Consider the following 57,671-nt stretch of genomic DNA (forward strand, 5'->3'; position numbering starts at 1 on the left):
AATCCATATTTTTGAAGTAAAAAGCATAAATACTTCAAGCTCCCAAAGCATCGATAAAGAAAGCTATGAGGATAAAATCAAGGCTTTAAAACAAGCCTATAAAGTCATAAGCAAAAAAACAGGCTATTATTTTTATATACCTATCAAAAAAGAGGATGGGTGGGATATACACTGCTTTAAGCCTAATGGAGAAGAAATCAAAAACTTAAGCAAAGATTCTTTAGAAAGCCTTTTAAAAGAGGATTAGGGGTTATTTTGCAAACGTAATAATCTCCATTAGGTTTGTGAATGCCTACTATTGAATTTTGAAGCTTAAAATTCTATCTTATGTTGTGTGTTCAATCACGTTTTGTAAATTTTCTCAATAGATATCAATCCTTGAAGTTTGTTTTCCTTGTTTAGAATGGGCTTAAAAAACTCACATAAATCAAAATTGATAACCGCAATATTATAAAGAATATTTGTAGAATCTTTAAATGATTGTATATCAAAAGAAAAAATATAATCTACATTAAAATATTGAGAAAATAGGCGATTACCTTTATTAACCTTTGAACCAAGCCCTAAGTAAATATTGTTTTGATAAAAGTTATTGTTACAATGCAATTTTGTAAAAAGTGTTCGAATAGAATCAATGTTGCAATCTTTTAGTTTGAGTAATTTTTCCTCATCTTTCTTTAAATCATTAAATTTCTCTTTATTCTCATGCAAGAAAACAAAAAATTTTTGAGAATCTTTGTAGGCGATAATATCTAAATAGATTCTTTTAGTTTTCCTTCCTTGACCTATCAAAATAGCCCTATCACCTTGTGCGCCCGGATAACTGACAGATAAAATATTGCAACCTAATTTTTGAAAAATATTTACACTTGCGTAAGTGATAATGTCTTCTTTTGCATTGTTAAAAAATAAATACGACAGATCTAAGGGCTTATTTATTGTGGTTTTAAGTTTTTTCAAGTATTGTTTAATTGCTTCATAATCCCAAGTAACTTCACACAAAATATTTTGTTTATAATCACATAATTGAAGCTTTGTAGAATTAAGAAAGATAGATTTATAAGTAATACTTGGATAAGTTTCTAGGAATTTTCTTAAACTATTATTTGGAATTTTATAGCTTCTAGAATCTAACTTATCAAATTCTAATGCAGAAGCACCTATAGCAGTTTGAAAAAGTTTTAGCACATTATTTGAATTTGGATTTTTTTCTATTTTATTTATTAATATTTCTAGTTTATCTTTAAGTGATTCTGAAAATCCATCAAAAAGTGCATCATAGCTTTCTTTTCCGCTCTGCTTCTCTCGTTTGATAATAAACTTTGTTGTAATATGTTCTAAACCAAAAAGCATACTTACAAAAAATAAAATTCCTCTATCTGGATCCATTGCGTGTCCAAATCGGTTAATTTTTACAATCAATTCATTGTTGTTTTTTTGGAATCGAGTGGAGTTTGTAAAATTATCTTTCAAGTTTTGCAATTCTTTTAAATTAAGTAGTTTCTGTTGTGCTTGAAAAAGTTGAGCATAGAAATCCTCAATATCAACACATTTTTCCATTGTCAAAATAAGACTTCTTAAAATATTTTGAATATCATTGCTATAAGCGATACAAGAAAGTTTATTTGGATTTGCAAGAAGAATGGAGTTTTTACTCTGCCAATCAACAAAATATGCAACTGCTTTTTGTTGCAATGCTAAATTGATTTCTTGCAAAAGAGTTATTTTATCACCCCCACCGTGTTTTTGAGGCGATGCTTTGGATAAAGGACTAATTTTTAACACAGGAAATTTGAAAAATACTTGCCCAAAAATACACATCGCTTCTTTGCATTTTGTGGTCATCAGTAGGCACAGCAGTAGAATATTCAACCAAAAGAATTGGAAATTCTTTAGAGTCGCAAAGTATGGTAACAATAACATCAAAATCTTTTAGTTTGCTTATTCTTTGCAAGATTGAATCGGTCGCTAAAAGATTGCCTCTTATTTTTGTGAAATAAATATTTTTAATACCAAAATCTTTATTGATTTTTGAAAAATATTCTTTAAAATCTAATCCTTGTTCTAAACATTCTGCATAAATTCTTAATTCATCAATTTTCATTTTTAGCCCTTTTGCAAAACTAAAATATATTCTTTTTTATTTTTTGTGCGATAGCTTTGTGTAAAAGAGCGACTTGTTTTATCTAGTTCGCTAAAAGAGTAATCAACCAATCTCCATTGTAATTTTTTACAAATTGTTAAAATTTCACTCTTTGAATCATATATTTCTCCAGCAATTTTACCATCTCCCATTACAATTACAATAAAACCTTTATTCATTAAAACTTGATTGCATTGCATAAAAATTTCTAATAAATCATTATTAAATTTTTCTTTGGGTAGTTTGAGGCTTGAATATTCCCTCCTTGAACCTATTTCATTTAACATAGAAAACTTTACATCAAAATTTAACCAAAACATTCTGTGTTTGTGATACAAATAATAGTCATAGGTGTTCGGGTATGGTGGAGAGGTAAAAATAAGCGATATAGAGTTATTTGGAATTTTTTGCGTAAGATATTTAGAATTATGCAAGAATACTTGAGAATTATTGTTTTTTAATCCTAAACCACTATATATTTCAAGTGTATTGTTTAATTTTTCATTGAATTTTTTAAAGATATATTGTTTATTTAAGTGAGGTTTTTGGACACTTGCGTATCGTGTGTCAGAATCTTGGTTAGAAGCAATATTGATAATTGATGAAAAAATAAGTTGCAAAAATAATAAATATTTTTGATTATTATTTGCATAACTTTGTATTTGTTTCTTTATGCTTGATAAAGCTAAGATTGATTCTTGCTTAAACCAGTGATTGATGCTTTCATAATGATGTAATTGTTTGGGCTCGTAGAAAAAATCTAAATCAAAGTTTTTTAAAATTTCTATATCTTTTGCTTCTAAATATAAAAGTTTAAAATTTGATATTAATTCTGCAATGAAATTAATATCAAAACCTATTCCTTGCCGATTTAGTGTTCTACAAGCTAAAAGTGTTGTTCCACTTCCGCAAAATGGATCTAAAACCTTGTCGTTTTGTTTGGAATATTTTTCAACATATTCCAATGCTAAGTCAATAGTAAATTTTGCTGGATAGGGGTGAATTCTATCAATTTTTCTTAGAAGTTTTCTATACAAATCAGAATCAACACAACAAGATTCTAAAATTTTTGTCATATACTCTTCCTTAACACTACAATAAAAGAATGATTTTGATTGACATAAAATACGCTAGGATAACCAAGCAGGACAAGTCTTCTTTGCTCGTTTTGGTCCCAAATAATCAAATCGTGATATTTAAATCCTGCTTCTTCACCAGCTTTAGCAATATGCGAATGCAAATCAACATAAGGGATTTTGTTTTTTGTATCTCTATAATCTTTTACTACCCAAATATTATAGCCTCCAATTTTGGTTTTGTTGTAGAGTTTTTGCATAATAGTTTTGACCGCTTGCATGTAAGATTTAAAATTCATATTTCCCAAGTCTTTTTCGTGAGTAGAGTAAATTTTGGTTGTTGCATTATTATCTACTACAAAAGCAGATTTTTTATGTCTTCTTGTTCTATCTTCTGTTATTTTATGAATTAAATCTGCATAAGGAGGAGATGTGAAAGTAAGACTTATAGAATCATCTTCTAAAGAATTTATTAACTCTATGCAATCACCTTGTGCTATGTTATAGCTTACATTTGTTTGTTCTTTAAATAGATTTGTATCAAATTCTTTAAGAGATTCTAAAGCAAAACAGAAAAATTCTTGCGAAAGCTCAAAACCTACAATACTCCTTCCTAAACTTAGAGCACTTTTTGCAGTTGTGCCTGTGCCTAAAAATGGATCCAAAATAATATCGCCCTTTTTTGAATACAAGGAAATCACTCTATCACTGAGTTTTTGAGGAAAGGTTGCCCCATGCTTCAATGCTGTTTTGGAACGAGGAGAAGAAACATCATTCCACACAGACCGAGAATTTTTTGCCCATTCTTGTGTGCTTAGGTCATTAAATGATTTCTTACTCAAATTTTATCCTTAAAATCTCTCATAATTGTCTTATAAGACATTAACCACCACCTTGTATTTAACATGCATGTAATTATATAGCAATAAAATCCATTTCTTTCAAAAACATTGATAAGGATTGGATAGTTAGCTTTACACCAAAAAAAATACACCCCTTTTATCTCAATCCGCCCAATTATAGCTAAACGCCTTTAAAAAGGCTTTTAAAAGAGGCTTAAAGGCTTGAATAACCCCCTCTTTTCTTAAATCAAAGCCATTAGCAAACTTTGCTATAATTACGCTTTTTACAAAACCAAAATTCTAGGCATAGCAATGATACATAAGGATAATCTGCAAGAAGTTTTAATGCACTTAGGCTTTAGTCCAAATAGCGCAAAGACAAGATTTAAAAAAAGCTATCAAAATGAGAATGTTTTTATACAAGTGGATTTTGCTAAGGAAGAGATTATTTACCCTGAAAAAATTATCCAAGAAAGCAAAACAACAAGCAATTTCTCTCAAAATGAAAATTTTGTAGTTTTAGAATGTGTAAATAGACTTTTAGAGCTAGGCTACCAGCCCCAAGATTTAGTTTTAGAAAAGACTTGGACACTAGGGCATTCTGGCAAAAGTGGCAGAGCTGATATTACGATTTTTAAAGAAAATGATAAAAAAGAAAAAGAAGTGTATTGCATTATAGAATGCAAAACCGCAGGCAAAGAGTTTTACCAAGCTAAAAAAGACTTAGAAAATAACGCAGAGGGCAAACAGCTTTTTTCTTACGCTGCTCAAGCTAGGAGCGTGGAGTATTTAGCACTTTATGCGAGTGATTTTGAACAAACCATAAAGCATTATGAAACAATCTTGCGTTTTAAAGACGATAAAAACATCTTAGACTTAAGCAAAAAAGATGATAGTTTGCTTACTTTTGAGAGCGCAAGTGAGGCTAAAGACTTTTTTCGTGTGTGGGAAGAAACTTATAATAAACAAAGTTTTTCTGATATTATCTTTAATTCAAAACCCTATGAAATAGGCGTTAAACCTCTTTTAAAAAAAGATTTAAAACCTTTTAACAAAGAAGATGGAATCAATGTAAGATTCAAAGAAATACTAAGGCACAACAACATTAGCGACAAAGAAAACGCTTTTAACAAACTCTTAAGCCTCTTTCTTTGTAAATGCGTCGATGAGCGGAGTAAAAAAGACAATGAAGAGCTTGATTTTCAATACAAAAGTTTTAGCGATACTTACTTTAGCTTGTATGAGCGGATTTTTAAGCTTTTTATCAAAGGAATGAATGAGTTTTTAAAAGAAGAGGTATATAAGACTGATGATAATTTCATCGCAAACACCATCGACACTTATATAGGCAAACACCGCGAAACTATGCAAAAACTCCTTGAACAAGAACTTTTAAAAGCCACACTTTTTTCTTCAAACGCCTTTTCTTTTAAAGAAACGCATAATGAAAATTTATTTAAACAAAATGGCAAGATTTTAGTTGAAGTTGTAGAACTTTTAAGCCCTTATAAAATTTCACATTCAAGCAAAGAGCAATTTTTAGGTGAGCTTTTTGAGCAGTTTTTAAATGAGGGCTTCAAAGAAGATGAGGGCAGGTATTTTACTCCTGTGCCAATTACACGTTTTATTTGGAATGCCCTGCCATTTGAGGAGTTTATAAGCCTAGAAGACAAGCCCACCTTTCCTAAGGTTATAGATTTTGCTTGTGGAGCTGGGCATTTCTTAACAGAGGGCGTAAGTGCCATAAGCGAATATTGTAAAGCGCAAGAAGATTCCATAAACATAAGCGATGAGCAAATTTCAAAGCATTTCTATGGCATTGATAAAGACAATCGCCTAAGTCGCACCACCCAAGTGGCTATGCTTTTAAATGGGGCAAATCTTGCCAAAATCCGCTCTATTGATGGGCTTGAATACAATGTAGAGTTTTATGGAGAAAATCAACAAATTTTTGACATTTTAGTGAGTAATCCGCCATATTCTGTGAAAGATTTCAAGCAACATTTAAGTAAAAGCATTCTTAAAGCTAAAGATAAATTCATAGAATTTCAAGTGCTACAACACACTTCTTTAAGCTCCAAAGCCATAGAAAATGTATTTGTTGAGAGGCTTACACACATCTTAAAGCCAAACGCTCTAGCTGCGATTATTTTGCCAAGCTCCATACTCTCAAATACCGATTTAGCCACCATAAAAACAAGAGAGATTTTATTAGAAAATTTCTCTATTTATTGTATTTGTGCCTTTGGGAGTCAGACCTTTGGGACAACAGGCACAAATACTATTGTTTTGTTTTTGAAACGCTTTTATGAGCCTCCTAAAAAAACAGAGCTTTATAAAGATAGCATTGAAGCGATTTTAAATAATGAGAATTTAGAAAATTTTGAAGACAAAGTACTTTTTGAATCTTACCTAGCCCTGCAAAAAATAGATGCGAAAGCTTACAAAGACTTTTTAACCCAAAATCCAAAATGCCTAGAGCTAGAATACTTTAAAGCATACTATAAAGATTTTGAATCCCTAGCTGAAATCAAAACCCTTTTAAACTCCAAAAACTTTTTAGCTTTAGAAAAAGAAAGCAAAGAGCAAGAATTACACAAAAGATTTTTTGACTTTGCCTTGAAATTAGAAAGAGAAAAGCTTAAATTCTTTGCCTTAACTTACAAGCAAACAACACTTATAGTCAATGCCCCACAAGATAATAACGCACAAAAGAAATTCTTAGGCTACACCATAAGTCAGGCAAAAAACAAAACAAGCGGTTTAGTAGAAACACAAGGATTATTAAGTGATAAATCTAACCGCAATGCAAAAGATAAAATCGCCTATGCGATAAAACAAGCCTTTAAAAATGAGCAAATCCATAACGAAAACTTAAATCCTTATCTTACTTACACTAAAGCTTGTCATTTACTAAGCTTTGATTTGCCTAGTTTTAACAAAGCGATTTCTTTAAATCCCTCTGTCATTCTAAGCGGCGGCGAAGAATCTAATCGAAACCTCGACGCAAATCCCTTTGCAAATTGTAAATATGAGTTGGTGAAGTTGGGGGAGATAATTTTAGAAAATCCAAAATCTAAAGTGAAAGTTAGTGAAGCCAAAGAAAATACAAATGGCAAATACCCCTTTTATACTAGTGGTTTAAATATTTATCGCTATGATGAAGCCCTAACAAGTGGAGAAAATATTTACCTTTCAACAGGCGGAAATGCTATTGTTCAATTTTATAATGGTGAGAGTGCATATTCTACTGATACTTATGTAGTTAAAAGTCAAGATTCTAGAAAAGCTTTGACAAAATTTATTTTTTATATGCTTGAAACCCAAACTTCTTATATTAACGATTTTCTATTTAAGGGAGCAGGATTAAAACATTTACAAAAACAAGAATTTAAAAATCTCAAAATCCCACTCCCTCCCCTAGAAATCCAAAAACAAATTGTCCAAGAATGCGAAAAGATAGAGGAACAATATAGCATTATAAGAATGAGCATTGCAGAGTATCAAAAGCTGATTAAGGCAGTTTTAGTAAAAACAGGCATTTGTCAAACTGATGCTTCCTCTCGTCAAACTGAACGAAGCGAAGAATCTAAAAACGCAGTTTCTTTAGAAAATGCGAAATCCCTTAGCATAAATAACACAGGGGGGGGGGGCAATAACTCCTCTAGTGGCTTAGATTCTTTAGATTCAATTGATTCCTTTATCGCAGAGCTTTTAGAAAATATCGCGGAGTTAGAATCTAAACTTGATTGGGATTTACTTCTTACCCTTCAAGCCTCTTATTGTCATTCTGAGCGTAGCGAAGAATCCCACTCCCTTAATTCTCATTCTGAAACCCCCTTTTGTCATTCTAAGCATTGCGAAGAATCTCTAAACGCGGAATCTCAAAACGCAGTTTCTTTAGAAAATGCAAACAATAGAGATATTTCGCTAACGCTCAACAAGACAAAAGATGTTAATTGTCAAACCGAACCTTCCCCTCGTCCATTCGACACCCCCTTTTGTCATTCTGAGCGTAGCGAAGAATCTCCAAGCGCAGAACCTTTAGCCGAAGAATCTCAAAACACACAATCCCAACCAAACCCCGCCGATACAAAAGCATTAAATACCCTCCTAGCCTCCCTACCCACTCCACCAAAAGAGGGCTGGGATTCTGTGAGAATATCACAAATTGCAGAGAAATTATTAGCAGGAGGAGACAAACCAAAAGTTTTTTCACAAACTCAAACGCAAGAATGTAAAATTCCTATTTATGCCAATGCAGTAGAGAAAAAAGGGCTTTATGGTTATACCGATAAACCCACAATTACACAAAATGCTTTAACTATTTCGGCAAGAGGAACGATAGGTTATGCGGTTGCGAGATTTGAACCATTTTACCCCATTGTGCGATTAATTGTTTTGACACCAAATCCAAAGAAAGCGAATTTAAAATTTTTAGAAATTTCTATAAATCATACAAATATCCAAAATAGCGGAGTGAATATTCCACAACTTACCGTGCCTGAATTTTCAAACCTCCAAATCCCCCTCCCTCCTCTAGAATCTCAAGAAAAAATTGTTTCTGTGATTGAAAATATAGAATCCAAAATCGCCCATATTGATTCTAGTTTAGAATCTTTAGAGAAAGAAAAAGCAGAAATTCTAAATAGAAGCTTAAACGAGAGAGAGAGAGAGAGAGAGAATTCTAAACTTAAATTAATCTTAACTCAAATCACTCTTTATCTTACACAAAGAGCTTTTTGGCACAATGCGAAAAGCTTAGTTTTAGAAAAAAGTGGCATAAGCCCTACAAACACTTTACACAGCCTTTTAACCTCCCTACCCACTCCACCAAAAGAGGGCTGGGATTCTGTGAAACTTGGGGATAGTGCTGAAGTTATCGCAGGGCAATCCCCAGAATCTAAGTTTTACAACGATAAAAAAGAAGGGCTTTTATTTTTTCAAGGCAAAAAGGATTTTGGAGAGATTTATTTAAATCATTCTAATATCTGGACTTCTCAAATCACAAAAGAAAGCTTTAAGAATGATATTTTAATGAGTGTTCGCGCCCCTGTTGGAGATGTAAATATTAATCCTTTTGAAAAAATCTGTATCGGTAGAGGATTAGCTGCAATTCGTGCTAAAAACTACAAGTTTTTATTCTTGTGCTTGCATTACAATAAACATTTATTTGTTGGAAGACAAGGAATGACTTTTGAATCCATTACAACACAAACCATTATAGATACAAAAATCCCCCTCCCTCCTTTAAAATCTCAAGAAAAAATTGTTTCTGTGATTGAAAATATAGAATCTAAAATCACAAATTTAGATTCCACTTGCAAACTTTTAGAAAGCCAAAAAACTATAATCCTTAAAAGCCATTTATGCGGATAGATGCTAAGGGATTTGAGTAAGGACAAGGCTTAAAGGTTTTTGTGCTTGCATAGTTACCATTTACAAGTCCTTTTATACTATAATCAAAAACTTTTTTTAAAAGGCAGTTGATGTTTTCTATTTATTCGCGTCGCTACACAGGGGCTAAAACAAAGCTTTTAAAGCAAATTGACAAAGTGCTTTTAGAGCATTTTGATTATAGCTTGCAAAGCAATCTTAGCTTTTTTGATGTGTTTGCTGGCACGGGGGTTGTGAGTGCGTATTTTATGCAAAAGGCAGAATTTAGCCACTTTCTAGTCAATGATTTTTTAGAATCTAATTTTATAATTTATCAAGGATTCTTTGCACAAGAGCATTTTAATGAAGAAAAACTTTTATCTTTAAGAGAAAAATTCAATGCCCTTAAAAACATTAAAGAAAATTACTATTCCAAAGCATTTGGTGATAAATTTTTTAGCTTTCAAGATGCTAAACATATAGGCTTTATAAGAGAAGAGCTTGATAGACTTTTAAAACAAAAGCAAATTAATACAAAAGAATTCCATATCCTCCTAGCAAGTTTGCTTTATAGCAGTGATAGGGTGGCAAATACTTGTGGGCATTATGATGCGTATCGTAAAAATATAAATTTAGAAGATAGGTTTCACTTTGAGTTGATTTCACCTTTTAAAACGCAAGCAAAAATAGAACTTTTTAAAGAGGATTCTAACGCCTTAGCAAAAGCATTTATCAAACAAGAAAGAAAGCTTGATATTGCCTTTATTGACCCGCCTTATAATTCTAGGCAATATAGTAGATTCTATCATTTTCTTCAAACCTTAGCACAAAATCATAAACCCAAGCTTTATGGTGTAGCATTAAAACCAAAGCCAGAAAATTTAAGCGAGTATTGTAAAAGTAATGCAAAAAATGTTTTTAAAGATTTGATAGAGAGCCTTGCACACATCACTAAGATTTTGGTGGTTACTTATAATAATACTTATACTTCTAAATCAAACTCAAGTAGGAATAAAATACAATTAGAAGAGATAAAAAATATTTTAGAATCTGTTGCTAAAATACACATATACGAATTTGATTATAAAGCCTTTAGTAGTGGAAAGACAAGTTTGGATGGGCATAAGGAATTTATTTTTATAGGTAGAGTGCAATGACAATACAGGCAAATAACTTACAATGTTTCACAAAAAGAAAAATAATGCGTTCCCCATTTTTTTATGTAGGTGATAAATATAAGCTTATGCCTCAATTACAAAATTTATTCCCGCAAGATATTGATACTTATATTGAGCCTTTTGTGGGCGGTGGAAGCTCATTTTTAAACATAAAAGCTAAAAAATATTTACTCAACGATTTGGATACAAATTTAATTACTTTGCATACATTTTTGCAATCCCAAAACAAAGAGGAATTATTAAAAAATCTACTACGCACCATAAAAAATTACAAACTTTCCTGTTCTTTAGAAAATATGATTCCTCCTCTTGAGCTAAGACTTGCTTATAAAAAAACTTATTTTGCTAAGTTTAATAAAGAATCCTATATGCGTTTAAGAGCAGATTTTAATCAAAATAAAAACGATATGTTAAAACTCTATTTGCTTCTTATCTATGGCTTTAATCGTATGCTTAGATTTAACAGCAAAGGCGAGTTTAATCTACCTGTTGGTAATGTAGATTTTAATTTGAATGTTTTAAATGCTTTGCAAGATTATTTGCACTTTATGCAGTATTCCAAAGTGGAATTTTTTAACCTTGATTATCAAAAATTTTTAGAAAATTCAACACTAAACAAAAAGGATTTTATTTATTTTGACCCTCCTTATCTTATTAGCAATAGCCAATATAATAAATTGTGGAATGAAAACAAAGAAAAAAAATTGTATCAAGTTCTTAAAAAATTAGATTCTCAAGGTTTTAAATGGGGGCTGACTAATCTCTTACAACACAAGGGACAAAATAATAGATTTTTAGAAGAATTTGCTAGAGCATATAAAAGCTACACTATACAAAGCAATTATATTAGCTTTAATGATAATTCAATTAAAAAAGATTCTATGGAGATATACATAAGCAATGCCTAAAACAAGAAAAGCAGAATACAAAATTTTATCTTTTAGCACCACAATGAGAAATCCTCAAAGAATAGTGGATTTTCTTAAAGCTCTTTTGCCTTTTGAAAATAGAATTTTAACGCATGAAATTATTATGCAAATTGTTGCTTCTTTAATCCAAAATAAGCTTTATGTTCCCATATATGCTAACAAAGTCTATAAAGAAATTTTAGAATCTGATGAAATTTTCAACGACAAGCAAACACAAGAAATCATAGAAAATTCTCCACAAAACCATAAAGAAGCAGGGTTTGATAAGGGTTGGGATTCAAGATTTGATACTTTTTATAAACTTCCTATGGAATTTGGATTTTGCTTTTATGCAATGAATAAGCCTTTACTGATTTCAAACACAGGACATTTGCTTATAGATGCAATCAATGAAATTCCAAGCAATGAAGAAAAAATCTCTAATGTCTTTTTAAATTGCTTAATGAAATATCAAAGTAATAATCCTTTTAGAAACACTTTAAATACAAATGTGCCTTTATTGTTGTTGCTTAATACAATGCAAACGCTCAAAGAACAAAGTGGAGATTCTAAAATCCATAAAAGTGAAATCGCATTCTTTTTATGCTGGAGGGATAGTATTTTTACAAACTTGGCGGAGTTTATTTTAAACTTTAGATTGCTCTATCCTCATTTTAATTATTCTAATGAAATCATTTATAAAGAATGCCTTAAACTTTTAGATTCGGATAACACAACGCGTTTTAAAATTTCTCAAGTGTGTAAAGAGGGTATAGATGAATACATTAGAAAAATGCGAATTTGTGGGCTTATTTCACTGCGAGGCAATGGGAGATTTATTGATTTTAACACTTTTGAAATGCCTAAAATAAAATATGTAATCAAGAATTATTCTATTTATCCTAAATTTGATGATAAAAAAGCTTATTTTGATTATATGGGGAAATTGATTCTCATATTTTAGAAATCAAAGAAACATCTGCTTTAATTGATAAAAATGATTTAAAACTTAAAACTCTGCAAGAATTTGCTAATAAATATTCAAAAGAAGAAATTTATAAAGAACTTAATATTTTAAATTCTAAAAAAATAGCCAGCAAAGATGAGATTTTTAAATTTATACCAGAACCTATGAGATTTGAATTTTTAACCGCCATTGCTCTGAAGCAACATTTTTGTAACTTAGAAGTATTGCCAAATTATAGTATTGATGATGAGGGTTTGCCAAAATGCCACGCTATGGGAGGCAAACCTGATATAGCGTGCAAAGATACGCATAATAATGCTATCGTAGAAGTAAGCCTAATTTGTGGTAGAGCCCAAGTGAATAACGAGCTTTTAGCCATTACAAGACATTTAAAAGAGCTTATAGAATCTAGTCAAGTTTTAAGATGTTTTGCCATTTTTATTGCTCCTCAAATTTTTGAAGATACTAAAAGATATGTTAGGTTTATCGCCTTTGATGAAGATTTGGAGATAAGAAATTTAAGCATTAGCGACTTTATCAGTTCTTTACAAAATGTAGATTCTTTTAATGCAATATAAGTTTTAAGTTTTTCTTTATTGAATTTTTAAACTATCAAAGCCTTTTGCCAAAATTTCAAAAAGCTCTTAAAAGCGATGAGCAATGGGGAAGCAAATGGTATAAAGAAGAGCTTAAGGCTATGGTTGATACATTAGTATTGCATTAAATTACCCTTTAGCACAATACTAAAAGCTTAGTTTTAGAAAAAAGTTCAATTTAATATGAGATTGCCTTATTTTATAATATAAAATTTAAATTTTTGAAAACGATAAAGCATATATTAAGGGAGCAAAATTTTGTCCCTTATCTTTTTATTTCTTTTCTTTTTATATTTTTCTCCCGCACAGAGCTATTTTTTAGAATTTCTGCGTGTTCGTTTTTAATATCAAGTGGCCAATCTAAGCCTTGCTCTTGCACATTCCAATCGGGGTGTTTGCCATTCTCCACACTCAAGTAATCCTCCACGCAACATTGCTCTATAAGTTTATAAGAAATATAAGCATTTCTTATGTTTTTAAGCCCAAAAAGTCCTTTGATGTCTTTTTCAAAATTTTCTTGGTAAATCATATAAAATTCAATTTTCGCACCGCTTAAAATTGTATGGTATAAAAAATACCATATCCCAAAACTCCTTATGCTTGGTCGTCCCTTTGTCCCACCATCGCGATAAATAGACAAAGTGTTTTTAATGCCTCCCTCACTTTGACTTCCACCAATCTTTTTAATCTCACCATTGACAACAATCAAATACACCCTAGCGACATTTTCGGTAAGAATCTTTTGAGGCAGAGGGTTACCATTCTCATCTTTTAAGTTTTTAAGATAGTTAAAATTAAGTCTTGTGCTACCCTCTACAAATTCCACATCAGCAATTTTAAAGGCAGTTTTAACTTCATCTATTTTCATTCTCACTCCTTTATAATCAGTAGCTCGTGGCTTTGTTTGATATTATCCCTATCACCTAGCAGTCCATTATTGCGATTAAGGCGATTTTTACCCACTCTTGTTTCCCCTTGCCCCATAGTGTATTGCCATTTAGGCTCTAAGATTTTAAAGTCCTTATATGCCTCTCTCACAAAAGCACAATCATTGTAACTTAAAATAAATTTGCCCTTGTGATTTTTAAGGCATTTACTCAAAAGTGCGTGATTAAAGCCATTATGATGGATAGGAAAATTCCGCATAGGATAGATTCCTTTAAACATTTGAGAATCTCCCTCTAAAAAATAAGGCGGGTCGCAGTAGAAAAAATCATTTGGGTATTTTTCAAACACTTTTTCAAAACTTACACACTCTACACTTAGATTTTGCAACTTAGAATCTTGCCCCAGATTTTTAAGCTTCTCTAAAGCGTTTAAATAGCGACTTTTATCCTCATAAATCTTACTCATCCAGCCCAAAAATCCGGGTCCATAAGAGAGATTAAAATTAAAATAATAATCTCGTGCAAGGGTTAGAGAATCTAAATTCTTTTGCGGAATGTTTTTTGCATTTTTATGCCTTTCATTCCAAAAGGATTTCAACTCTGCTTTTATATTAGCGTAAGTCTCTTTTGTGGGTTCAAGCCTCAATAATGCTTCATAAAGTCCCTTAGAATCCGCAATCAAAACTTGCCAAAAATTCACCAAAATATCAAAAATATCAAAGGCTTTCACTTCTAAGTTAAGCTCCAAAGCACTCGCAATTTCTACGCTACCCCCGCCCATAAATGGCGAAACAAGCCTTGTTATATCATTAGGAAAATGTTCTAGGATTAACCCAACCGCTAAGGATTTACCGCCCCCATAACGCAAGGGGCTTTTGGTGTAACGTTTGTAATGTAAATTTTTAGCTTTAAGATTCTGTAAAAAATGCTCTTTAGAAGTGAAATTTGGTTTTGTAGATTTTTCTTGTTGTAATTCTTTTAAGTCAAATAAACTCTGCTCTTGTATCAATGGATGCCCTTAAAGTTGTTTGTCATATTATAACAAAATAGATGATAATAAAATTGAGAGAATCTTTGAAGCGAATTTGAGTTTAGACTCCTCCCTTTTACCAAAATCTCACGCTGTTGGAGGCAATGCGGACTTTGTTTATATCTATGATTATCATCACCTAATGATAGAAGTAACCCTTAGTGAAAAAACCAACCAAAGAAGGGCTAATGATGGAAAGATGCGAATAGCCAAAGATGTGCTAAAAGAGTTTTTACAAGAGGCTTAAAGGTTTTTGTGCTTGCATAGTTACCATTTACAAGCCTTTTATACTATAATCAAAAACTTTTTTTAAAAGGCAGTTGATGTTTTCTATTTATTCGCGTCGCTACACAGGGGCTAAAACAAAGCTTTTAAAGCAAATTGACAAAGTGCTTTTAGAGCATTTTGATTATAGCTTGCAAAGCAATCTTAGCTTTTTTGATGTGTTTGCTGGCACGGGGGTTGTGAGTGCGTATTTTATGCAAAAGGCAGAATTTAGCCACTTTCTAGTCAATGATTTTTTAGAATCTAATTTTATAATTTATCAAGGATTCTTTGCACAAGAGCATTTTAATGAAGAAAAACTTTTATCTTTAAGAGAAAAATTCAATGCCCTTAAAAACATTAAAGAAAATTACTATTCCAAAGCATTTGGTGATAAATTTTTTAGCTTTCAAGATGCTAAACATATAGGCTTTATAAGAGAAGAGCTTGATAGACTTTTAAAACAAAAGCAAATTAATACAAAAGAATTCCATATCCTCCTAGCAAGTTTGCTTTATAGCAGTGATAGGGTGGCAAATACTTGTGGGCATTATGATGCGTATCGTAAAAATATAAATTTAGAAGATAGGTTTCACTTTGAGTTGATTTCACCTTTTAAAACGCAAGCAAAAATAGAACTTTTTAAAGAGGATTCTAACGCCTTAGCAAAAGCATTTATCAAACAAGAAAGAAAGCTTGATATTGCCTTTATTGACCCGCCTTATAATTCTAGGCAATATAGTAGATTCTATCATTTTCTTCAAACCTTAGCACAAAATCATAAACCCAAGCTTTATGGTGTAGCATTAAAACCAAAGCCAGAAAATTTAAGCGAGTATTGTAAAAGTAATGCAAAAAATGTTTTTAAAGATTTGATAGAGAGCCTTGCACACATCACTAAGATTTTGGTGGTTACTTATAATAATACTTATACTTCTAAATCAAACTCAAGTAGGAATAAAATACAATTAGAAGAGATAAAAAATATTTTAGAATCTGTTGCTAAAATACACATATACGAATTTGATTATAAAGCCTTTAGTAGTGGAAAGACAAGTTTGGATGGGCATAAGGAATTTATTTTTATAGGTAGAGTGCAATGACAATACAGGCAAATAACTTACAATGTTTCACAAAAAGAAAAATAATGCGTTCCCCATTTTTTTATGTAGGTGATAAATATAAGCTTATGCCTCAATTACAAAATTTATTCCCGCAAGATATTGATACTTATATTGAGCCTTTTGTGGGCGGTGGAAGCTCATTTTTAAACATAAAAGCTAAAAAATATTTACTCAACGATTTGGATACAAATTTAATTACTTTGCATACATTTTTGCAATCCCAAAACAAAGAGGAATTATTAAAAAATCTACTACGCACCATAAAAAATTACAAACTTTCCTGTTCTTTAGAAAATATGATTCCTCCTCTTGAGCTAAGACTTGCTTATAAAAAAACTTATTTTGCTAAGTTTAATAAAGAATCCTATATGCGTTTAAGAGCAGATTTTAATCAAAATAAAAACGATATGTTAAAACTCTATTTGCTTCTTATCTATGGCTTTAATCGTATGCTTAGATTTAACAGCAAAGGCGAGTTTAATCTACCTGTTGGTAATGTAGATTTTAATTTGAATGTTTTAAATGCTTTGCAAGATTATTTGCACTTTATGCAGTATTCCAAAGTGGAATTTTTTAACCTTGATTATCAAAAATTTTTAGAAAATTCAACACTAAACAAAAAGGATTTTATTTATTTTGACCCTCCTTATCTTATTAGCAATAGCCAATATAATAAATTGTGGAATGAAAACAAAGAAAAAAAATTGTATCAAGTTCTTAAAAAATTAGATTCTCAAGGTTTTAAATGGGGCTGACTAATCTCTTACAACACAAGGGACAAAATAATAGATTTTTAGAAGAATTTGCTAGAGCATATAAAAGCTACACTATACAAAGCAATTATATTAGCTTTAATGATAATTCAATTAAAAAAGATTCTATGGAGATATACATAAGCAATGCCTAAAACAAGAAAAGCAGAATACAAAATTTTATCTTTTAGCACCACAATGAGAAATCCTCAAAGAATAGTGGATTTTCTTAAAGCTCTTTTGCCTTTTGAAAATAGAATTTTAACGCATGAAATTATTATGCAAATTGTTGCTTCTTTAATCCAAAATAAGCTTTATGTTCCCATATATGCTAACAAAGTCTATAAAGAAATTTTAGAATCTGATGAAATTTTCAACGACAAGCAAACACAAGAAATCATAGAAAATTCTCCACAAAACCATAAAGAAGCAGGGTTTGATAAGGGTTGGGATTCAAGATTTGATACTTTTTATAAACTTCCTATGGAATTTGGATTTTGCTTTTATGCAATGAATAAGCCTTTACTGATTTCAAACACAGGACATTTGCTTATAGATGCAATCAATGAAATTCCAAGCAATGAAGAAAAAATCTCTAATGTCTTTTTAAATTGCTTAATGAAATATCAAAGTAATAATCCTTTTAGAAACACTTTAAATACAAATGTGCCTTTATTGTTGTTGCTTAATACAATGCAAACGCTCAAAGAACAAAGTGGAGATTCTAAAATCCATAAAAGTGAAATCGCATTCTTTTTATGCTGGAGGGATAGTATTTTTACAAACTTGGCGGAGTTTATTTTAAACTTTAGATTGCTCTATCCTCATTTTAATTATTCTAATGAAATCATTTATAAAGAATGCCTTAAACTTTTAGATTCGGATAACACAACGCGTTTTAAAATTTCTCAAGTGTGTAAAGAGGGTATAGATGAATACATTAGAAAAATGCGAATTTGTGGGCTTATTTCACTGCGAGGCAATGGGAGATTTATTGATTTTAACACTTTTGAAATGCCTAAAATAAAATATGTAATCAAGAATTATTCTATTTATCCTAAATTTGATGATAAAAAAGCTTATTTTGATTATATGGGGGAAATTGATTCTCATATTTTAGAAATCAAAGAAACATCTGCTTTAATTGATAAAAATGATTTAAAACTTAAAACTCTGCAAGAATTTGCTAATAAATATTCAAAAGAAGAAATTTATAAAGAACTTAATATTTTAAATTCTAAAAAAATAGCCAGCAAAGATGAGATTTTTAAATTTATACCAGAACCTATGAGATTTGAATTTTTAACCGCCATTGCTCTGAAGCAACATTTTTGTAACTTAGAAGTATTGCCAAATTATAGTATTGATGATGAGGGTTTGCCAAAATGCCACGCTATGGGAGGCAAACCTGATATAGCGTGCAAAGATACGCATAATAATGCTATCGTAGAAGTAAGCCTAATTTGTGGTAGAGCCCAAGTGAATAACGAGCTTTTAGCCATTACAAGACATTTAAAAGAGCTTATAGAATCTAGTCAAGTTTTAAGATGTTTTGCCATTTTTATTGCTCCTCAAATTTTTGAAGATACTAAAAGATATGTTAGGTTTATCGCCTTTGATGAAGATTTGGAGATAAGAAATTTAAGCATTAGCGACTTTATCAGTTCTTTACAAAATGTAGATTCTTTTAATGCAATATAAGTTTTAAGTTTTTCTTTATTGAATTTTTAAACTACCAAAGCCTTTTGCCAAAATTTCAAAAAGCTCTTAAAAGCGATGAGCAATGGGGAAGCAAATGGTATAAAGAAGAGCTTAAGGCTATGGTTGATACATTAGTATTGCATTAAATTACCCTTTAGCACAATACTAAAAGCTTAGTTTTAGAAAAAAGTTCAATTTAATATGAGATTGCCTTATTTTATAATATAAAATTTAAATTTTTGAAAACGATAAAGCATATATTAAGGGAGCAAAATTTTGTCCCTTATCTTTTTATTTCTTTTCTTTTTATATTTTTCTCCCGCACAGAGCTATTTTTTAGAATTTCTGCGTGTTCGTTTTTAATATCAAGTGGCCAATCTAAGCCTTGCTCTTGCACATTCCAATCGGGGTGTTTGCCATTCTCCACACTCAAGTAATCCTCCACGCAACATTGCTCTATAAGTTTATAAGAAATATAAGCATTTCTTATGTTTTTAAGCCCAAAAAGTCCTTTGATGTCTTTTTCAAAATTTTCTTGGTAAATCATATAAAATTCAATTTTCGCACCGCTTAAAATTGTATGGTATAAAAAATACCATATCCCAAAACTCCTTATGCTTGGTCGTCCCTTTGTCCCACCATCGCGATAAATAGACAAAGTGTTTTTAATGCCTCCCTCACTTTGACTTCCACCAATCTTTTTAATCTCACCATTGACAACAATCAAATACACCCTAGCGACATTTTCGGTAAGAATCTTTTGAGGCAGAGGGTTACCATTCTCATCTTTTAAGTTTTTAAGATAGTTAAAATTAAGTCTTGTGCTACCCTCTACAAATTCCACATCAGCAATTTTAAAGGCAGTTTTAACTTCATCTATTTTCATTCTCACTCCTTTATAATCAGTAGCTCGTGGCTTTGTTTGATATTATCCCTATCACCTAGCAGTCCATTATTGCGATTAAGGCGATTTTTACCCACTCTTGTTTCCCCTTGCCCCATAGTGTATTGCCATTTAGGCTCTAAGATTTTAAAGTCCTTATATGCCTCTCTCACAAAAGCACAATCATTGTAACTTAAAATAAATTTGCCCTTGTGATTTTTAAGGCATTTACTCAAAAGTGCGTGATTAAAGCCATTATGATGGATAGGAAAATTCCGCATAGGATAGATTCCTTTAAACATTTGAGAATCTCCCTCTAAAAAATAAGGCGGGTCGCAGTAGAAAAAATCATTTGGGTATTTTTCAAACACTTTTTCAAAACTTACACACTCTACACTTAGATTTTGCAACTTAGAATCTTGCCCCAGATTTTTAAGCTTCTCTAAAGCGTTTAAATAGCGACTTTTATCCTCATAAATCTTACTCATCCAGCCCAAAAATCCGGGTCCATAAGAGAGATTAAAATTAAAATAATAATCTCGTGCAAGGGTTAGAGAATCTAAATTCTTTTGCGGAATGTTTTTTGCATTTTTATGCCTTTCATTCCAAAAGGATTTCAACTCTGCTTTTATATTAGCGTAAGTCTCTTTTGTGGGTTCAAGCCTCAATAATGCTTCATAAAGTCCCTTAGAATCCGCAATCAAAACTTGCCAAAAATTCACCAAAATATCAAAAATATCAAAGGCTTTCACTTCTAAGTTAAGCTCCAAAGCACTCGCAATTTCTACGCTACCCCCGCCCATAAATGGCGAAACAAGCCTTGTTATATCATTAGGAAAATGTTCTAGGATTAACCCAACCGCTAAGGATTTACCGCCCCCATAACGCAAGGGGCTTTTGGTGTAACGTTTGTAATGTAAATTTTTAGCTTTAAGATTCTGTAAAAAATGCTCTTTAGAAGTGAAATTTGGTTTTGTAGATTTTTCTTGTTGTAATTCTTTTAAGTCAAATAAACTCTGCTCTTGTATCAATGGATGCCCTTAAAGTTGTTTGTCATATTATAACAAAATAGATGATAATAAAATTGAGAGAATCTTTGAAGCGAATTTGAGTTTAGACTCCTCCCTTTTACCAAAATCTCACGCTGTTGGAGGCAATGCGGACTTTGTTTATATCTATGATTATCATCACCTAATGATAGAAGTAACCCTTAGTGAAAAAACCAACCAAAGAAGGGCTAATGATGGAAAGATGCGAATAGCCAAAGATGTGCTAAAAGAGTTTTTACAAGAGGCTTAAAGGTTTTTGTGCTTGCATAGTTACCATTTACAAGCCTTTTATACTATAATCAAAAACTTTTTTTAAAAGGCAGTTGATGTTTTCTATTTATTCGCGTCGCTACACAGGGGCTAAAACAAAGCTTTTAAAGCAAATTGACAAAGTGCTTTTAGAGCATTTTGATTATAGCTTGCAAAGCAATCTTAGCTTTTTTGATGTGTTTGCTGGCACGGGGGTTGTGAGTGCGTATTTTATGCAAAAGGCAGAATTTAGCCACTTTCTAGTCAATGATTTTTTAGAATCTAATTTTATAATTTATCAAGGATTCTTTGCACAAGAGCATTTTAATGAAGAAAAACTTTTATCTTTAAGAGAAAAATTCAATGCCCTTAAAAACATTAAAGAAAATTACTATTCCAAAGCATTTGGTGATAAATTTTTTAGCTTTCAAGATGCTAAACATATAGGCTTTATAAGAGAAGAGCTTGATAGACTTTTAAAACAAAAGCAAATTAATACAAAAGAATTCCATATCCTCCTAGCAAGTTTGCTTTATAGCAGTGATAGGGTGGCAAATACTTGTGGGCATTATGATGCGTATCGTAAAAATATAAATTTAGAAGATAGGTTTCACTTTGAGTTGATTTCACCTTTTAAAACGCAAGCAAAAATAGAACTTTTTAAAGAGGATTCTAACGCCTTAGCAAAAGCATTTATCAAACAAGAAAGAAAGCTTGATATTGCCTTTATTGACCCGCCTTATAATTCTAGGCAATATAGTAGATTCTATCATTTTCTTCAAACCTTAGCACAAAATCATAAACCCAAGCTTTATGGTGTAGCATTAAAACCAAAGCCAGAAAATTTAAGCGAGTATTGTAAAAGTAATGCAAAAAATGTTTTTAAAGATTTGATAGAGAGCCTTGCACACATCACTAAGATTTTGGTGGTTACTTATAATAATACTTATAGTGCAAATGCAAGAAGTAATGCAAGGATAAATGATAAAGAAATTATGCAAATCTTAAAAGAATATGGTAAGGCTTATGTTTATGAATTTGATTATAAAGCCTTTAGCAGTGGAAAAAGCGAATTAAGGAATCATAAGGAGAGGATTTTTATATGTCAGATATAAAACAAGCCCTTTTATATACAGAGGACTTTATCCCCAGTCCGCTTAATTATATAGGTAACAAATTTAAACTTTTAAAGCAAATAATGCCACTTTTCCCTAAGGATATTAACACAGCAATTGATTTGTTTTGTGGTGGGGCAAGTGTAGGGATAAATTTAAAAGCTAAGAATATTGTTTTAAATGACAATCTAAGCGAACTTATAAGATTATATGAGCATTTACAGGCATATAGTGTAGAAATAATTTTTAAAAAAATTTTTCATATTATTGAACATTTTAAACTCTCTCATACTGCACAAATGGGCTATGATTTTTATAAATGTGATAGTGCTAAGGGTTTGGCTGCTTATAATAAAAATAAGTTTCTACAACTAAGGAATCGTTATAATCAAAGTAAAAACATATTTGATTTTTTTGTTTTAGTTATTTTTGCATTTAATAATCAAATAAGATTTAATAGTAAGGGTGAATTCAATCTTCCTTGTGGCAAAAGAGATTTCAATGCTAATATGCAAAAAAAATTAAGGCAATTTGTTTTAAATTTACAAATAAAAAACATAAAGATTTCAAATAAGGATTTTAGAGATTTTAATTTAAGCCTTTTAGATTCTAAAGATTTTGTTTATGTAGATCCTCCTTATTTTCTAGCCACTGCCCCCTATAATGAAAACAAAGCTTGGACATTACAAGATGAACTTGATTTGCTGGAGTTTTTAACCTTACTTGATGCAAAAAACATTCGCTTCGCTTTGTCAAATGTGATTTTGCATAAGGGTAAAGAGCATAGCATCTTAGAAGATTGGCTCAAAAAACATTCAAATTTAAAAACTCATTTTTTAAATTTTCATTACAAAAATTGCAATTATCAAACAAAAAAAGCTTTATCGCAAGAAGTGCTTATCACAAATTATTAGGAGGATATATGCGTTATGATTATTTTGGCAACACAAGCTTAAGGGTAAAAAATTTACTTTATAACTTTGAAACCCAGCTCCTTTTATTTGAAGAACTTTTTACTAACGCACATAAAGAAGATATTTGGGCTAATGATTCTAGACTACAAATCAAATATTTAGAACTTTTAGAACAAAACAATCTTTTAGAATCCAAAAGCAAAACTACGCATCTAGGCACAAAAGATGCAAGAGTAAAATCTGCTCCATTAGAAGATTATAAGCTCATAAATAGAAAACAAAAGCGCATCACAAAAGAAGGCTATGAATTGCTAAACTTTATTAAAACTAAAAGTTATCAAATCAATAATGATTTTTTGCAAATTGATTTGATTTCTTTACTTTTTCTCAAAGCCACACTTTGTATTGATAATGAAAGGTTGTTTTTTAAATACCTAGAAGTGTTTAAGGCTTTTAATGGCTCTTTGGATATTGAAATCTTTAAACTTCTGCCCCTTGTGAATAATTTTAAAAATACAGAGCTTTTCACTCAAACTTTTAAAAATAAAAATTTATTCTCAACTTTGTTTGCGCAAGATTCTACTTATATGGAAAATTTAGAATTATTTTTAAAGGATTTAAATAACAATGTTTTTAAAATTGACTATTTTAAAACTGCAAAAGGAGACAAAACTGCTCTAGCAATCATCAAAACACTAAAAGAAGTGTTTTTGCCTTTCAGAAACTCTAAAGATGAAAAAATTTTAGAAAAGCTTATGAACTCTAATGATTATTTAGAATTTAAAAAATTATATTTACCGCATTTAAGCAGAAAAAACAAAAAGCAAGAAAAACTAAAAGATTTAGTAGATTTTTGTGATGGAAATCTCAATGAATTTGGAACAAACTTTTTTGAGTTTATTTTTAAAGCAAGAATACAAGCAAATTTGAATGATTATTTGGACTTAAATCGCAGATATTTAAATCTCACTGGTATTTTTGAATTTCAGCACGATAAGGTGGAACTTAACACTATTTTTAAGATAATTTTGAAGCATTCAAGATATAAAGAAATTCTAGAAAAAATCGCACAAAATTCTGTATCTCAAAGTCTTTTGAAGGAATATTTTGATGATGAGGAATTTAAACAATCATTCAAAGAATTAGGGATTGTAAAACCACAAGATGTAAAAAATTATAAGTCCAAACAAGATAAAGAAAAGCTTAAAAATCTCTTGCAGACCAAATTTACTAAGACAAATATTATAGAAATTCTAAAACTTTTTGAAGAAAGAAAAAATGATACAAAGATTTTAGAAAAAACAAGCATAGAAGCAAATATACCTACGATTTTTGAATACATTATCGCAATTGCTTGGCACTATATAGATGATAATAAAATTGAGAGAATCTTTGAAGCGAATTTGAGTTTAGATTCCTCCCTTTTACCAAAATCTCACGCTGTTGGAGGCAATGCGGACTTTGTTTATATCTATGATTATCATCGCCTAATGATAGAAGTAACCCTTAGCGAAAAAACAAATCAAAGAAGGGCTGAAATGGAAAGTGTTTCAAGGCATTTGGGAAATCTGCTTTTAAGCTTAGATGCGGATACGCAAAACCAAAGCTATGCAATCTTTATCGCACCCTATTTGGATAAAAATGTATTAAATGATTTTAGAAGCAGAATGCATTGTTATTTTGAAAACGATAAAGCACATATTAAGGGAATGAAAATTTTGCCCTTAAGCACGAACGATTTAGTAAAAATTTTACAATCCAATTTAAACTACCAAAGCCTTTTGCCAAAATTTCAAAAAGCTCTTAAAAGCGATGAGCAATGGGGAAGCAAATGGTATGAAGAAGAGCTTAAGGCTATGGTTGATACATTAGCACCAAATCACTTTTAGTAGCTTTAAAAACTTTATGCATTATCTTTAAAACTCCCTGCTTTAAAAAGCCTTTGTTGGCATCAAGTGCTTTAAGCACTCCTTAAATTTCTGACAGCACTTTAACGCATCAAAGCACTTTTTGTCTGCCACTTATCCAACTCAAACTTTACAAAAACTTTACATTATATACCTTTTGTTTTTACACTGACTTTTTATACTTTCTCATATCTAAATTTTTAAGGAGAAAAAATGAAAAAATACACACTAGGTCTATTAGCGGGATTATTGCTTAGCACAAGTGTAATGGCTGAAAATATCTTTCCGGTTTCTAGAGAAATGGGTTCAGGCACACGCGGGGCTTTTGTAGAGATTTTTGAAGTTCAAAAGAAAGTCAAAGACAAAAAGCTTGATGCCACCACGCAAAAGGCTGAAGTTACCAATTCAACAGGAGTAATGCTAACAACCGTGGCAAATTCCAAAAATGCCATTGGCTACATCTCGCTTGGCTCATTAAATGACAGCGTTAAAGCCCTAAAAATAGATGGCGTAGCACCAAGTGTAGAAAACATTAATAACAAAAGCTATAAAATTTCTCGCCCTTTTAATGTCGTAACAAAAACGACAAATCCACTCATTGAGGACTTTTTAAAATACGCTACTTCCACGCAGGCAAAACCTATCGTAGAAAAAGCAGGTTATATTTCAGTAGCAAAAGCAAATTTTAAAAGTAAGCAACCACAAGGCAAACTCGTAATTGCTGGGTCAAGTTCTGTAACGCCTCTTATGGAAAAGCTCACAGAGTCTTATGCGCAAATCAATCCTAATGCAACAATTGAAATCCAACAAAGCGATTCTACAACAGGTGTAAATAGCGTGGTTGAGGGTATTGCAGATATCGGAATGGTAAGCCGTGAAGTGAAAAAAAGTGAAGTAGAAAAGGGCATAACTCCGCTTGTTTTAGCTATTGATGGACTAGCAGTGATTGTAAATAAAAACAATACAACAGATAAGCTCTCTAAAGATTCTGTGAAAAAAATCTTTATGGGTGAAATCACAAAATGGCAAGACGCTAAATAAACTACAACAAAGACACCTACCATGCAAGCTATGCAAGAAAAATTCTTTAAGGGCGTTTTCGCCCTTTGTGCGCTACTCTCAATTTTCGCTGTTTTGATGATTTGCTTCTTTTTATTTGTCAATGCCATTCCCACAATGGCTCACATAGGCTTTTTTGATTTCATTTTTGGATTAGATTGGTATCCTACAGAAGACATTTTTGGAATCTTTCCTATGATTGTAGGTAGCATTTATGTAACCGCTCTTGCCATTTTTATCGGTGTGCCAATTGGCGTTTTAAGTGCTATTTACCTCTCCCACTTTGCAAGTAAAAAGGAGCAAAAATACATACTCCCAGCCATTGAATTACTCGGTGCAATCCCTTCTGTTGTGTATGGATTTTTTGGACTTGTTTTAATTGTCCCTCTCCTTGCTACAACCTTTAATGGCATACCGGGCAAAAGCGTATTGGCAGCAGCTTTGATTTTAAGCGTGATGATTTTGCCTACTATCATTTTGGTTTCAAAAGCCGCTATTGATGCGCTTCCCTCAAGCTATTATGAAGGGGCATTAGCACTTGGTGCAAGTAAAGAGCGAAGCGTATTTTTTGCCCTTATCCCCGCTGCAAAAAGCGGAATCCTAGCCTCTGTGATACTTGGCGTAGGTCGTGCTATCGGCGAGGCTATGGCGGTAATTATGGTAGCGGGAAATCAGGTTTTAATCCCAACAAGCCTTTTAGAAGGCGTGCGAACACTCACTACAAATATTGTGCTTGAAATGGGCTATGCGCAGGATTTGCACCGAGAAGTGTTAATCGCAAATGCTGTGGTGCTTTTTGTCTTTATCCTCATTATCAACACCTGCTTTAACGCACTCAAAAAGGAAGCAAAATGAAAGCTAAAATGAAGGTTATGCAAACAGATAAAGTCACGCTCACTTTGACCTTTTTAATGCGTGCTTCTATGATTTGTGTGTTGGCTATTTTTCTTATACTCATTGGATTTATTTTCATAAAAGGCATAGCGCATATAAATTTTGAAATGTTTGCTTGGCAATACAACTCTCAAAACATCTCAATGACCCCAGCGATTATCAACACTCTAACTATGGTGCTTTTTGCACTTATCCTTGCTATGCCACTTGGTATTTTTGGCGCTATTTATTTGAGTGAATATGCAAGTAAATCAAGCAAAATCTTGCATGTAATACGCATTGCTTCAGAAACTCTCGTTGGGATTCCAAGTATCGTTTATGGTTTATTTGGGTATTTAGCCTTTGTGATTTATTTTGGCTTTAGAACAAGTCTTATCGCAGGAGGTTTGACATTAGCGGTTATGATTTTGCCTTTGATTTTAAGAAGTGCAGAGGAGGCTTTAAAATCTGTGCCGATGACCTTTAGAGAAGCAAGTTTCGCACTAGGAGTTGGCAAGCTAAGGACTATTTTTATCATAGTCTTACCTGTGGCGATTCCGGGTATTTTAGCCGGGGTGATTTTAAGCATAGGCAGGATAGTAGGAGAATCCGCTGCCTTGCTTTATACCTCAGGAAGTGTAGCAAAAGTAGCTGGGCTTATGGATTCAGGTAGAACCTTAAGTGTGCATATGTATGCGATTTCAAGTGAGGGGCAACATATCAATGAAGCATACAGCACAGCGATGGTTCTTATTATAATCGTCTTTTTGATTAATCTTGGTTCAAATTATATTGCAAAAAAATTGATTAAAGCATAGGAGGTGATATGAAAAATTGTTTTGAAATTAAAAAAATGTCTTTATATTATGGTGAGTTTTTAGCTTTAAAAGATATTAATATGGACATTAAAAAGGGTAAGGTTACTGCTTTTATTGGACCTAGTGGTTGTGGTAAATCTACCTTTATTAAAAGTCTAAATCGTATGAATGACCTAATAGAAGGTTGCAAAATCAAGGGAAAACTTCTCTTTGATGGCAAAAATATCTATAAAGATTATGATGTCAATGTCTTGCGTAAAAAGGTGGGAATGGTCTTTCAAAAGCCTAATCCCTTTCCTATGAGCATTTATGATAATATCACCTTTGGACCTAAAACGCACGGCATTAAGAAAAAGTCTAAACTTGATGAAATTGTTGAATCCTCTTTAAAAGACGCAGCCCTTTGGGAGGATTTAAAAGACAGGCTTGATAGGTCAGCACTTGGTTTAAGTGGCGGACAACAGCAAAGATTATGTATCGCAAGAACCTTAGCGGTAAATCCTGAAGTGATTTTAATGGACGAGCCTACAAGCGCACTTGACCCGATTTCTACACTTAAGATCGAAGAGCTAATCTTGCGTCTTAAAAAAGAATATACCATTGTGATTGTTACGCATAATATGCAACAAGCCGCTAGGATTTCTGACCAAACTGCTTTTTTCTTGCTAGGAGAAGTGGTTGAATTTGATGAAACAACAAAGATTTTTAACTCTCCAAAAAACAAAAAAACGCAAGATTATGTTAATGGGAGATTTGGCTAAAATATATTTTTCATTTTCGCAAGGAGTTTTGCTTGGTTTTTGTTTTAGAAGATGATAGCAATATTTTAGAACTTGTTTTATACGCGCTAAAAAGTCAAAACATACCCTCGCAAGGCTTTTTAGATGTGAAAAGTTTTAAAGAAGCATTAAAAACTACTATCCCTCAAGTTTTGGTGCTTGATGTTATGTTGCCTAATGCAAGTGGATTTGAGATTCTACAAGAGATTAAAACAAATTCCGCTACAAAAGAAATCGCTGTGCTTATGCTAACTGCGCTTAATGATGAATTTAATAAAGTCAAAGGGCTTGATTTAGGAGCTGATGATTACATCACAAAGCCCTTTGGTGTTATGGAATTTATAGCGAGAATCCGCGCAATTTTAAGGCGCAATAAAGATGCTGATGCCCTCTCTTATGGAATCTTGGAGCTTTCTTATAGCACACATAGCGTAAGGGTTGATGGAGAGCCTATCAATCTTACTTTGAAAGAATTTGAACTTTTAGGCTTTTTGCTAAAAAGTCCCAATAGAGTCTTTAATCGTGAGGAGTTGCTAGAGATTCTCTGGGGGTATAGCTATGCAGAAAGCCGCACGATTGATATTCACATCAAAACCTTGCGCAAAAAGCTAGGGATTGCAAAGAAATATATCAAAACAATTCACGGTGTGGGCTATAAAATCTCTAAAGATTCTTAATGCAAAAAAAGATTTTTTTTATTATTTTTTTTAGCATAATCTTAAGCCTAGTAGTTCTAACAAATGGGATTTTATTTTTTATAGTAGATTCTTTTGTGGAATCTTTTTTGAGAGCATCTTATTTCGACAGGGCAGGCAAGCTCTGAAAGCTCAAATCTCATTAAAAATTTACGCGCTTTAGAGGAATATGCAAAAGCTAACCCGCATAAAGTTAAAAGCTTTACTAATGAACCCGCGCCAAAAACACAAACCGAGACAACCACACCCGACAAAACGCAGAACACGACGCAAAACCAAACCCCCGATGATAACGCGTTGAATATCGAGGCGCAAGAGCTAGAGCCTTTAAATGATTTGTTAGATAAATCTAAGCCCTTAAGAATGGCAAAACAAGAGGAATTGAGCGACGCGATTTTAAAAGAAGCCCAAGAAATAAATGCAAGGCGACGCAATCACACATATTTTAGCAAGGCACGGCGCACAATCTCCTTTGGTGCAAAAAAGCGGACAAAAGGCAGTGGATAATAAGGATTTAATCACACATAGCAATATCATCAAAAATGCCGACATTCAAGGAATATCTACTAACAAAGACGGACAACAAGTATTAATTAGCGGGAAGCAAATCAATGGGTATTGCGTGCTTATAGAATCTATAAGCACAAAGCAACAAGAACTTAAGCTTAAAACAATGTATTTTGAAAAGGGAGATTTAAAAGATAATGAAGCAATTAAAAGTATAGAGAGGCTGTTGAGCGATAAAACGCCGCGAAATCCTTTGGTGCAAAAACCAAATAATCACTTAGACAACACACACCTAACTATACACGAGGACATTTTACCACAAAACGCACAATATCGCGCATTAATGCAAGAGCTAGAAAAAGAAAGTGGCAAGAAAGCGGAGAATAGTCTATTTTTAGCGGACTTGTATCACAGAAGAAATGGCGACGCATACAAACCCTATTTAGATGATTTAATCGCACGATATGGCTTTAAAAAATCCGAATTTTTGGAATTACAAAAAGAACATAAGAAAAATATAGAAGCACAAAAACTTAAAGAGCTAGAACCTAGCGAACAAGAAAAACAAGAAATTTTAGAAGCGCGAAAGAAACAACGAGAAATAAATGAAAAATATGATGCCATAGACGACGATTTAAGAAAACCGATAAAAACGCAAGAGGAATTTAATTATTATATATCTTATGTCAAAGAAATCGCAGGGGTTTTTAATAAGAAAACTTTAGAAGGTTTACATGGTGGAAATGCTAGAAAAATAGAAAAAAAATTAAAAAACTTCTTAAAGGGTAATTTTCAAAAGATTTTTAAAGAAAAAGGTGTGGAAAATCCTTTGGACTGGTATGATGAGTCTGGGCTTATGGGTGTTAAACTTGAACTTATACTTAAGGGAGAGGAGCAAGAGTTTTTAGACAATGGAGCTTGGATATATAAATATAAAGACATTAGAGAAGCAATACAAAAAGCTTTAAACATAACGCCTAATAAAGACTTTGGAACAAATTATGCAGAATATTATCACGATGGAAAAAATGCAGTTGAAAAACTCCTAGCAGAAGCAAAGGACTTTAAAGAAAGAGGGCAAAAAGGAGAATTTAGCGGGCAAGTTTATGGTGCGTTTTATCGCAAAGACTTAGAAGAGTTAAGCGGAAATGGAGATATTAGCCTTGTTTGGGGAGATTCTAACTTTGGATTAAAGCATATTTTAGACAAACACGAGGGAGAGTTTAAAGACCTACCTACGCAATTAAACAAAATTGTGCTAAAAGGAAAGATTGAAAAAACGCACAATGGATTTAATATTATCCTTGATGATTATAAAGTGGGAATAAATATTAGGTTGGAATAAATTCGGAATTAAGCAAGGAGATAATAAATGGATTGTAACCGCTTTTGATAATTCTAAAACAAGAGATAAGAAGTATGGTCGCAACGCTACTTCTTTTACAAAAGAGGCTCACTCTTCAAACTCAACCAACATTCTACCACAAAAAACACACCTTGAAAAGCAAGATTATACACAGGCACAAGAACTATGGCTAAAAACCTTTAATCTTAAAAGCTTAGAACAAGATTTTATTCCAAACTTTGAGCTAGAAGTAAAAGAGGCTTTAAGTCCGATTTTGAAAGATAAAGAGATAAGGCTAGGAAAGGGCAGTTTTATAAAGCTTTACCAAAGGGATAGATTAGAGTTTTTGCCCTTTATTAAAGAGACGCTAGAGAATCCAAATGTAATAGTTAAGCAAGTTGATGGTGCTTTGATTTTTGCTAAAACATTAAAAGAAAAAATATTTTTTGTGAATGTAAGTCGTGATTATGCAGAGAGCTTTAAGGGATTATCATTAGCACCTAAAAAAGAGGCAAATTTGATTAATAAATTAGAACACGCTAAAGAAGTAATTTATAACGCGTTAGATTCCAAACTTCGGGATTCCACAGCCCAACAAGCTTTTACAGACGTCCTATCCTCAGCCAACAAATCTAACGAGGATATTTTACCACAAAAAACATCAGATTCTTTAACAAAACAAGAGGAAAGCTTAAGGGCGTTATTGACAAACTTTAGAAAAGCAAACAGCGAATATGCAGACATAAAGAAGCGATTAAATGATAAGCTTACAAAAGCAATTTTTTTAGATAAGCCTAAAAAAAGCACAATAAATTCTATGCGAAGCATTGAAGAGTGGAAAAATGCAGTGCTAGATAAGCAGTGGGTAAATTCAATTCAAGGGCTAGAAAATACGATTTTTGCAAAGTTTAATCCACAAATGCAAGAAGCAACGCAGACTTTAATGATTTTCCGCGCGCTTGAAAGACATATAAAAAGCAACAATGGAATTAGCACAATCAATCTAAGTAAAGCCTTAAAAGATATTGAGAGCTTAGAAGCCTTGCCTTTACACCCAAAGGCACAAAACGCGCTTAATATCTTTAAAGAACTTGCAAATATTTATCAATTTGCAAATAAAATAAGCGGAGCAAAAGGCTATAAAAGCGCAAGCGGGAACGGGGCTTTAAGCACGACTTTAGAGGGCAGGGCAAGAGTATTTTTAACTAATAAACTTTTTAAAGGCCTTTTCTTTAGAGTGCCTTATATTGGAGATAAAGACGCGGTTTTGTTTCACTTAAAAAAAGCAGTGCGAGAGCTAAAATACCCAAGAGCGATAACTTTGGATATATTAGACAATCCGACATTTACAACGCCAAGTCCCAAAAGCCCGATAAATCCAAAGGGCGAAGCCTTTATAAATGATGAAGTAAAAAGAGATATAAGCGAGTTTGCAAGTAATGAAAGTGTGCTAAAAGACGAGATTATACACAAACGCGCGGAAATTGAAAGCCAAAACACAGAGCTTTTAAACGCGGGCGAAGTTTTACAAGCCTTGCAAAAAGATAAAGTGATTTATAGCAAAGTGGGAAGCGGAAGTGTAACAAAAGAGGATTTAGCAGAGATACAAAGTATTTTAAAAGAGCTAGAGAGACGCGAGGGAATAATTGCAGACTTTGGAACAAACTATGCAGAATTTTACCACAAAGGCGCAGAGGCACTCAAGCACTTACTAAGCACAAAAGAGGGGCAAGTGCAAGGCGCGTTTTATCGCAAAGACTTAGAAGAGTTAAGCGGAAGCGGAGACATTAGCATTGTTTGGGGAGAGATTACAGATAAGGCTAACCACAAAGGCTATGGACTAGCGCATATAATAGATAAGCACGGAAGCGAGTTTGAAAATATACCCCAAAGACTCAATGAGATTATCACACAAGGTGAAATAGAAAAAGATAGACTAGGTAGATTAACGATTAAAAAAGATGGGTTTAGAGTAGGATTAAAGGCAAATTGGAAAGGTAAGCCAACAAATAAGTGGATAGTAACAGCTTATTATGACGAGAAGTCGCTAAGTTTATCCACTGCTAGCGACTTTACAAAAGGGGAGACTCTCCCTTTCAACTCTAAAGAGATTATAACACAACAAGAGCTAACGCACAATACACCAAAAGTATTTGATATGGGAGAAATAAAAATAAACGATTATGATGATTTTTTATATTATGCGAAGTTAGCGGGATTTGATTTAAGCAAAAATAAGAACGCTAAAGAAATACACAAAGCCCTTTTAGCTCAAATTGATAAGTTAGAGTGCTAAAAATTTAACCCTTATAATTTTTTAAAAAATATTTTAGAGTTTCTTTAAAATTTTAAAGGAACTCGCAATGATTCCACGCACTGAAAAACGATTTATCGGAAATAATGATGAAAAAAGGCTTTGGACTTATCATTATACACATACACAAAACGCGCCTAAAGTAATAAATTTTAACAATCCTAACAGGTATTCTGTTGATGTAGTATGCGCGCTTAATGCAGGCAGTGGAGACACAAACCCGACAAGCTACGAAAGCCCGAGACTTTGGGACGCAAATATTACTTACACACAATATTTATACACAAACGCAGGCAGATTAGGCACAAATATAACCCTACTTCATAACAATAGATTAATTTTAATGGCAGGCGGAGGCGCAGGCACAAGAGCGGGACAAGTCCTTGCAAGTCGCGGGATTCACAGGTGGGAACATAGAAAAAGATTCTTAGGCATTAAATATAAAAAAGAACAAAGAGAAAGCATAGGTGCGTGGAGTCATAACGCAGTCCCGCACTGCAGACAAGAGGGCGAAAAGGTTACATATATTTTAACCTTGCAACCAAATCAAAGCGCGCAAATTACTTTCTCATATCATCAAGCAAGCGACAGCCCCTTTAAAGGCTCTATTACTTTAAGCGCGTATTATTAAAAGGAGAAAGGGAATGCGAGAGGTGATTTTTGAAAAAAACGCAAAAATTTATTATCACAATAGATATGGGAAAATAGAGCATATCGCAAGCTTAGAAGCTAATAAAGCGCACTTTGTCCCCACAACAGACAAATATATAAGGGCTTTTATAGATGATTGTAAGCAAGTGTTTATTTATGAGGGCAGTGGCGTTTTACCATTAAGCGAAGTGCAAAAATATGATTTTAAAAACCTAAACATAACTTATTTAGACTTCTATATGCAAGAAGGGCATTTTCATTCTAAAATCTCTTTTAAACAAAGAAAGCTCATAAAGGAATTTTGCGAAGTTTATGAAAATAACGAGGAACTAAGCTACACAATTTACCCACCTTTTTACGAGGAAAAACTAAGGGAAGTGTTAGGAATAGTAAGGGAATATTAAGTGATAGCTAATAAAAACGAAATTAAGGCTTTTTATCTTACTCACAATCTAAGTATAAAAGAAGTCGCAGAGCATTTTAAGGTCAGTTATCGAACCTTAGCCCACTGGGTGAAAAGTGAAAAGTGGGAAAAGGGTGGCGCGGTGAAAGATATACCGACAAAAGAAAATCCTATTTTTAAAGAAAATGCAAATAAAGTGCTTAATATCGCACAAATCAAGCTTAAAAATGAAATAAATTCTAAGCTTGTGGATATAGAGCTAGAAGACACAATAAGGGCAAATTTATTAGAAAGTAGTGTAGATGAAATCTTAGTGCAAGTGATGAGTCTAAACTACATACAAAAAAACATCGCTTTAAGCGCGGTGATTGCAAAGGATTCACTTTTAAGATTGCAAGCTTATAACCAAAGAGAGCCTAAGCCACAAAACGAGCCTTTAATTGTAGCGTGTGCAGAAAAATGCGCAAATCTTTTTATAAATATGCAAAACGCACTTTATGGTAAAAATATCTCAAATGAAAAAGACAATATCAACGACTTAAGCAACCTTAGCATAGCAGAATTAAAACTTATTTTAGACAAAGTGTAAAGGGCTAGATTTTTTAACCCTTATAAAAAAATTAAAAATTTTACATAATGCGCAAATCTTAAAAAAAAGGAGCAGGAATGAAACAAAGAGTCCATTTTTTAACATACCTTGTTAAAAATACAATTTATTTTACCAAAGATATTAACGAGGCTGTTGTGGTGATACCGGAAAATGCAGAAGTTACGCACATTAGCTTTGAAGTAGAGGAGGCAAACGCGCAAGGTAGCTTAGCAGATATTGGTTACGCAAATGACCCGACAGCATTAGCAAGTGGTATTGATTGCTCAGTAGTTGGCACGCATATTATTAATAAAGTTTTTACAACTACCAAGAACGAGGAAATTTGGGTAAGAACATCAGTTAATAGGGACGTAGGAGGTGGCGCAAATTTACGCATTGCTTATTATCTACCTAGCACAACGATTTTAGAACTCTAAGGAAAGAGATATGCAAGAGGAACTTTTAGAGGAGAGGGAAAGCGAGGAAAACCCCGCTCTGCAAGAGGAGACGCAAGAGCTAGAAAACTCACGCGAGATTGTTAGCAAGCTAGAAAGCGAGCTTGAACAAAATATGCAAAGTTTTGAAAAGGACTTTGCGAAATTTTGCGCCAAAGAAGTGGAAAATAACCCGAGCTTAGAAGAGCTTTTTTTTGATGATAAAGAGAAGTTATTCTGCCTTTTTTTTCTTGCGATTGTGGGGCGTTGTTGTTTTAGTCAAATTTTAGACAAAAAGTTTTACAATGGCGTGCTTTACTTCGTCAAAACTACCACACAAAGGACTTCAAAATGCAACTTTTAGAAAAAGTTTTTTTAAAATTTTTTAGGCTTTGGGCTTCATTAGAGTTTGGAAAAATCAGAAAAGAATTTGACTTATGGCAGGCAAAAAACACCGACATAAAAAGTTACAGCCAATACAAGCAGGATTTATTTGTGCTTTTTTATTATCGTAAAGATTCTGGTAAAAACCGCTTTTTTATCGATATTGGCGCAAATGATGGAATCTCTTTGAGTAATACTTATGCTTTGGAGCAAGATAATTCTTGGGGGGGGGGGGATACTTATAGAAGCTGATAATGCAGTCTTTCAAGCTCTTCTTAAAAATCGCCCAAATCCAAAAACTGCCAAATACAATGTTGCTATTTACAATAAAGACAAACAAATTAAATTTATGCAAATCTCAGGTTACGCGCAGATGTTAAGTGGCATTATAAGCGAATACGATCCGCACCACCTTAAGCGCATAGAGAATGAAATAACACAATATGGTGGAAGTTATGAGATTTTTGAAATGCAGGGCATACGCTTTGATACGCTTATGCATAAACACCCAGATATTACGCGCATTGATTACCTTTCTGTCGATGTGGAGGGCGGAGAAAAAAGCATTTTAGAATCTATTGATTTTAATGCCTATCATATCCAACTAATTGGCGTTGAAAATAACTATAAAGATTCGTGGATAAAAAATTTTCTTTCAAAACAGGGTTATAGAAAAATAATCGAGCTAGGCTGTGATGAGTTTTATGAGAAAATACCTAATTAGCGCTTATTAAGCACTTTATAAAAGCTTATTTTCCGCAATCTTAACACTGCCAAAGTGGCAAAAATCACTCTTGCTTGAAGCTTTTATGATGCAGTGGCGAGCAAATCAAACTTAGCGTTTCAATCCATTCACCGTCTGCAACATAGAATCTGCTGTTTGGATACTCTTTGAGTTTGCCTCATAGGCGCGCTGACCGGTGATTAAATCCGTCATTTCCTCTACAAGCTTGACATTGCTAAGCTCTATAAAGCCCTGTCGTAGCTGCCCAAATCCATCAATGCCCGGCACGCCAGCGATTGGCTCGCCTGATGCGTTGGTATTGATGAAAAGATTATCACCCAAAGAATGCAAGCCAGCCGGATTGATGAAATTTACAATCTCAATTTGCCCTAGCACATTGATTTCAGTTTGATTACCCTCTTTGACACTGATTGTGCCATCTGTGCCGATGTTTATTTCTGTGGTGTTTTCAGGCAGTGTGATATTTGGCACGAGCAAATAACCATCAGAATTTACCAAATTCCCCTCGTTATCGATTTTAAAGCTCCCTGCGCGTGTGTAGGCGATATTGCCATCAGGAAGCTGTATTTGAAAAAATCCATTTCCTGTAATTGCAATATCAAGGTTATTTTCCGTCTCTTTTGGGTGTCCTTGTGAAAACATCTTTTGCACCGAGATTGGGCGCACACCCACACCTACTTCAATGCCTGTTGGCGAAATTGTCGTCTCACTCGTGCTTGTGCCCGCATACTGCAAAACTTGATAAAACAAATCCGCAAACTCTGCGCGTTGTTTCTTGTAGCCGATTGTATTGACATTAGCGATATTATTTGAAGTTGTATCAATCTGCAACTGCTGCCCGATCATTCCCGTAGTAGCAGTATAAAGCGATCTCATCATAATTCACTCCTTGAAACTTGCTTTTTTTGCGCTTAAAAGAAAAAATTCCTAATTTTTATTTATCTATAAAGCAAAAGCAATTATAATGCCGCTTTTATCCCCCGTGCAAAAATAAGGCTAAAAAATGACTATCGATGATGCCACCTTACTAACTTGGCTTTTTGTGCTTGGCATCTCTGTGGAAGCGATAACCGGAGCGCTTGCGGCTGGGCGGCATAATATGGATTTATTTGGTGTGATGTTTATCGCGCTAGTGACTGCCATAGGTGGGGGCTCGATACGCGATGTGTTGCTAGGGCATTACCCGCTTACTTGGGTAGAGCGCCCGCAGTATGTGGTATTAATTTGTGTTATCGCCATTCTTACAACAAGGATTCCAAAAACACTGGTGCGCTTTGAGAAGCTCTTTTTAAGCCTTGATGCGCTGGGGCTTGTTGTTTTTAGCATTATCGGCGCGCAGGTGGCGATGGAGGGCGATTATGGCTTTATCATTGCGGTGAGTTCTGCGTGCATTACAGGGATTTTTGGCGGAATCTTGCGTGATATTTTTTGCAATCGCATTCCCCTTGTTTTCCAAAAAGAGCTGTATGCGGGCGTGGCGATGATAGCAGCGAGTTTGTATTATATACTTGTGAAATTTGCAGGAATGGATTCTCTCTTTGCAGTGATAGTTACGCTTATTTTTGGGACACTTTTGCGTCTTTTTGCGATTCGCTACAAGCTTGATTTGCCGACATTTTCTTATGATGAACACACACAAAATAAAGGATAATCTATGTCCCTTGCCTTAGCATTAAAATATCGCCCGAAAACCTTTGATGACTTAATCGGGCAGCATTCTGTCTCACAAACGCTTTCTTTAGCACTAGATTCTAAGCATATTTCGCACGCATATCTTTTCAGTGGATTGCGAGGAAGCGGAAAAACAAGCAGTGCGAGAATCTTCTCGCGTTGCTTGCAATGTGAAAGCGGACCCACAAGCAAGCCTTGCGGGGAATGTGAAAACTGCAAAGCCGCACTTGAAAGCAGACATATAGATATCATCGAAATGGACGGCGCATCAAGTCGCAAGATTGAGGATATTCGAGCGCTTATTGAGCAGACAAAATACCGCCCAAGTTTTGGCAGATTTAAGATTTTCATTATCGATGAAGTGCATATGCTTACGCGCGAGGCGTTTAATGCACTTCTTAAGACGCTTGAAGAACCGCCAGAATATGTGAAATTTATCCTTGCTACCACTGACCCGCTAAAGCTCCCAGCGACTATCCTTAGTCGCACACAGCATTTTCGCTTTAAGCAAATCTCCCAACGCCTTGTGGTGGAGCATATCGCAAGCATTTTAAATAAAGAAAATGTCTCTTTTGAACCGCAAGCCCTAGAAATCATCGCGCGCAGTGGCTCGGGAAGCTTGCGCGATACGCTGACTTTGCTTGACCAAGCCATCATTTTTTGCAAAGGCAATATTGATACCGCAAGCGTGACGGATATGTTAGGTGTGGTTGATCCGCAGATTTTTGAAAATCTTTTTAATAATCTCTTAAGCACGCCAAGTAATGAAAATACCCTAAGCACACAGGTTGAGGAAAGTTTGCAGATTTTGCAAGAATATGAATGCGAGATGATTTTAGATGAAATGATGCTTTTTTTAAAAGACAGACTTTTGCACCACGATAAGCGTTTCGCGCCTGCGGTGCTTGATAGATTTTTTAGAATCTTAGCAGATTCTAAATATCTTTTGACGCTAAATACTGATAGCTCGTTTGTATTGCTTTTAAGCTTGTTAAAAATGCAAGAGGCACTAAAGATAAAAGATATTGAATTGATGATTGAGGATTTGGAAAGTGAGATTTTTGGCACAAATTCTCGCGCGACTTCAAAGCCACAAATGCCACAAAGCACGCAAGATTCTAAAAATCTTGATGCAAAAAGCGCGCCTATATCTAGTAGAAATTTACAAGATTCTGCTCCAAGCGCGCAATCTATGCAAGCACCCCAAAGCACTCCGCATATTTTGTTTGAAAAGCTCATCCGCGCGATTTATGATAGAAGCTATGACTTAGGTGAATGCTTTAGCAAAAATGTGTCGTTTGTGGATTTTAGTAATGATATTTTAAGCTGGGATTCTCAAGCACAGGGGAATGATAAGCAGATTTTGAGCGAGGGCTTCGGTTTTATTAAGAGCAAAATTGCTGAAATTTTTGGCACGCAAACAAAGATTATCCAAGTCAAGCAAGAAGCCAAAAATACACCACAAAACACGCAAGAGGCACAAGATTTCAATCAACCAAACAGCGTTACAGAATCTACAGATTCTATCAATCAAAAAAATGTGGAGTATGAACGCGCAACGCAGTGGAGCGGAGCCGAAGCGGGATTTACTCCCGCGAAGGCGATACAATCTAATGGAATAGATTCCAATCAACCAAACAGCGTTACAGAATCTACAGATTCTATCAATCAAAAAAATGCCGAATATGTGCGCGAAGCGGAGCCGAAGCGGGATTTACTCCCGCAAGGTGATACCATTAATGGAATAGTATCTCAAAATACCACCACGCAAAGCGATAAAGACTTTATTATGCGGAATAAATCCCTCATTAGTGGGATACACGAGCATTTGGGTTTAAAAGATGTCATTAAATCGTAAGGAGCAATTATGCAAGAGAACACATTTACGCTTTCAGAAGAGAATCTAAGTGCGCTGTGCGAGGCATTAAGCGCATTAGAAAAGGAGCATAAACATATTTTTTTCCTTCTCAATGGTGATTTAGGAAGCGGAAAAACCACATTGGTAAAGGAATTTGTACGCCATAGTTTGGGGGTTGAAGGCGTGAGTTCACCTACCTTTAGCCTTTCACAGGATTATGAAGACAGGGTGTTTCATTATGATTTTTACCAAAAAGAATTTAATCAACTCTTGGAGCTAGGCTTTATCGAGCTTTTTGAGCGTGAGGGTGTGCATTTTATTGAATGGGCAAATCCGCGCATTAAAGCACTTTTGAAAAAATGTAATTTTCTTGTGTATGAAGTGGTGATTACACCGCTAGATTCTCACCAAAGGGAGTATAAAATAATCCATGAATAAGCTAGAAGCGTGCAACTTAAGCAAGCAAATCAAAAAAACAAAAATCGTTAATGATGTCTCTGTGAGTGTCAGCAGTGGCGAAGTGGTAGGATTGCTAGGACCAAATGGCGCGGGGAAAACGACGACTTTTTATATGATTTGCGGACTTTTGCACCCAAGCTCTGGCGCCGTGTTTTTAAATGGGCACAATATCACGGGTTTGCCCCTACACGCGCGCTCAAATATGGGTATAGGTTACCTTCCGCAAGAATCTAGCATTTTTAAGGATTTGAGCGTAGAGCAAAATTTAATGCTTTCTGCTGAGGCAAGCATAAAAAGCGCGCGTGAGCGCAAAATTCGCATTGAAAAAATGCTCGAAGAATTTAATATCGAGCCTATCCGTGCGCGCAAAGGCGTGAGCCTTAGCGGTGGGGAACGCAGAAGGGTTGAAATCGCGCGTGCGCTAGTGAAAAATCCAAAGTTTGTGCTTCTTGATGAGCCTTTTGCCGGTGTAGATCCAAAGGCGGTAATGGATATACAAAATATCATTTTAAAGCTTGTCGAGCTTGATATTGGCGTGCTTATTACTGACCATAATGTCCGCGAGACGCTTTCAGTCTGCCATCGCTCTTATGTTATCAAAAGTGGCTCATTGCTAGCAAGCGGGAATGCAGAGGAAATCTACGAAAATGCGTTGGTGAGAAAATACTATTTAGGCGAGCATTTCAAAGTATGAATCTAGCGTCCAAACTTCGAACCAATATCGCCATAAAACCGCGCCTCTCAGCCACATTGAAAAATTGGTTGCCGATTTTGCAAAGTGGCGCAGGCGAGATTGAAGAAGTGTTAAATAGCTTTGTGGAGGAAAATCCCTATGTTGAGATTCAGTCCAAACGCACGCAAAGCTTCTCAAAAAAAACAAGCTCACTTAAAACCTCTGTGAGCGACAAGATAGAATCTCTAAGCGTGAATAATGAGGATTTGTATGAAAAATTGCTCGATCAAATCACCTCCTCACTTTTCCCTACAAAAACTTCGCAAAAAATCGCGCAGTGTGTGATTGAAAATATCAACGAAGATGGCTTTTTGGATTGCGATATTGCGCTTTTGGCTGATGAGATAGGAGTGAGCGTGGAGGAATTTGAGCGTGTGAGAAAGCGTTTTTTTATGCTTGAGCCTTGTGGAGTTGGGGCAAAGGATTCAAAAGAAGCGTTCTTTTTTCAACTTCAAGAAAGCGACTTAAATGACGCGCAATATGAGCTAGGCGTGCAAATTATTGAAAATCTTAGCAATCATTCCGCATACAAAAAAAATCCGCATTATGAAAAGGTTATGCAAACAATTAAACTTTTTAAAAACCCACCCACAGGGGAATTTAGCGCAAAGATTCCAGAAATTATCCCAGACATTTTTATTTTTGAGCGCTTGAAAGAGGATTCGCTTACTCCCACTTATGAACTTGAAGTGCGTATAAATGACGCGTATTATCCAAATATTATTATTGAGGGCTTGTCAAAAGAGAATCTATCAAAAAACCAAAAAGATGCGCAAGAATCTAAAAAAGCCTTGCAAGATTCCCAAGCACTACTTGAAGCCCAAAAACAAGCCCAAGATTTCACAAAAACTAAAATAAAAGAGGCAAAAGACTTAGTCGATGCGCTTGATATGCGTAAGGCGACAATCTTAAAAATCGCACTAAGTCTTAGGGAAAATCAGTATAATTTTTTTATGGGCGGTGAGATTACGCCAATGAAGCTCAAAGACATCGCTCAAGATTTGGGCTATGCGCCTAGCACGATTTCACGCGCCATTGCCAATAAATACCTAGAATGTGATAGGGGTATTTTCCCAATTAAGAGCTTTTTTACCGCAGCCATTGATGGGGATACTTCAAATGCGTCGATTAAGGATTTTATACTCGGTTTAGTCAAAAGTGAGGACAAGAAAAAACCGCTCTCGGATTTGAAGATTCTAAAAAATGTGGAGGAAAAATTTAACATCAAAATGGTGCGCCGAACAATCACAAAATACCGCCAGCAGCTAAATATTGCAAGCTCGAGTGAGAGAAAAAAACTTTATGAAATGAGTATGTAATGTATCATCTGAATTATTTTGCAAATTTTGCGCTTAACGCGCGCGCGATGGAGATTTTAAGTGCGCAAAGATTCCCAAACGCAAATCCTTTCGATTCAGAATCTAACGCGCAAAAAAGCCATTTTTTAAAGCTTCTTTCCACTCTTTTTGAAAAAGAGCAATGCAGCTTTTTTTCTTGCACACAAGAGGCGTATTTTTGGCTTTTCACACATTTAGGATTTGAGAATTGCGCGCTAATGCCGAGCTTTTCGCATTCGGCTTTTCAGGCATTCAAGGTAGCAAAAAAACTTACTCAAATCCCAATCTCGCACTATGAGGAGTTTTTGCAAAACATTACGCAAAATTTTCTTTTTTTGCCTGCTATTAATGAGGATATTTTGACTTACAATAACTTGCGTGCTTTGCGTGAGTTTGTAGATTCCAAAAAAGAATCTTTTGTGTTTGTTGAGATTTCTACTTTGCTGCAAAATGGGGATTTTAGTGCGCTTAAAATTTTAGAAAGTCCTCGTATAGCGTATATTGTGGATTTGCAAAAGTTAGGCTTTATGCGAGGGTGCGGATTTATCGCGCATTCTTTAGAATCTGTAAAATCTTTTAGCGCGTCTTTAAATTTTATCGCGCCAAATGGCATTTTTGCGTTTGCGTGGGAATGCGTGCGCGAGGTCAAAGAAAATCAGGCATTGCAAAATTACTGCACCCAAAAACATAATGCTTTTTTCTTTGAGCGCTTAAAAACACACGCGGATTCCTTAGAACAAGGATTTTCAAGACAGGTTGAACTTTTTGCGCCTTTAGAATCCACTCCGCCAAACGCACTTGCCCTGCGCCTGCGCGGCATTAAAGCGCGCGCGTTAGCACAAAGTTTGCTTATACAAAAAGTTGAGCTCATTAATGGGCAAGATTGTATGCTAGGGAATTTTAGCCCCTCGTTTGTTTTAAAAGAAATGGGCTATAAAGATGAGGAATGTAGAGAGCTTTTAAGCATTAGCTTTGTGTTTTTGGATTCTCTTTCGCTTGATGAAGTGGCAAAACGCGTTGCACAAGCCTTTTTCACGCTAAAAAAACTTGGAATCTAGTTTTTAGCATAGGTTAATTTTCATTTTCACGCAAATTCTTTTCATTTTGGGGCACTATGTTAAGATTATTTTTTCTCCTTTTTTGTGGTGCGTTGTGTTTGCTCCAACCCGCCTATGCGCAAAAATCCACTAAAGAAACACAACAAAATCTCACAAATTTTTCAACTACTTCAGAAAATATAGAACTAAAACTGCAAGAGCCAAAAGATTTGCAAGATGAAAACATAGCGCAAGAAAGTCCCAAAAAGTCATTTGGGATTAAGGTTAATGGTGGCACGAGCGCTGGATATTCCGAATTAGAGCTTAATCAAAAAACTTTCCAAGAAAATGAAATTGAATCTGGGCTTTGGCGCGCGGGACTTGGCTATGATGCGTTTTATGAATTTTACCCCATTAATCGTATTGTGATAAATCTTTTCTTTGGTTCAAGCGTTGAAATCACACAATATCGCGTAGGTGGGAAAGTGAAAAATTACAATGACGGAATCCGCAACGAAGACCACGCCTATGATTGGGGCGAGAGATTCTATGCTGGCTCGCGGATAAACCATATCGGCGTAGTGATTAGAATCTATGAAAATCACAAACTCTCCATTGTCTTAAGGCGCGCATTTTTAGCGGATTTTAGACTTGGAAACTATGACTTGCCATTTTCAAATAGTCCTTGGGTCTCATCGCAAAATGTTCAAATCTCAGGAAGCGATATGAGCATACGCGCGATAAATAACACGCAGATTCTTGTAAGTTATAGCCTTTATTTTTAGGTGCTGTATTTTTCTTGAAAGCGTAAGATTCTCTTTCCTGCGGCGTTGAGATTGTATTGCTCATCGTATTTTTCTTGCAAGCGGGTTTCAAAGATTTTCAAAAGATGGCTAAATTCTGGCGCGCTATAAATATCAATTACAATGCTATAAAGCTGCACATCTTGCAATAAAATATCAAAAATTTTCACGCGGTCTTGCAAATAGAGTTTTTCATCTTGACTATATTCAAGCACGCGCAGGGTGATTCTATCCATAATGCGCGGAAGGGTGTAGAGATTTGGTTTGAGATACTCACTTAACGCTTCATTTGCGCGGGAAAGCAAATCATCAATATGAATCTTATCCGCATACACTACACACGGGATTATGGCGATGATTCTATCAATATTGAGCCCCAAAGCGCGCGTCTCCCATTTGATGAGAAATTTTTCCATAAAACTAAAATGTCGTTGGTTTAAGGTGGTATTTTTACGCATTTTTCAGTCCTTAGGTTTTGTGATTTAGAATTTTAAAGTTTTCTTAAAAATCAGTATTGTAGAATTTTTTAACTTAAAAGATTGCAATTAAGGTTGTTATTATGCTAAAAACTATCCGCTCTAAGATTATTATGATGATTGTGGCATTTTTGATAGTGCTACTGGCAATGGTGTATGTGCATTTGCAAAATGGTTTTAGCACCATTGCAAAAAGTAACTCTACAAGCGAACTTCAAAAACTCAATGCTATGCTTTTTGAAGGTTTAAAAATCGCTATGAATACAGGCGATCCTGAAGTGATTAGCACCTTTATAGAAGGCTCAAAGCATGTGGAAGGCATCGCAGGATTAGCGATTTTTCCTGCGGATTCTGTGATTGAGCTTATGGGGATGGAGAATTCGCGCAAATCAGATGAAGTCGAAGTGCTGGAAGCTTTTGCAAACAAAACACAAAGTCTGCGTCCTTACACACAGACAACAGATTCTCAAACTGATTCTGGCTACATTATGGTAAAACCAATTTTAGCGCTTGGAAGTTGCTTAGATTGCCATGTCAATGTCAAAGAAGGCGATGTGCTAGGCGTGGCAAAAATCCAAGTTTCTAATAAAATGCTTATGCAACATTTAGAATCTGTGCAATTTGATATTGTGCTGTGGGTGGTTGGGCTAGGATTTGTGGCACTTTTGGGATTGCTCTTTTTCTTTAATCGCTTTGTTTTTTATCCAATCAATAACCTCACTCAAGTGGCAAAAGATCTTTCACAAGGTGATGGCGACCTCACAAAGCGCCTCCCTATCAAAAATAACGATGAGATTGCTAAAGCAAGCGGATATATTAATGATTTTATTTCTAAAATTAGCAACACCATCGCAAGCACAAAATATTCAAGTCATCAGAATATCGACCAAGCAAACAAGCTCGCCGATGCTTCTGAAGAGATAAACACGCGCATTGAAAAAAGCGTAGAAGTCGTGCATACAAGCGCAGAGCTAGGTAAAAATATTGAATTTATTTTAAATAACTCTATTGAGCTTGTGCAACAAAGTGCCACAGAGGTAAGAGAATCTTCAAAACAGCTTCTCCATACACGCGATATGCTTTCAAAAATGGTGCAAGGTTTGCAAGAAAACATTAGTGCCGAACACGAAATCGCTCATCGCCTCGCCCAAAGTGTGCAAGAAACCACGCGCATAAAAGATGTGCTTACAATCATCGCAGATATTGCAGACCAAACAAGCTTACTCGCACTTAATGCCAATATTGAAGCCGCGCGTGCAGGGGAAAGTGGCAGGGGTTTTGCAGTAGTGGCTGATGAAGTGAGAAAGCTTGCCGAAAGAACGCAAAAGGGCTTAGGTGAAATTAATATCGTTGTCAATGCTGTCGTGCAGTCAATAAGCGATGCAAATATCGCAATGAGTGAAAATGTGGAAAATATCTCCGGTATGACTGATGTCTCAAAAGAAAGCACAGAAGTGCTAGAGCACAGCGTGCAATCGCTCAAAGACGCCGTGCAGGCCTCAGGCTTAAGCCTGCAAAAAACAAGCGAGCTTTTTGATGCTGTCAAGGCGATTTTAACCCAAGTAAGTGAGGTAGAAAATCTCACCAACCAAAACAGCCAAAGCGTGCGCACTATCAATAGCATATCCCACGATATTGCCACAAAAGCAAAAGAGCTCAACTCACAATTAGATTCTTTTAAGTGCTAGGAATTGTGGCTTAGCTCTTTTCTTTGGCGGTGTTAATTTTTCCTTGTATTGCGCGCTTATTATAGAAATTAATGCTTTAAAACAAGGAATACAATGAAATTTAAAATAGATTCTCTTTTCAAGGACTTTGTGCCATTTTGGCAATTGGGTTTTAAAATGCGTTTATGGATTTGAGTCATAAGATTCTTATCCAAAATACCATTATCACACGCATATTGGCAGTTTGCAACTTTTGCTTACAAGTATTGTGAATCTGCTTATTTTACTTCCTTTTGTGTTTGCTTTTAGCTCAGCGGGATTTTAGCAGATAAATTCTCCAAAAACAAAGTTATGCGAATAAGTGCGTGGGTGAGCGTGGGGCTGTGCGGTTTTATTACGATTTGTTATTTTAATGGCGCATTTTGCCTTGCGTTTTTGCACCTTGTTTATGGCATTTCAAAGCGCAATTTATTCTCCAGCAAAATTTGGCTTTATTAAAGAGCTTATGGGTAATAGAGTATTTAGTCTCAGGGAATGGCGCGCTTGCAAGCGGTTAGCATTGTAGCGATTTTATGCGGGATTGGCGTGTGTTCTTTTCTTTTTTGAAATATTTTTTAACCAAAGCCAAAGCTTCGTAAGCTCTCCACTTTAGCTCCTTCTGATATGCTAGATTCTATAGCGCCACTTGGATTTTTACTGATATTTTTTGCGATGTGTGAATTATATTAAGCTACAAACTCCCTACACTCACACAAACACAAAACATACATTTTGACACAAACGCCTACAAACAAGTGCGCTTTTAAAGCAAAACATCACAATTCTTAAAAGCGATCGCACAATTTGGCTTTGCATTATCGGACTTAGCTTTTTTATGCACTTTCCCAGCTCCACATCGCCTCTTTTCCTTCCTACGTCAAAGGTATCTTAGAAATGGAATCTGCGGGGTTTTTAGCATTCTACTACATTCATTCAATTTCGTGTGCTAGATTCTCAACTTGGCGTTTATTAATATCTTTTTGCTTGCGCGCTTGCTTTTAAGCCTTGTTTTTCCTCGCTATTGAGCACATAAAAATCCATCATATTTTTATTTCAAGGTAGTCTTTAGTAAAGCTTGAAAATAAAAGCGTGAAGTTGGGATTTCTAGAGACTATTTGTGTGTATGGAATACATTTTGTGGAAAATTACCAATTCTAGGAAGTGGGAAACTTGACTTAGTCGCACTTAAAGCGCTTGCAAAAAGTTTAATGGAGGCTTAGAGCAAAATTAAAATAACAAATCCGCATCGACATTTGTAACACTTTGTGTTTGTGCGGGGAGTTTAGAAATATCAGTGTAGAGATACTCGCCATCTTCTAGTGTTTTTTTCATCACGCCCTGAGGCACATCAAATTTGCGCTTTAAGCCCGGCTCGAGATTGACAATTTTGTTGAAAAAATACGCACTTGCGGGAGTTGCCACGACTCCACCTGTCTCATTTGGACCAATTGGCGTATTATCATCGCGCCCATACCATGTGATAATCTGAATACTTGGAGAGAATCCACAAAACCAGCCATCAATATTTTGATTTGAAGTGCCCGTTTTCCCTGCAATCTCCATATTTTGCATTCTAGCGCGCGAGCCTGTTCCGCGATTTACCACATCACGTAAGATATTTACCACCAAAAATGCTTGTTTTGGTTGCGTGTATTCCTTTGAAAGGAGTGGGAATTCATATACTTCGCCATTTTCATTAGTGATAGAATCCACTAAGCGCGGGGTTAGCATTGTGCCATAATTTGAAAAAAGCGAGTATTCTTTTGCCGCATCAAGTGGAGAAAGACTTAAACTTCCAAGGATAATTGACATATCATTTGGCACGGATTGAAAGCCATAATCCACGATCCCGCGATAAATCCGTTCAAAGCCTATTTGTTGTACGAGGTTGAGCGCAGCGAGGTTTGAAGAGCTTCGCAAGGCGTAATGCAAGCTTACAATTCCGCTATAAGCGCCCACATTTTTTGGCGTCCAAATATCCTCTTCTGCCTCTTTGTTTGCATCTTTTATCTCGCTTAAATCCTCTTTTGTAGAATCCGCCCCAAAGCGTCTTGGTGCATCTGTGATTTTCCACGCGGGTGAGTAGCCTCTGTCAAAGGCTAGCAAGTAGATAAAGGGCTTTATGCTTGAGCCAAATTGTCTTTTTGCCTGTGTGGCGCGATTAAAGCTAGATTTTTTATAATCCACCCCGCCAACGAGGGCTAAAATTTTCCCTGTGTCTGATTCTGTCACGACAATAGCACCATTAAGCTCGCCCATTTTTTTAGGATACGCGGGCTTTGCGGTAATTTCTAGGAGATTATTTATACCATCTGGGCTCTCTTGTGTGGAAAGTGGAAGAGGATTTATAGAATCTATATCTGCAGAATCTGGTGTGTTTATTTTTTGTTCAAAATATTTTGGATATTTTTCAAGCAAACGCTCATTAATCTTGCTATATCCATAGCGCAGGGCTTCTTGTGCGATATTTTGGTAATCTAAATCGATGTTGAGCTTGATTTTATAACCGCCTGTTTTTAAATCTGCATAAACAGGCGCAAGCTGACGCAAAACCTCATCAACGATATAAGGCGCGAGATTCTGTGTGCGCGATTCATCATAGATTTGTGGCACTTCGTTAATCGCCACTTCGTATTCATCTTTGGTAATCCAGCCAATATCAAGCATACGCGCTAAAATACTATTTGCCCTGCTTAAAGAATAGTGTAGATTTTTTGTCGGATCGTAGGTGCTAGGGGCTTTTGGCAGTCCCATAAGCATACAGATTTCTTTTAGAGTAAGCTCACTTAGATTCTTTCTAAAATACCCAAGCGCAGCAGTCCTCACGCCATAATAGCCATGTCCTAAGAAAATATAATTGAGATAAATTTCTAAAATCTCTTCCTTACTCATCTCTTTTTCAAGCAAGATGGCAAACATTGCTTCTTTTACTTTGCGTTTGAGCGTTTTTTCTGAAGTGAGTGCGACATTTTTCACTACTTGCTGTGTGAGCGTGCTTCCGCCTTCAATCCAGCGCATATTAATCGCATTTTTCACCATTGCGCGTGAGATTGTATCAGGATTAATCCCAATATGCTCAAAAAATAACGTGTCCTCAACTGCTAAAAGTGCTTCAATCACGCGCGGAGGAATTTCATCAAATTTCGCATACAGCCTGTATTCATTATCAAACACATTGGCAATCAAGCGTCCTTTTCTGTCAAAAATCTGCGTGGCAATATCCATCTTGTGCTTTTTAATGCCTACAATCTCACTCTTACTCTCTTTATAGATTCCAAAAAGATACACGCCTACCGCAAGCAGAGCGCCTAAAAAAGCGATAAGAATAAAATAGCCAAAAACTTTTAAAGCCCTACGCACTTACAAATCCAACCTATCTCACTCTTGTGTTGGATTTGTAAGGTTTTTTTGCAATTGTTCGATTTCTTCACTTATTTTTCCTGAGATTTCGCTATAAATCTCATCAATTGAAGTCATCACGCCATCGCTGTTTTTTTCCATTGCGGTGATTTTATCTTGTATATAAGATTTTGGACAGGCGACTTTTGGATCTTCAAGCGTTGTGGCAAGTGCAATAGCTGAACTATGCACTCCTGAGTGGAATGGATCGAGTTTTTTGTAGCCTTGTGTGTGGCTAAAGTGTTCTTTTCCGCGTCCTTCAAAATACCATTTCCCTAAACGACAACTTTTATGATCTACTTTATTGAAAGTATCTTTGATACCAAACACAAAGCTATAAAGATTGTTTTTATACACAGTGTGGTCGAGTTTTGCTAAAGTGCAGAATATTCTTGAACTTAGGCTTGATGAGGTTTGATTATTTATAAGGCTTGCAACTTTGAGATCACTTACCACATTATTAAGTGCTTCAATCGCGGCTCTCACGGTGTTTGTCGCATCATTTGTTTCTTCTGTGCCTGTTTGAATATCGTTTGCTTCTTGTTGCATTGATTTTACCACCACAGCAATTTCCTTTGTGGCTTTTTGCGTCTTTTCAGCAAGCTTTCTCACTTCATCAGCCACCACTGCAAAGCCCCTGCCGTGCTCGCCTGCGCGCGCAGCTTCAATAGCGGCATTAAGTGCTAAGAGGTTTGTCTGCTCGGCAATATCATCAATGAGTGAAACAACATTTGTAATCTCATTGCTTCTTTGTGTGAGAGAATCTACAAGTTGTGTTGAAATTTGCATTTTTTCATACAAGGTTTCGATTTTGGCAAGCGCATCGTTACTCATATCCATTCCGTGCTCTGCGTGTCTGATAGCCTCATCTGAGCGCTTCACCACTTCTGCGGATTGATTGAGCACTTCTTGCAACGCGCCTTGTGTGCCGGTAATCCCAATCGTCATAGATTGATTGTATGCATCAAAGACATCAAAGCCGTGACGCCTATCACTGCGCAAGTCAAGTAATAGAATCGAGTAATACACCACATCGCCTACCTGTAAGGATTTCACTTCATATTCTCCTGATGGCAAAGCAACATCTGTGGTTGTTGGAGAAAGACTCTCAATAATTGAGTCAAGGTTTTGCATAGCCTGTGCCAAGTGATTTTTGAAAACTACCTCACGCCCTTTAAGCCCGATAATTATTTCTTTTTGTGTAAATCCAAACGCCACGTTTTTAGATTCCAACTCTTGTTTAAGATGCGCGATTTCTTTTTCATATTGTGCAATACGCTGTTTTAAAGCATTACTTGAGCCAAACATATAGAAGCCTTTTGTGTGGAATTTTAACAAGCTATGATTATACTACAAACAAAAGCAAAAGTATAAAAAATGTAGAAAAATTTTGCAAGAATTTAAAATGCCAATATTTGACAGCTGGTAAAAAAGTGCAGATTTTACTTTCAAAGTTTCAAAGCGCGATGAAATTTTTTAGAATCTTTAAGCCCATTTGATGGCTTTTTTCTGGGTGAGGTTGTATGCCTAGGACATTATCTTTACCAATAATTGCCGGGAAGGTGTAGCCATACTCACAACGTGCTAAGGTGTGAGAATCTGCGACTTTATTTGCGTGAAAACTATGCACAAAGTAAAGGAAAAATTCTTTTTCGCAATCTTTTAAAAGCCCATTTTTTAATCCAGATTCACTTAGGATACATTTATTCCAACCAATTTGAGGGATTTTAAGCGCACTAGATTGCGTGTTTTTGGCTAATAAACGCGTTTTGTCAAACTCTACTACCTCGCCTTCTATCAATCCAAGCCCAGAATACTCACCAAACTCATAGCTTTTTTGCAAGAGAAGCTGCATACCAAGGCAGATTCCAAGCAAATATTTTCCACTTTTTGCAAAAGAGCAAATTGCCTCATCTAAGCTATTTTGTCTTAAATGCGCGATTGCATCACCAAAAGCCCCAACGCCGGGTAAAATAATCTTATCAAATTTCGCAATTTTACAAGGATCCGATTCTACATTGATTGTAATATTTGAAAACTCTTGCATAATATTGTTAAACGCATTTTTCACGCTTGCAAGATTGCCAATGTTGTAATTTAGAATCCCAATACGCATAACTCCCCCCAATGCTTTTCTCGCGCGCATTTTAGCATAGCTTGTGTGCGACTTCTTGCATAAGTGCTATAATTTCAGGTTTAAATTTTGCAAATTTATGACAAGGAGTTTGAAAGTGGATTTTTTTACTCAAGCCCTTAATACTCTTAAAGATTCTCATAATTTCCGCACTTTGCGCGATTTTACGCATTTTGGTGTGTATATTTCAGAAAATCCAAAGGCAAAAAAGCTTCTTAACTTTGCTTCAAACGATTATTTGGGTTTAAGCACGCAAGGCGCGGTCTTTTTAGATTCTACTCTTGCGAGGGAAAACGCGTTTTTTTCAAGTTCTTCTTCGCGACTTTTAAGCGGGGGATTTGAAATTTCTCATAGGCTTGAAAGCCTCTTAGGAACGATGTTTGATAAATCTTGTTTGCTTTTTAATAGTGGCTATCACGCAAATATCGGACTTATAGAATCGCTTTCGCGCATTGAAGGCGTGTTTTTCTTGCTTGATAGTTTTGTGCATGCGAGCGTTTTTGATGGAATTAAGCTTTCTCGTGTGCGTTTTGTGCGTTTTAGGCATAATGACTTGGAGCATTTGCGCACGCTTTTACAAGAAAATGCGCATAAATATAAAGAATGTATTATCGTAACTGAAGCGCTGTTTTCGATGGATGGGGACTTTGCGCCACTTAAAGAACTTATTACCTTAAAAAAAGAATTTAGCAATCTTAAAATTTATCTTGATGAAGCTCATAGCATAGGTGTGTGCGGGGATTTGGGCTTGGGATTAGCAAAAAGCTTGGGCGTGGAAAATGAGGTTGATTTTATCATGCTTACTTTTGGTAAAGCCATTGGCTCTGTGGGCGCGTGCGTGCTATGCAGTGCGAGTGCGAGGGAGTTTTTTGTCAATTTTGCGCGTTCGCTTATCTACTCGACTGCCTTGCCCCCGATAAATATTGCCTTTAGCTATTTTGTTTTTTCGCGCCTTGCAGATTTTCGCGCACAAAGGGCACATTTGCAGGAACTAAGCATATTTTTTAAAAAGAATCTTTCTTTGCTTGTGGAAAAACACACAAGAGAAAATGCAGATTCTGCGATTGAGGGTTTTGTGCTTGGGGAATCGCAGATTCTTTCTCTTGTGCTTGGGAGTAATGAGCGCGCACTTAAGGCTTATGAGATTTTGGGCAAATATGGGATTTTCGCCCCTGCAATCCGCTATCCTACAATTCCTAAAAACACCGCGCGCCTGCGTTTTTCACTCACTGCGCTTATGCAAAAAGAGCATTTAGAGCAAGCACTTTGCGCACTGCAAGAGTTTTTCGCACAAAAGCACTAAAAAAAGGAGGTAGAATGAAGTTAGTTAATCTCAAAACGCGTGAAAATCTCACGCCCTGCAATACACCTCTTTTACTCTTTGCAAGTGGTTTTGGCTTTTTGCCTTACGCATTTGAAAACTTAAAACTTCCACAAAATGCGCTAAGTGCGATGTTGTATGATTACAGCGATTTTTCTAATGCGAAAAATTTGCTAAAAGTTTTAGAATCTTTCCCACAAATCCATCTCATCGCGTGGTCTATGGGCGTGTGCGTGGCGCAGGAGCTTTTTTCAAATGTGCAGATTGAAAGCGCGCTTGCTATTAACGGCACGATTTTTGGCGTGCATCAAAATTTTGGAATCCCGCCTAAAATTTTTTCACTCACCCAACAGAAATTACAGCGTGAGGCTTTTTTAAACTTGGCGTTTGGGATGGGGGCATTTGGAGGGGAATTGGTAAGTGAAAATGCGCATGAAAAATCTTTGCTTGCGCCTACAAATTCTCTAAAAAATGAGCTTAAAAGTTTGCAAGAATTTTGCGCACAAAGGGGTGAAAATCCACGTCAAAGCGCATTTTTTTGGCATAAGACAATTATAAGTAATGATGATAAAATATTCTCACCAAAAGCACAGAATCTCGCGTGGGAGGCTTATAGACAAACACATAAGGATTTTGTGATTTTGCATACCAATGCGCCACATTTTGTGTTTGTTGATGAAAAACTTTGGGAGGAGCAATGTTTGCCACGCAATTTGTAAAGCGCGCAGGGAGCTATGATTCTCAAGCATTTGTGCAACAATTTATGGCGCGGTATTTGATTGCACTTTTGCGCGATTTTGCGTCTTTTCAAGATGATGAGAATCTAGCTGATATTTTTAGCAATGTTTTTGAATTTGGTTGCGCGCAGGGGCAATACACGCGCCTTTTGCTAGAAAATTTCGCCCCTAAAAAACTGCTTTGCAATGATATTAACGACTACAAAAAAGTATTTGAGAATCCACCATTTAGCGATTTTGACGTGGAATTTGCGCGTTTTGATATGAATAATTGCGCAAAGATTCTCACTCAGCAATTTTCTTGTATCACTTCAAATGCCTGCTTGCAGTGGCTAGAGCAAAGAGAAGTTTTGGCGCAACTGCAAGCATTTTTGCGCCCGCAAGGATTGCTTGCATTTAGCACTTTTGGCAAGCGCAACCTTTGGCAAGTGAGAGAGCTTTGCAATGTGGGATTAGAATATTTGGATTTGGAGGAATACCGCGCGCTAATGGAGTTGGAATGTGAGATTTTACATCTAAGCATGCAGGTAAAAATTTTGCATTTTAACAGCGCGCTAGAAGTTTTCAAGCACCTTGCGTTGAGCGGTGTCAATGGCTTACAAAAAGGATTTTTTTTAAAAAAAGCCCTTTTGCAAGAATATACCAAACGTTATGACAACAACCTTGAGTATGAATGCGTTTTTGTGCTTGCGAGAAAAAAGCCCATTCCCTTTGAGTAAGGAAGTTTAGAGAGATTTTCTAAGTCATGCAATGCTTAGTGTTTTTTTATATTTTTTCTTTATAATTGTGATTTGAATTTTAAACATAAACAAAGGAAAACAATGCAAGAAAACAACATTTCGCAACAAAATAATATTATTGTGGGGGGGGGGCATACACTTCAAGGCTCTAAGGATTTAAATGATTTAGATTCTAGTCAATATCCTCATTTCCCACTAAGGCAAATCCATCTTACCCCAAAGCAAAGACTTTTTTCTTATCTTCGCACCTTACCTTCTTGGATAAAGGCTATTCTTAAGCCCCCATACGTTAGCGTTAGGTGGTTTAAACACAAGATTAGACTTCTTTTGCTTGAAAATGAAATTAAAAGATTTTTGCGCTCAAACACTTCTGGAATCCGCATAAATTCTACCCCACCAAAAATCCCGCTTATCATCTCGCTAACTTCTTATCCAAAGCGGTTTTATCAGCTCCACTATACCTTGTATTCGATTATGAAACAAAGCTATAAGGCTGATAAAATTATCCTTTGGCTTAACAAACAAGAATGCCCCAATGGGCGCGCAGATGTGCCAAAGCATATTTTAGAGTTTGAAAAATGTGGCTTGGAAATAGCTTTTAGTGATGAAAATTTCCGCCCATATAACAAAATCATTCATACAATTTGCGCATATCCGGAATCTAGCATTATTACATTTGATGATGATATTTTTTATCCAGATTTTATTGTTAAGCGTTTGGTAGAAAGCTATGAAAAATTCCCAAAAGATGTGCATTGCCATTGGGTCAAGTATGTCGTTTTTGATAAAAATGGTATGCTTGAAGATTATAATAACTGGCTTACAACTGATAAGTATCAAATCCCACCACATAGCTCATATCGTAATTTTTTATTTGGTGTGGGAGGTGTGCTTTATCCACCACATTGCCTTTATAAAGATGTGATAGATTCTCAAATTTTTATGCGCCTTGCTCCCACAAGCGATGATATTTGGCTTTGGGCTATGGCTCTTTTGCAAGGAAGCAAGATTCGTCTTATTGAAGATTATGCCTCAAATACTGTCGCAGGTGCAATTACAACTTGGGGTAGTCAAGAAAATGCCTTGTGGAAACACAACGCCACTGCAAACCAAAAGCATTTGGATAATATCCTTGCTTGCTACCCACAGATACTAGAAATATTAAATTGCGAAAAACAGAATCTAAATTCTCCAAACAACTTGATAGAATCTACAAATATTTAAGTTTCCAAAAAACGTCGAGTATGCGCGCGAAGCGGAGCTTACAAGAGCTTTGCTCTTGTAAGCGATACGTTTTGAAGATATAGAATCTAAAAGCCAAAAACGCTAGGAGCGCAAACGCGTAGGCGTGAGAGTTTAAATCACACCTTGATCAATCATCGCTCCAGCGACTTTTCTAAAGCCCGCGATATTTGCGCCCAACACGAGATTTGTAGGATCGCCAAATTCCGCAGCAGTTTGCGAGGCGTTTTGGAAAATATTTTCCATGATATTATGCAAGCGCGCATCTACCACATCAAAAGTCCATGGATTCATACTTGCATTTTGTGCCATTTCTAGCCCGCTGACTGCCACGCCACCGGCATTTGCGGCTTTACCCGGACCATAGCAGATTTTTGCTTGTAAGAATTGATGCACAGCTTCTATGGTTGAAGGCATATTTGCACCCTCGCTTACGCATTTACAGCCATTTGCAAGAAGTGTTTTTGCGTCATTTAGATTAAGCTCATTTTGTGTTGCACTTGGGAATGCTGCAAAGCAAGGCACGCTCCAAACGGCATTTGTGCCAGCTTTGTAATCGCTCGCTTTTGTGTATTTCGCGTTTTTTCGCACCTTGACATATTCCTCTAAAGATTCTCTGCGCACTTCTTTAATCTCCTTTAAAAGTGCTACATCAATACCATCTTCATCATAAATCATACCCTTAGAATCGCTTGCAGTCACGGGTTTTGCACCAAGTTGCAAGAGTTTTTCAATGGTATAAATTGCCACATTTCCAGCCCCTGAAACCACGCAGATTTTCCCCTCCAAGCTTTCTTTACGTGCTTTTAACATTTCTTGTGCAAAATATACGCAACCATAGCCCGTAGCCTCTGTTCTTACAAGGCTTCCGCCCCAGCTAAGTGCCTTGCCTGTAAGCACACCATCAAAACGATTGGTAATCTTGCGATATTGTCCAAAAAGATAGCCTATCTCGCGTCCTCCCACACCTATATCACCTGCTGGAACATCGGTATGCGCGCCAATGTGGCGATAAAGCTCATTCATAAAAGCCTGACAAAAACGCATAACCTCGCCCTCACTCTTGCCCTTTGGGTCAAAGTCGCTTCCGCCTTTGCCCCCACCCATTGCAAGCGTTGTGAGTGAGTTTTTGAAAATTTGCTCAAATCCTAGAAATTTAATCACGCCTTCATTTACACTTGGGTGAAAGCGCAAACCGCCTTTGTATGGTCCGATTGCGGAGTTAAACTCAATTCTATACGCGCGATTTGTCTGAATCTTGCCTTTATCATCTACCCAGCTTACACGGAAATGGATTTCTCTATCCGGGATTATGAGACGTTCCAAAATCGAGTAAGACTCGTATTTTTTATCTTTTTGCAACGCTGGTTTGAGAGATTCAAAAACCTCTTCTACCGCTTGGTGAAAAAGTGTTTGCGAAGGATATTGCTCCTTGAGCTTGGCTAAAACATTGCTTGTGTA

The 57,671-nt window shown here is 35.3% G+C and carries 53 protein-coding genes and 2 pseudogenes (2 of these 55 cut by a window edge); 41 read left to right on the top strand and 14 right to left on the bottom strand.

Translation table 11 applies throughout. The features are described 5' to 3' along the window. Positions 1-247: the 3' portion of a DEAD/DEAH box helicase gene (locus tag A3217_RS01390; protein WP_066387058.1), read on the top strand. 1,925 nt of this gene lie to the left of the window's left edge; 247 of the gene's 2,172 nt are visible here — the last part of the coding sequence; its start codon lies beyond the left edge, outside the window; the stop codon is at positions 245-247. A 95-nt stretch (positions 248-342) separates the two neighbouring features. On the opposite strand, the gene A3217_RS01395 is transcribed toward A3217_RS01390, so the two are convergent. From A3217_RS01395 to A3217_RS01405, 4 genes are read right to left on the bottom strand one after another with little or no spacing between them, the layout of a single operon-like run. Beyond that, entirely contained in the window at positions 343-1,821 is a 1,479-nt protein-coding gene (locus A3217_RS01395) for a hypothetical protein (protein WP_231860253.1), read from the bottom strand. Beyond that, a complete protein-coding gene (locus tag A3217_RS09280) occupies positions 1,772-2,104 on the bottom strand; it encodes a hypothetical protein (RefSeq protein WP_231860254.1) in 333 nt (110 codons plus the stop codon). Before A3217_RS09280 ends, A3217_RS01395 begins: the two co-directional genes overlap by 50 nt. Before the next feature lie 2 nt (positions 2,105-2,106). After that, positions 2,107-3,219 carry a DNA methyltransferase gene (locus tag A3217_RS01400; protein ID WP_066387060.1) on the bottom strand — a complete coding sequence of 371 codons (1,113 nt, stop codon included), beginning with the start codon at positions 3,217-3,219 and terminating at the stop codon, positions 2,107-2,109. Next, positions 3,216-4,061 carry a DNA methyltransferase gene (locus A3217_RS01405; RefSeq protein ID WP_066387062.1) on the bottom strand — a complete coding sequence of 282 codons (846 nt, stop codon included), beginning with the start codon at positions 4,059-4,061 and terminating at the stop codon, positions 3,216-3,218. The genes A3217_RS01400 and A3217_RS01405 overlap by 4 nt, the downstream gene beginning before the upstream one ends. Before the next feature lie 312 nt (positions 4,062-4,373). Here A3217_RS01405 and A3217_RS01410 point away from each other — a divergent pair, with 312 nt between their 5' ends. The 5 genes from A3217_RS01410 to A3217_RS09290 all read left to right on the top strand — a co-directional run bounded on the left by A3217_RS01410 (position 4,374) and on the right by A3217_RS09290 (position 13,068). Further along, on the top strand, positions 4,374-9,440 hold the full coding sequence (locus A3217_RS01410) for a restriction endonuclease subunit S (protein WP_066387064.1): 5,067 nt from the start codon (positions 4,374-4,376) through the stop codon (positions 9,438-9,440). A 110-nt stretch (positions 9,441-9,550) separates the two neighbouring features. Then, positions 9,551-10,594: a DNA adenine methylase gene (locus tag A3217_RS01415; RefSeq protein ID WP_066387065.1), complete on the top strand. Its 1,044-nt coding sequence runs from the start codon at positions 9,551-9,553 to the stop codon at positions 10,592-10,594. An 86-nt stretch (positions 10,595-10,680) separates the two neighbouring features. After that, positions 10,681-11,523, top strand: coding sequence for a DNA adenine methylase (locus A3217_RS01420; protein ID WP_231860287.1), 843 nt, complete (start codon positions 10,681-10,683; stop codon positions 11,521-11,523). A 124-nt stretch (positions 11,524-11,647) separates the two neighbouring features. Continuing rightward, entirely contained in the window at positions 11,648-12,487 is an 840-nt protein-coding gene (locus A3217_RS09285; RefSeq protein WP_231860255.1) for an AlwI family type II restriction endonuclease, read from the top strand. 89 nt (positions 12,488-12,576) lie between these two features. Continuing rightward, positions 12,577-13,068: an AlwI family type II restriction endonuclease gene (locus A3217_RS09290; protein ID WP_231860288.1), complete on the top strand. Its 492-nt coding sequence runs from the start codon at positions 12,577-12,579 to the stop codon at positions 13,066-13,068. A 283-nt stretch (positions 13,069-13,351) separates the two neighbouring features. Here the strand turns inward: A3217_RS09290 and A3217_RS01430 are convergent, their stop codons facing one another. Continuing rightward, positions 13,352-13,954: a GIY-YIG nuclease family protein gene (locus tag A3217_RS01430; protein WP_066387068.1), complete on the bottom strand. Its 603-nt coding sequence runs from the start codon at positions 13,952-13,954 to the stop codon at positions 13,352-13,354. Positions 13,955-13,956: 2 nt separating this feature from the next. Continuing rightward, positions 13,957-14,979: a DNA adenine methylase gene (locus A3217_RS01435; RefSeq protein ID WP_066389665.1), complete on the bottom strand. Its 1,023-nt coding sequence runs from the start codon at positions 14,977-14,979 to the stop codon at positions 13,957-13,959. A 22-nt stretch (positions 14,980-15,001) separates the two neighbouring features. Between A3217_RS01435 and A3217_RS01440 the strand changes: the two genes are divergently transcribed. The 4 genes and pseudogenes from A3217_RS01440 (at position 15,002) to A3217_RS01455 (ending at position 18,844) form a co-directional block, all read left to right on the top strand. After that, positions 15,002-15,250, top strand: coding sequence for an AlwI family type II restriction endonuclease (locus A3217_RS01440; protein WP_066387069.1), 249 nt, complete (start codon positions 15,002-15,004; stop codon positions 15,248-15,250). Positions 15,251-15,326: 76 nt separating this feature from the next. Continuing rightward, entirely contained in the window at positions 15,327-16,370 is a 1,044-nt protein-coding gene (locus A3217_RS01445; RefSeq protein WP_066387065.1) for a DNA adenine methylase, read from the top strand. An 86-nt stretch (positions 16,371-16,456) separates the two neighbouring features. Continuing rightward, positions 16,457-17,298, top strand: a pseudogene (locus tag A3217_RS01450) (Dam family site-specific DNA-(adenine-N6)-methyltransferase). A gap of 124 nt (positions 17,299-17,422) precedes the next feature. Beyond that, complete coding sequence (locus A3217_RS01455) at positions 17,423-18,844, top strand: AlwI family type II restriction endonuclease (RefSeq protein WP_231860256.1); 1,422 nt, start codon at positions 17,423-17,425, stop codon at positions 18,842-18,844. Between the two features lie 283 nt (positions 18,845-19,127). Here A3217_RS01455 and A3217_RS01460 read toward each other — a convergent pair whose 3' ends face one another. Continuing rightward, positions 19,128-19,730 (bottom strand): GIY-YIG nuclease family protein, encoded by a 603-nt coding sequence (locus A3217_RS01460; RefSeq protein ID WP_066387068.1) that lies wholly within the window; start codon positions 19,728-19,730, stop codon positions 19,128-19,130. Positions 19,731-19,732: 2 nt separating this feature from the next. Then, entirely contained in the window at positions 19,733-20,755 is a 1,023-nt protein-coding gene (locus A3217_RS01465) for a DNA adenine methylase (RefSeq protein WP_066389665.1), read from the bottom strand. A gap of 22 nt (positions 20,756-20,777) precedes the next feature. Here A3217_RS01465 and A3217_RS01470 point away from each other — a divergent pair, with 22 nt between their 5' ends. The 19 genes from A3217_RS01470 to A3217_RS01560 all read left to right on the top strand — a co-directional run bounded on the left by A3217_RS01470 (position 20,778) and on the right by A3217_RS01560 (position 36,536). Beyond that, entirely contained in the window at positions 20,778-21,026 is a 249-nt protein-coding gene (locus A3217_RS01470) for an AlwI family type II restriction endonuclease (protein ID WP_066387069.1), read from the top strand. A 76-nt stretch (positions 21,027-21,102) separates the two neighbouring features. After that, positions 21,103-22,140, top strand: coding sequence for a DNA adenine methylase (locus A3217_RS01475; protein ID WP_066387075.1), 1,038 nt, complete (start codon positions 21,103-21,105; stop codon positions 22,138-22,140). Beyond that, positions 22,128-23,054, top strand: a complete 927-nt coding sequence (locus A3217_RS01480) for a Dam family site-specific DNA-(adenine-N6)-methyltransferase (protein ID WP_066387077.1) — start codon at positions 22,128-22,130, stop codon at positions 23,052-23,054. Before A3217_RS01475 ends, A3217_RS01480 begins: the two co-directional genes overlap by 13 nt. Before the next feature lie 8 nt (positions 23,055-23,062). Beyond that, the gene (locus A3217_RS01485) at positions 23,063-24,943 is read left to right on the top strand and encodes an AlwI family type II restriction endonuclease (protein ID WP_066387078.1); all 1,881 of its coding nucleotides are present in this window, start codon (positions 23,063-23,065) and stop codon (positions 24,941-24,943) included. A 231-nt stretch (positions 24,944-25,174) separates the two neighbouring features. Further along, positions 25,175-26,002, top strand: coding sequence for a substrate-binding domain-containing protein (locus A3217_RS01490; RefSeq protein WP_066387080.1), 828 nt, complete (start codon positions 25,175-25,177; stop codon positions 26,000-26,002). Positions 26,003-26,032: 30 nt separating this feature from the next. Beyond that, positions 26,033-26,875, top strand: a complete 843-nt coding sequence (gene pstC / locus A3217_RS01495; RefSeq protein WP_066389666.1) for a phosphate ABC transporter permease subunit PstC — start codon at positions 26,033-26,035, stop codon at positions 26,873-26,875. After that, positions 26,872-27,711, top strand: coding sequence for a phosphate ABC transporter permease PstA (gene pstA, locus A3217_RS01500; protein WP_231860257.1), 840 nt, complete (start codon positions 26,872-26,874; stop codon positions 27,709-27,711). Before pstC ends, pstA begins: the two co-directional genes overlap by 4 nt. Positions 27,712-27,719: 8 nt before the next feature. After that, on the top strand, positions 27,720-28,472 hold the full coding sequence (gene pstB / locus A3217_RS01505) for a phosphate ABC transporter ATP-binding protein PstB (RefSeq protein WP_066387082.1): 753 nt from the start codon (positions 27,720-27,722) through the stop codon (positions 28,470-28,472). A 32-nt stretch (positions 28,473-28,504) separates the two neighbouring features. After that, entirely contained in the window at positions 28,505-29,167 is a 663-nt protein-coding gene (locus tag A3217_RS01510) for a response regulator transcription factor (RefSeq protein ID WP_066387084.1), read from the top strand. Between the two features lie 315 nt (positions 29,168-29,482). Continuing rightward, the gene (locus A3217_RS01515) at positions 29,483-29,692 is read left to right on the top strand and encodes a hypothetical protein (RefSeq protein ID WP_066387086.1); all 210 of its coding nucleotides are present in this window, start codon (positions 29,483-29,485) and stop codon (positions 29,690-29,692) included. Next, positions 29,604-31,037, top strand: a complete 1,434-nt coding sequence (locus A3217_RS01520) for a PBECR3 domain-containing polyvalent protein (protein WP_156471818.1) — start codon at positions 29,604-29,606, stop codon at positions 31,035-31,037. Before A3217_RS01515 ends, A3217_RS01520 begins: the two co-directional genes overlap by 89 nt. A gap of 229 nt (positions 31,038-31,266) precedes the next feature. Continuing rightward, positions 31,267-33,333, top strand: a complete 2,067-nt coding sequence (locus A3217_RS09165; RefSeq protein WP_257722282.1) for a putative barnase/colicin E5 family endoribonuclease — start codon at positions 31,267-31,269, stop codon at positions 33,331-33,333. Positions 33,334-33,400: 67 nt separating this feature from the next. Next, positions 33,401-33,982: a hypothetical protein gene (locus A3217_RS01530; RefSeq protein ID WP_066387090.1), complete on the top strand. Its 582-nt coding sequence runs from the start codon at positions 33,401-33,403 to the stop codon at positions 33,980-33,982. 13 nt (positions 33,983-33,995) lie between these two features. Continuing rightward, positions 33,996-34,406: a hypothetical protein gene (locus A3217_RS01535; RefSeq protein ID WP_066387092.1), complete on the top strand. Its 411-nt coding sequence runs from the start codon at positions 33,996-33,998 to the stop codon at positions 34,404-34,406. Beyond that, complete coding sequence (locus A3217_RS01540; RefSeq protein WP_066387093.1) at positions 34,407-34,994, top strand: helix-turn-helix domain-containing protein; 588 nt, start codon at positions 34,407-34,409, stop codon at positions 34,992-34,994. Between the two features lie 77 nt (positions 34,995-35,071). Further along, positions 35,072-35,431 (top strand): hypothetical protein, encoded by a 360-nt coding sequence (locus A3217_RS01545; RefSeq protein WP_066387094.1) that lies wholly within the window; start codon positions 35,072-35,074, stop codon positions 35,429-35,431. Between the two features lie 10 nt (positions 35,432-35,441). Continuing rightward, the gene (locus A3217_RS01550) at positions 35,442-35,792 is read left to right on the top strand and encodes a hypothetical protein (RefSeq protein ID WP_066387096.1); all 351 of its coding nucleotides are present in this window, start codon (positions 35,442-35,444) and stop codon (positions 35,790-35,792) included. Beyond that, on the top strand, positions 35,780-36,064 hold the full coding sequence (locus tag A3217_RS01555) for a hypothetical protein (RefSeq protein ID WP_066387102.1): 285 nt from the start codon (positions 35,780-35,782) through the stop codon (positions 36,062-36,064). Before A3217_RS01550 ends, A3217_RS01555 begins: the two co-directional genes overlap by 13 nt. Further along, positions 36,012-36,536, top strand: a complete 525-nt coding sequence (locus A3217_RS01560; RefSeq protein ID WP_066387104.1) for an FkbM family methyltransferase — start codon at positions 36,012-36,014, stop codon at positions 36,534-36,536. The genes A3217_RS01555 and A3217_RS01560 overlap by 53 nt, the downstream gene beginning before the upstream one ends. A 111-nt stretch (positions 36,537-36,647) precedes the next feature. Here the strand turns inward: A3217_RS01560 and flgG are convergent, their stop codons facing one another. Then, positions 36,648-37,436 carry a flagellar basal-body rod protein FlgG gene (gene flgG / locus A3217_RS01565; RefSeq protein WP_066387106.1) on the bottom strand — a complete coding sequence of 263 codons (789 nt, stop codon included), beginning with the start codon at positions 37,434-37,436 and terminating at the stop codon, positions 36,648-36,650. 124 nt (positions 37,437-37,560) lie between these two features. Here flgG and A3217_RS01570 point away from each other — a divergent pair, with 124 nt between their 5' ends. Genes A3217_RS01570 through A3217_RS01600 form a run of 7 tightly spaced genes read left to right on the top strand, consistent with a single transcriptional unit; the run spans position 37,561 to position 44,437 of the window. Beyond that, positions 37,561-38,208 carry a trimeric intracellular cation channel family protein gene (locus tag A3217_RS01570; RefSeq protein ID WP_066387108.1) on the top strand — a complete coding sequence of 216 codons (648 nt, stop codon included), beginning with the start codon at positions 37,561-37,563 and terminating at the stop codon, positions 38,206-38,208. A 3-nt stretch (positions 38,209-38,211) separates the two neighbouring features. Continuing rightward, entirely contained in the window at positions 38,212-40,086 is a 1,875-nt protein-coding gene (locus A3217_RS01575; protein ID WP_082807837.1) for a DNA polymerase III subunit gamma/tau, read from the top strand. Positions 40,087-40,095: 9 nt separating this feature from the next. Next, positions 40,096-40,524 carry a tRNA (adenosine(37)-N6)-threonylcarbamoyltransferase complex ATPase subunit type 1 TsaE gene (gene tsaE, locus A3217_RS01580; RefSeq protein WP_066387115.1) on the top strand — a complete coding sequence of 143 codons (429 nt, stop codon included), beginning with the start codon at positions 40,096-40,098 and terminating at the stop codon, positions 40,522-40,524. After that, positions 40,517-41,239, top strand: a complete 723-nt coding sequence (gene lptB / locus A3217_RS01585) for an LPS export ABC transporter ATP-binding protein (protein ID WP_066387118.1) — start codon at positions 40,517-40,519, stop codon at positions 41,237-41,239. Before tsaE ends, lptB begins: the two co-directional genes overlap by 8 nt. After that, positions 41,236-42,597, top strand: coding sequence for an RNA polymerase factor sigma-54 (rpoN, locus tag A3217_RS01590; RefSeq protein ID WP_066387121.1), 1,362 nt, complete (start codon positions 41,236-41,238; stop codon positions 42,595-42,597). The genes lptB and rpoN overlap by 4 nt, the downstream gene beginning before the upstream one ends. Further along, a complete protein-coding gene (locus tag A3217_RS01595; RefSeq protein WP_066387124.1) occupies positions 42,597-43,673 on the top strand; it encodes a hypothetical protein in 1,077 nt (358 codons plus the stop codon). The genes rpoN and A3217_RS01595 overlap by 1 nt, the downstream gene beginning before the upstream one ends. 56 nt (positions 43,674-43,729) lie before the next feature. After that, a complete protein-coding gene (locus A3217_RS01600) occupies positions 43,730-44,437 on the top strand; it encodes a hypothetical protein (RefSeq protein WP_066387127.1) in 708 nt (235 codons plus the stop codon). Here the strand turns inward: A3217_RS01600 and A3217_RS01605 are convergent. Further along, complete coding sequence (locus A3217_RS01605; protein ID WP_066387135.1) at positions 44,434-44,913, bottom strand: hypothetical protein; 480 nt, start codon at positions 44,911-44,913, stop codon at positions 44,434-44,436. The genes A3217_RS01600 and A3217_RS01605 overlap by 4 nt on opposite strands. A gap of 101 nt (positions 44,914-45,014) precedes the next feature. Here A3217_RS01605 and A3217_RS01610 point away from each other — a divergent pair, with 101 nt between their 5' ends. After that, a complete protein-coding gene (locus A3217_RS01610; protein WP_066387138.1) occupies positions 45,015-46,619 on the top strand; it encodes a methyl-accepting chemotaxis protein in 1,605 nt (534 codons plus the stop codon). A gap of 1,245 nt (positions 46,620-47,864) precedes the next feature. Here A3217_RS01610 and A3217_RS01615 read toward each other — a convergent pair. From A3217_RS01615 to hisH, 3 genes and pseudogenes are all read right to left on the bottom strand, one after another. Further along, positions 47,865-49,997, bottom strand: coding sequence for a penicillin-binding protein 1A (locus tag A3217_RS01615; protein WP_156471820.1), 2,133 nt, complete (start codon positions 49,995-49,997; stop codon positions 47,865-47,867). Positions 49,998-50,015: 18 nt separating this feature from the next. Next, positions 50,016-50,846: pseudogene (locus tag A3217_RS09650) on the bottom strand (methyl-accepting chemotaxis protein); the annotation flags it as partial. A 646-nt stretch (positions 50,847-51,492) separates the two neighbouring features. Beyond that, positions 51,493-52,152: an imidazole glycerol phosphate synthase subunit HisH gene (gene hisH, locus A3217_RS01630; RefSeq protein ID WP_066389671.1), complete on the bottom strand. Its 660-nt coding sequence runs from the start codon at positions 52,150-52,152 to the stop codon at positions 51,493-51,495. Positions 52,153-52,267: 115 nt separating this feature from the next. Here hisH and A3217_RS01635 point away from each other — a divergent pair, with 115 nt between their 5' ends. The 4 genes from A3217_RS01635 (at position 52,268) to A3217_RS01650 (ending at position 56,192) form a co-directional block, all read left to right on the top strand. After that, positions 52,268-53,473, top strand: coding sequence for an aminotransferase class I/II-fold pyridoxal phosphate-dependent enzyme (locus A3217_RS01635; protein ID WP_066387146.1), 1,206 nt, complete (start codon positions 52,268-52,270; stop codon positions 53,471-53,473). A 14-nt stretch (positions 53,474-53,487) separates the two neighbouring features. Next, positions 53,488-54,210 (top strand): pimeloyl-ACP methyl esterase BioG family protein, encoded by a 723-nt coding sequence (locus tag A3217_RS01640; protein ID WP_066387149.1) that lies wholly within the window; start codon positions 53,488-53,490, stop codon positions 54,208-54,210. Further along, positions 54,189-54,947 carry a methyltransferase domain-containing protein gene (locus A3217_RS01645; RefSeq protein ID WP_066387151.1) on the top strand — a complete coding sequence of 253 codons (759 nt, stop codon included), beginning with the start codon at positions 54,189-54,191 and terminating at the stop codon, positions 54,945-54,947. Before A3217_RS01640 ends, A3217_RS01645 begins: the two co-directional genes overlap by 22 nt. A gap of 102 nt (positions 54,948-55,049) precedes the next feature. Further along, positions 55,050-56,192 carry a hypothetical protein gene (locus A3217_RS01650; protein ID WP_066387153.1) on the top strand — a complete coding sequence of 381 codons (1,143 nt, stop codon included), beginning with the start codon at positions 55,050-55,052 and terminating at the stop codon, positions 56,190-56,192. A 132-nt stretch (positions 56,193-56,324) separates the two neighbouring features. On the opposite strand, the gene gdhA is transcribed toward A3217_RS01650, so the two are convergent. Next, positions 56,325-57,671, bottom strand: the 3' portion of a protein-coding gene (gene gdhA / locus A3217_RS01655) for an NADP-specific glutamate dehydrogenase (protein ID WP_066387155.1). It continues 6 nt past the right edge of the window; the window shows 1,347 of its 1,353 coding nt (coding positions 7-1,353); the start codon falls outside the window, past its right edge; its stop codon occupies positions 56,325-56,327.

It is taken from the genome of Helicobacter himalayensis (assembly GCF_001602095.1).
Taxonomy (GTDB): Bacteria; Campylobacterota; Campylobacteria; order Campylobacterales; family Helicobacteraceae; genus Helicobacter_F; species Helicobacter_F himalayensis.

Bases quoted from the DNA above. Each gene is read 5' to 3' on its own strand.
- A3217_RS01645 (WP_066387151.1), top strand. From the start codon at position 54,189: ATGTTTGCCACGCAATTTGTAAAGCGCGCAGGGAGCTATGATTCTCAA.
- A3217_RS09280 (WP_231860254.1), bottom strand. From the start codon at position 2,104: ATGAAAATTGATGAATTAAGAATTTATGCAGAATGTTTAGAACAAGGA.
- A3217_RS01430 (WP_066387068.1), bottom strand. From the start codon at position 13,954: ATGAAAATAGATGAAGTTAAAACTGCCTTTAAAATTGCTGATGTGGAA.
- A3217_RS01545 (WP_066387094.1), top strand. From the start codon at position 35,072: ATGAAACAAAGAGTCCATTTTTTAACATACCTTGTTAAAAATACAATT.
- rpoN (WP_066387121.1), top strand. From the start codon at position 41,236: ATGAATCTAGCGTCCAAACTTCGAACCAATATCGCCATAAAACCGCGC.
- A3217_RS01480 (WP_066387077.1), top strand. From the start codon at position 22,128: ATGTCAGATATAAAACAAGCCCTTTTATATACAGAGGACTTTATCCCC.
- A3217_RS01460 (WP_066387068.1), bottom strand. From the start codon at position 19,730: ATGAAAATAGATGAAGTTAAAACTGCCTTTAAAATTGCTGATGTGGAA.
- pstC (WP_066389666.1), top strand. From the start codon at position 26,033: ATGCAAGAAAAATTCTTTAAGGGCGTTTTCGCCCTTTGTGCGCTACTC.
- A3217_RS01560 (WP_066387104.1), top strand. From the start codon at position 36,012: ATGCTTTGGAGCAAGATAATTCTTGGGGGGGGGGGGATACTTATAGAA.
- A3217_RS01570 (WP_066387108.1), top strand. From the start codon at position 37,561: ATGACTATCGATGATGCCACCTTACTAACTTGGCTTTTTGTGCTTGGC.
- lptB (WP_066387118.1), top strand. From the start codon at position 40,517: ATGAATAAGCTAGAAGCGTGCAACTTAAGCAAGCAAATCAAAAAAACA.
- A3217_RS01475 (WP_066387075.1), top strand. From the start codon at position 21,103: ATGTTTTCTATTTATTCGCGTCGCTACACAGGGGCTAAAACAAAGCTT.
- A3217_RS01610 (WP_066387138.1), top strand. From the start codon at position 45,015: ATGCTAAAAACTATCCGCTCTAAGATTATTATGATGATTGTGGCATTT.
- pstA (WP_231860257.1), top strand. From the start codon at position 26,872: ATGAAAGCTAAAATGAAGGTTATGCAAACAGATAAAGTCACGCTCACT.
- A3217_RS01520 (WP_156471818.1), top strand. From the start codon at position 29,604: ATGCAAGGCGACGCAATCACACATATTTTAGCAAGGCACGGCGCACAA.
- A3217_RS01535 (WP_066387092.1), top strand. From the start codon at position 33,996: ATGCGAGAGGTGATTTTTGAAAAAAACGCAAAAATTTATTATCACAAT.
- A3217_RS01550 (WP_066387096.1), top strand. From the start codon at position 35,442: ATGCAAGAGGAACTTTTAGAGGAGAGGGAAAGCGAGGAAAACCCCGCT.
- hisH (WP_066389671.1), bottom strand. From the start codon at position 52,152: ATGCGTATTGGGATTCTAAATTACAACATTGGCAATCTTGCAAGCGTG.
- A3217_RS01530 (WP_066387090.1), top strand. From the start codon at position 33,401: ATGATTCCACGCACTGAAAAACGATTTATCGGAAATAATGATGAAAAA.
- pstB (WP_066387082.1), top strand. From the start codon at position 27,720: ATGAAAAATTGTTTTGAAATTAAAAAAATGTCTTTATATTATGGTGAG.
- A3217_RS01455 (WP_231860256.1), top strand. From the start codon at position 17,423: ATGCAAATTGTTGCTTCTTTAATCCAAAATAAGCTTTATGTTCCCATA.
- A3217_RS01400 (WP_066387060.1), bottom strand. From the start codon at position 3,219: ATGACAAAAATTTTAGAATCTTGTTGTGTTGATTCTGATTTGTATAGA.
- A3217_RS01490 (WP_066387080.1), top strand. From the start codon at position 25,175: ATGAAAAAATACACACTAGGTCTATTAGCGGGATTATTGCTTAGCACA.
- A3217_RS01410 (WP_066387064.1), top strand. From the start codon at position 4,374: ATGATACATAAGGATAATCTGCAAGAAGTTTTAATGCACTTAGGCTTT.
- A3217_RS01395 (WP_231860253.1), bottom strand. From the start codon at position 1,821: ATGTGTATTTTTGGGCAAGTATTTTTCAAATTTCCTGTGTTAAAAATT.
- A3217_RS01420 (WP_231860287.1), top strand. From the start codon at position 10,681: ATGCCTCAATTACAAAATTTATTCCCGCAAGATATTGATACTTATATT.
- A3217_RS01445 (WP_066387065.1), top strand. From the start codon at position 15,327: ATGTTTTCTATTTATTCGCGTCGCTACACAGGGGCTAAAACAAAGCTT.
- flgG (WP_066387106.1), bottom strand. From the start codon at position 37,436: ATGATGAGATCGCTTTATACTGCTACTACGGGAATGATCGGGCAGCAG.
- A3217_RS01485 (WP_066387078.1), top strand. From the start codon at position 23,063: ATGCGTTATGATTATTTTGGCAACACAAGCTTAAGGGTAAAAAATTTA.
- A3217_RS01600 (WP_066387127.1), top strand. From the start codon at position 43,730: ATGTTAAGATTATTTTTTCTCCTTTTTTGTGGTGCGTTGTGTTTGCTC.
- A3217_RS01640 (WP_066387149.1), top strand. From the start codon at position 53,488: ATGAAGTTAGTTAATCTCAAAACGCGTGAAAATCTCACGCCCTGCAAT.
- A3217_RS01555 (WP_066387102.1), top strand. From the start codon at position 35,780: ATGCAACTTTTAGAAAAAGTTTTTTTAAAATTTTTTAGGCTTTGGGCT.
- A3217_RS01650 (WP_066387153.1), top strand. From the start codon at position 55,050: ATGCAAGAAAACAACATTTCGCAACAAAATAATATTATTGTGGGGGGG.
- A3217_RS01415 (WP_066387065.1), top strand. From the start codon at position 9,551: ATGTTTTCTATTTATTCGCGTCGCTACACAGGGGCTAAAACAAAGCTT.
- A3217_RS01595 (WP_066387124.1), top strand. From the start codon at position 42,597: ATGTATCATCTGAATTATTTTGCAAATTTTGCGCTTAACGCGCGCGCG.
- tsaE (WP_066387115.1), top strand. From the start codon at position 40,096: ATGCAAGAGAACACATTTACGCTTTCAGAAGAGAATCTAAGTGCGCTG.
- A3217_RS01575 (WP_082807837.1), top strand. From the start codon at position 38,212: ATGTCCCTTGCCTTAGCATTAAAATATCGCCCGAAAACCTTTGATGAC.
- A3217_RS09285 (WP_231860255.1), top strand. From the start codon at position 11,648: ATGCAAATTGTTGCTTCTTTAATCCAAAATAAGCTTTATGTTCCCATA.
- A3217_RS01605 (WP_066387135.1), bottom strand. From the start codon at position 44,913: ATGCGTAAAAATACCACCTTAAACCAACGACATTTTAGTTTTATGGAA.